Annotated in this window: 59 protein-coding genes and 1 pseudogene (2 of these 60 running past the window's edge); 13 read left to right on the plus strand and 47 right to left on the minus strand. The window is 67.2% G+C overall.

The features are described 5' to 3' along the window. The 9 genes from DAERI_RS04225 to DAERI_RS23290 all read right to left on the minus strand — a co-directional run. A protein-coding gene (locus DAERI_RS04225) for an AAA family ATPase (RefSeq protein WP_133161953.1) crosses the window boundary here: on the minus strand, positions 1-280 show its 5' portion. The gene continues 1,256 nt to the left of window position 1, outside the view; only the first 280 of its 1,536 coding nucleotides appear in the window; it begins with the start codon at positions 278-280; the stop codon falls past the left edge of the window. A 110-nt stretch (positions 281-390) separates the two neighbouring features. After that, entirely contained in the window at positions 391-1,095 is a 705-nt protein-coding gene (locus DAERI_RS04230) for a hypothetical protein (protein ID WP_103128173.1), read from the minus strand. Then, positions 1,092-1,982: a ParB/RepB/Spo0J family partition protein gene (locus DAERI_RS04235; RefSeq protein WP_103128174.1), complete on the minus strand. Its 891-nt coding sequence runs from the start codon at positions 1,980-1,982 to the stop codon at positions 1,092-1,094. Before DAERI_RS04235 ends, DAERI_RS04230 begins: the two co-directional genes overlap by 4 nt. A 129-nt stretch (positions 1,983-2,111) precedes the next feature. Next, positions 2,112-2,927 carry a ParB/RepB/Spo0J family partition protein gene (locus tag DAERI_RS04240; RefSeq protein WP_165794063.1) on the minus strand — a complete coding sequence of 272 codons (816 nt, stop codon included), beginning with the start codon at positions 2,925-2,927 and terminating at the stop codon, positions 2,112-2,114. A gap of 98 nt (positions 2,928-3,025) precedes the next feature. Next, positions 3,026-3,805 carry a type II toxin-antitoxin system prevent-host-death family antitoxin gene (locus DAERI_RS04245; protein WP_103128176.1) on the minus strand — a complete coding sequence of 260 codons (780 nt, stop codon included), beginning with the start codon at positions 3,803-3,805 and terminating at the stop codon, positions 3,026-3,028. A 179-nt stretch (positions 3,806-3,984) separates the two neighbouring features. Then, on the minus strand, positions 3,985-4,824 hold the full coding sequence (locus DAERI_RS04250) for a hypothetical protein (protein WP_133161954.1): 840 nt from the start codon (positions 4,822-4,824) through the stop codon (positions 3,985-3,987). Positions 4,825-5,441: 617 nt separating this feature from the next. Beyond that, complete coding sequence (locus tag DAERI_RS21910; RefSeq protein WP_133161955.1) at positions 5,442-5,969, minus strand: hypothetical protein; 528 nt, start codon at positions 5,967-5,969, stop codon at positions 5,442-5,444. Then, a complete protein-coding gene (locus DAERI_RS04260) occupies positions 5,966-7,225 on the minus strand; it encodes a hypothetical protein (protein WP_103128179.1) in 1,260 nt (419 codons plus the stop codon). Before DAERI_RS04260 ends, DAERI_RS21910 begins: the two co-directional genes overlap by 4 nt. Positions 7,226-7,702: 477 nt before the next feature. Then, positions 7,703-8,017 carry a thioredoxin family protein gene (locus DAERI_RS23290; RefSeq protein WP_103128180.1) on the minus strand — a complete coding sequence of 105 codons (315 nt, stop codon included), beginning with the start codon at positions 8,015-8,017 and terminating at the stop codon, positions 7,703-7,705. Between the two features lie 670 nt (positions 8,018-8,687). On the opposite strand from DAERI_RS23290, the gene DAERI_RS21915 reads away from it, so the two are divergent. The 3 genes and pseudogenes from DAERI_RS21915 (at position 8,688) to DAERI_RS04270 (ending at position 11,197) form a co-directional block, all read left to right on the plus strand. Next, complete coding sequence (locus tag DAERI_RS21915; protein ID WP_133161956.1) at positions 8,688-9,365, plus strand: hypothetical protein; 678 nt, start codon at positions 8,688-8,690, stop codon at positions 9,363-9,365. 114 nt (positions 9,366-9,479) lie between these two features. After that, positions 9,480-10,043, plus strand: a complete 564-nt coding sequence (locus DAERI_RS21920; protein WP_133161957.1) for a hypothetical protein — start codon at positions 9,480-9,482, stop codon at positions 10,041-10,043. Positions 10,044-10,102: 59 nt separating this feature from the next. Continuing rightward, a pseudogene (locus DAERI_RS04270) lies at positions 10,103-11,197 on the plus strand (IS4 family transposase). On the opposite strand, the gene DAERI_RS04275 reads toward DAERI_RS04270, so the two are convergent. From DAERI_RS04275 to DAERI_RS04335, 14 genes are all read right to left on the minus strand, one after another. Continuing rightward, entirely contained in the window at positions 11,188-11,748 is a 561-nt protein-coding gene (locus DAERI_RS04275; protein WP_165794064.1) for a dihydrofolate reductase family protein, read from the minus strand. The pseudogene DAERI_RS04270 and the gene DAERI_RS04275 sit on opposite strands and share 10 nt — an antisense overlap. A gap of 187 nt (positions 11,749-11,935) precedes the next feature. Then, entirely contained in the window at positions 11,936-12,454 is a 519-nt protein-coding gene (locus DAERI_RS04280) for a hypothetical protein (RefSeq protein WP_103128182.1), read from the minus strand. 39 nt (positions 12,455-12,493) lie between these two features. Then, a complete protein-coding gene (locus DAERI_RS04285; protein ID WP_103128183.1) occupies positions 12,494-12,817 on the minus strand; it encodes a hypothetical protein in 324 nt (107 codons plus the stop codon). Next, entirely contained in the window at positions 12,814-13,146 is a 333-nt protein-coding gene (locus DAERI_RS04290) for a hypothetical protein (protein WP_103128184.1), read from the minus strand. The genes DAERI_RS04285 and DAERI_RS04290 overlap by 4 nt, the downstream gene beginning before the upstream one ends. Positions 13,147-13,395: 249 nt before the next feature. Then, positions 13,396-14,052, minus strand: a complete 657-nt coding sequence (locus DAERI_RS04295; RefSeq protein ID WP_103128185.1) for a hypothetical protein — start codon at positions 14,050-14,052, stop codon at positions 13,396-13,398. A 31-nt stretch (positions 14,053-14,083) separates the two neighbouring features. Beyond that, entirely contained in the window at positions 14,084-14,335 is a 252-nt protein-coding gene (locus tag DAERI_RS04300) for a hypothetical protein (RefSeq protein ID WP_103128186.1), read from the minus strand. 486 nt (positions 14,336-14,821) lie between these two features. After that, on the minus strand, positions 14,822-14,998 hold the full coding sequence (locus DAERI_RS22285; RefSeq protein WP_164973340.1) for a hypothetical protein: 177 nt from the start codon (positions 14,996-14,998) through the stop codon (positions 14,822-14,824). Positions 14,999-15,055: 57 nt separating this feature from the next. Then, positions 15,056-15,316, minus strand: coding sequence for a hypothetical protein (locus DAERI_RS04305; protein WP_103128187.1), 261 nt, complete (start codon positions 15,314-15,316; stop codon positions 15,056-15,058). Positions 15,317-15,396: 80 nt separating this feature from the next. Further along, positions 15,397-16,350 carry a hypothetical protein gene (locus tag DAERI_RS04310; RefSeq protein WP_103128188.1) on the minus strand — a complete coding sequence of 318 codons (954 nt, stop codon included), beginning with the start codon at positions 16,348-16,350 and terminating at the stop codon, positions 15,397-15,399. Between the two features lie 184 nt (positions 16,351-16,534). Next, complete coding sequence (locus DAERI_RS04315) at positions 16,535-18,364, minus strand: PcfJ domain-containing protein (protein ID WP_103128189.1); 1,830 nt, start codon at positions 18,362-18,364, stop codon at positions 16,535-16,537. A gap of 437 nt (positions 18,365-18,801) precedes the next feature. Beyond that, positions 18,802-20,025 carry an ATP-grasp domain-containing protein gene (locus DAERI_RS04320; RefSeq protein WP_103128190.1) on the minus strand — a complete coding sequence of 408 codons (1,224 nt, stop codon included), beginning with the start codon at positions 20,023-20,025 and terminating at the stop codon, positions 18,802-18,804. Continuing rightward, positions 20,022-21,113, minus strand: a complete 1,092-nt coding sequence (locus tag DAERI_RS04325; RefSeq protein WP_165794065.1) for an alkaline phosphatase family protein — start codon at positions 21,111-21,113, stop codon at positions 20,022-20,024. The genes DAERI_RS04320 and DAERI_RS04325 overlap by 4 nt, the downstream gene beginning before the upstream one ends. Next, positions 21,107-22,345 (minus strand): ATP-grasp domain-containing protein, encoded by a 1,239-nt coding sequence (locus DAERI_RS04330; RefSeq protein WP_103128192.1) that lies wholly within the window; start codon positions 22,343-22,345, stop codon positions 21,107-21,109. The genes DAERI_RS04325 and DAERI_RS04330 overlap by 7 nt, the downstream gene beginning before the upstream one ends. A gap of 98 nt (positions 22,346-22,443) precedes the next feature. Then, positions 22,444-24,384: a hypothetical protein gene (locus DAERI_RS04335; RefSeq protein ID WP_133161958.1), complete on the minus strand. Its 1,941-nt coding sequence runs from the start codon at positions 24,382-24,384 to the stop codon at positions 22,444-22,446. Between the two features lie 109 nt (positions 24,385-24,493). Between DAERI_RS04335 and DAERI_RS22290 the strand changes: the two genes are divergently transcribed. The 6 genes from DAERI_RS22290 (at position 24,494) to DAERI_RS04360 (ending at position 29,196) form a co-directional block, all read left to right on the plus strand. After that, a complete protein-coding gene (locus tag DAERI_RS22290; protein ID WP_165794066.1) occupies positions 24,494-24,631 on the plus strand; it encodes a hypothetical protein in 138 nt (45 codons plus the stop codon). A 65-nt stretch (positions 24,632-24,696) separates the two neighbouring features. Then, positions 24,697-25,227, plus strand: coding sequence for a thiamine pyrophosphate-dependent enzyme (locus tag DAERI_RS04340; protein WP_133161959.1), 531 nt, complete (start codon positions 24,697-24,699; stop codon positions 25,225-25,227). Between the two features lie 14 nt (positions 25,228-25,241). Then, positions 25,242-25,790, plus strand: a complete 549-nt coding sequence (locus DAERI_RS04345) for a thiamine pyrophosphate-binding protein (protein WP_103128195.1) — start codon at positions 25,242-25,244, stop codon at positions 25,788-25,790. Further along, a complete protein-coding gene (locus DAERI_RS04350) occupies positions 25,787-26,653 on the plus strand; it encodes an isocitrate lyase/phosphoenolpyruvate mutase family protein (RefSeq protein WP_201262716.1) in 867 nt (288 codons plus the stop codon). The genes DAERI_RS04345 and DAERI_RS04350 overlap by 4 nt, the downstream gene beginning before the upstream one ends. Before the next feature lie 64 nt (positions 26,654-26,717). Continuing rightward, complete coding sequence (locus DAERI_RS04355) at positions 26,718-27,974, plus strand: MFS transporter (protein WP_103128196.1); 1,257 nt, start codon at positions 26,718-26,720, stop codon at positions 27,972-27,974. Beyond that, positions 27,967-29,196, plus strand: coding sequence for a hypothetical protein (locus DAERI_RS04360; protein ID WP_103128197.1), 1,230 nt, complete (start codon positions 27,967-27,969; stop codon positions 29,194-29,196). Before DAERI_RS04355 ends, DAERI_RS04360 begins: the two co-directional genes overlap by 8 nt. A gap of 321 nt (positions 29,197-29,517) precedes the next feature. Here the strand turns inward: DAERI_RS04360 and DAERI_RS04365 are convergent, their stop codons facing one another. From DAERI_RS04365 to DAERI_RS04435, 15 genes are all read right to left on the minus strand, one after another. Beyond that, positions 29,518-30,159, minus strand: a complete 642-nt coding sequence (locus DAERI_RS04365; protein ID WP_103128198.1) for a hypothetical protein — start codon at positions 30,157-30,159, stop codon at positions 29,518-29,520. A 51-nt stretch (positions 30,160-30,210) separates the two neighbouring features. Continuing rightward, positions 30,211-30,477 carry a hypothetical protein gene (locus DAERI_RS04370; RefSeq protein ID WP_103128199.1) on the minus strand — a complete coding sequence of 89 codons (267 nt, stop codon included), beginning with the start codon at positions 30,475-30,477 and terminating at the stop codon, positions 30,211-30,213. A gap of 128 nt (positions 30,478-30,605) precedes the next feature. Continuing rightward, entirely contained in the window at positions 30,606-31,109 is a 504-nt protein-coding gene (locus tag DAERI_RS04375) for a GNAT family N-acetyltransferase (RefSeq protein ID WP_103128200.1), read from the minus strand. Positions 31,110-31,111: 2 nt separating this feature from the next. Beyond that, on the minus strand, positions 31,112-31,402 hold the full coding sequence (locus DAERI_RS04380; RefSeq protein WP_103128201.1) for a type II toxin-antitoxin system TacA family antitoxin: 291 nt from the start codon (positions 31,400-31,402) through the stop codon (positions 31,112-31,114). Positions 31,403-31,535: 133 nt separating this feature from the next. Then, positions 31,536-31,772, minus strand: coding sequence for a type II toxin-antitoxin system MazE family antitoxin (gene mazE / locus DAERI_RS04385; protein ID WP_103128202.1), 237 nt, complete (start codon positions 31,770-31,772; stop codon positions 31,536-31,538). Positions 31,773-31,857: 85 nt separating this feature from the next. Continuing rightward, complete coding sequence (locus DAERI_RS04390; protein WP_103128203.1) at positions 31,858-32,403, minus strand: hypothetical protein; 546 nt, start codon at positions 32,401-32,403, stop codon at positions 31,858-31,860. A 195-nt stretch (positions 32,404-32,598) separates the two neighbouring features. Further along, positions 32,599-33,927: an RNA-guided endonuclease IscB gene (gene iscB, locus DAERI_RS04395; RefSeq protein ID WP_103128204.1), complete on the minus strand. Its 1,329-nt coding sequence runs from the start codon at positions 33,925-33,927 to the stop codon at positions 32,599-32,601. 435 nt (positions 33,928-34,362) lie between these two features. After that, a complete protein-coding gene (gene ssb, locus DAERI_RS04400) occupies positions 34,363-35,238 on the minus strand; it encodes a single-stranded DNA-binding protein (protein ID WP_103128205.1) in 876 nt (291 codons plus the stop codon). A 164-nt stretch (positions 35,239-35,402) separates the two neighbouring features. Then, the gene (locus tag DAERI_RS04405) at positions 35,403-35,720 is read right to left on the minus strand and encodes a hypothetical protein (protein WP_103128206.1); all 318 of its coding nucleotides are present in this window, start codon (positions 35,718-35,720) and stop codon (positions 35,403-35,405) included. Positions 35,721-35,999: 279 nt separating this feature from the next. Continuing rightward, positions 36,000-36,284, minus strand: coding sequence for a hypothetical protein (locus tag DAERI_RS04410; RefSeq protein ID WP_103128207.1), 285 nt, complete (start codon positions 36,282-36,284; stop codon positions 36,000-36,002). A gap of 209 nt (positions 36,285-36,493) precedes the next feature. Then, on the minus strand, positions 36,494-36,817 hold the full coding sequence (locus DAERI_RS04415) for a hypothetical protein (protein WP_133161960.1): 324 nt from the start codon (positions 36,815-36,817) through the stop codon (positions 36,494-36,496). Between the two features lie 59 nt (positions 36,818-36,876). Continuing rightward, positions 36,877-37,044 (minus strand): hypothetical protein, encoded by a 168-nt coding sequence (locus DAERI_RS22295; RefSeq protein ID WP_165794067.1) that lies wholly within the window; start codon positions 37,042-37,044, stop codon positions 36,877-36,879. Positions 37,045-37,954: 910 nt separating this feature from the next. Beyond that, positions 37,955-38,917: an AAA ATPase domain-containing protein gene (locus DAERI_RS04425; RefSeq protein ID WP_103128210.1), complete on the minus strand. Its 963-nt coding sequence runs from the start codon at positions 38,915-38,917 to the stop codon at positions 37,955-37,957. Next, on the minus strand, positions 38,911-39,411 hold the full coding sequence (locus DAERI_RS04430; protein WP_103128211.1) for a phospholipase D-like domain-containing protein: 501 nt from the start codon (positions 39,409-39,411) through the stop codon (positions 38,911-38,913). Before DAERI_RS04430 ends, DAERI_RS04425 begins: the two co-directional genes overlap by 7 nt. A 429-nt stretch (positions 39,412-39,840) precedes the next feature. Further along, the gene (locus tag DAERI_RS04435; protein WP_103128212.1) at positions 39,841-41,256 is read right to left on the minus strand and encodes an aminotransferase-like domain-containing protein; all 1,416 of its coding nucleotides are present in this window, start codon (positions 41,254-41,256) and stop codon (positions 39,841-39,843) included. Between the two features lie 43 nt (positions 41,257-41,299). Here DAERI_RS04435 and DAERI_RS04440 point away from each other — a divergent pair, with 43 nt between their 5' ends. Together DAERI_RS04440 and DAERI_RS04445 are read left to right on the plus strand one after the other, a co-directional pair. Beyond that, positions 41,300-42,163: a DMT family transporter gene (locus DAERI_RS04440; RefSeq protein ID WP_103128213.1), complete on the plus strand. Its 864-nt coding sequence runs from the start codon at positions 41,300-41,302 to the stop codon at positions 42,161-42,163. A gap of 58 nt (positions 42,164-42,221) precedes the next feature. Continuing rightward, positions 42,222-42,791, plus strand: coding sequence for a pyridoxamine 5'-phosphate oxidase family protein (locus DAERI_RS04445; RefSeq protein ID WP_103128214.1), 570 nt, complete (start codon positions 42,222-42,224; stop codon positions 42,789-42,791). A 96-nt stretch (positions 42,792-42,887) separates the two neighbouring features. On the opposite strand, the gene DAERI_RS04450 is transcribed toward DAERI_RS04445, so the two are convergent. The 6 genes from DAERI_RS04450 to DAERI_RS04475 form a co-directional block, all read right to left on the minus strand. Next, the gene (locus DAERI_RS04450) at positions 42,888-45,716 is read right to left on the minus strand and encodes a type IV secretory system conjugative DNA transfer family protein (RefSeq protein WP_103128215.1); all 2,829 of its coding nucleotides are present in this window, start codon (positions 45,714-45,716) and stop codon (positions 42,888-42,890) included. A gap of 78 nt (positions 45,717-45,794) precedes the next feature. Further along, entirely contained in the window at positions 45,795-47,252 is a 1,458-nt protein-coding gene (locus tag DAERI_RS04455) for a hypothetical protein (protein WP_103128216.1), read from the minus strand. After that, positions 47,252-48,298, minus strand: a complete 1,047-nt coding sequence (locus tag DAERI_RS04460; protein WP_129117549.1) for a hypothetical protein — start codon at positions 48,296-48,298, stop codon at positions 47,252-47,254. Before DAERI_RS04460 ends, DAERI_RS04455 begins: the two co-directional genes overlap by 1 nt. A gap of 140 nt (positions 48,299-48,438) precedes the next feature. Then, positions 48,439-51,096 carry a VirB4 family type IV secretion system protein gene (locus DAERI_RS04465; protein ID WP_103128218.1) on the minus strand — a complete coding sequence of 886 codons (2,658 nt, stop codon included), beginning with the start codon at positions 51,094-51,096 and terminating at the stop codon, positions 48,439-48,441. Positions 51,097-51,104: 8 nt separating this feature from the next. Then, positions 51,105-51,485, minus strand: coding sequence for a hypothetical protein (locus DAERI_RS04470; protein WP_103128219.1), 381 nt, complete (start codon positions 51,483-51,485; stop codon positions 51,105-51,107). A 68-nt stretch (positions 51,486-51,553) separates the two neighbouring features. Then, a complete protein-coding gene (locus DAERI_RS04475) occupies positions 51,554-51,898 on the minus strand; it encodes a hypothetical protein (RefSeq protein ID WP_103128220.1) in 345 nt (114 codons plus the stop codon). Between the two features lie 131 nt (positions 51,899-52,029). Here DAERI_RS04475 and DAERI_RS04480 point away from each other — a divergent pair, with 131 nt between their 5' ends. After that, a complete protein-coding gene (locus tag DAERI_RS04480; RefSeq protein ID WP_103128221.1) occupies positions 52,030-53,913 on the plus strand; it encodes a hypothetical protein in 1,884 nt (627 codons plus the stop codon). Continuing rightward, positions 53,903-54,517, plus strand: a complete 615-nt coding sequence (locus DAERI_RS04485; RefSeq protein WP_235610254.1) for a hypothetical protein — start codon at positions 53,903-53,905, stop codon at positions 54,515-54,517. The genes DAERI_RS04480 and DAERI_RS04485 overlap by 11 nt, the downstream gene beginning before the upstream one ends. On the opposite strand, the gene DAERI_RS04490 is transcribed toward DAERI_RS04485, so the two are convergent. The 3 genes from DAERI_RS04490 to DAERI_RS04510 all read right to left on the minus strand — a co-directional run. Continuing rightward, complete coding sequence (locus DAERI_RS04490; RefSeq protein WP_103128222.1) at positions 54,450-54,854, minus strand: hypothetical protein; 405 nt, start codon at positions 54,852-54,854, stop codon at positions 54,450-54,452. The two genes, DAERI_RS04485 and DAERI_RS04490, sit on opposite strands and share 68 nt — an antisense overlap. Positions 54,855-54,967: 113 nt before the next feature. Continuing rightward, the gene (locus DAERI_RS22300; RefSeq protein WP_165794068.1) at positions 54,968-56,206 is read right to left on the minus strand and encodes a hypothetical protein; all 1,239 of its coding nucleotides are present in this window, start codon (positions 56,204-56,206) and stop codon (positions 54,968-54,970) included. Continuing rightward, positions 56,203-56,270, minus strand: the 3' end of a protein-coding gene (locus DAERI_RS04510; protein ID WP_103128225.1) for a hypothetical protein. Its footprint extends 328 nt past the window's final position; 68 of the gene's 396 nt are visible here — the last part of the coding sequence; its start codon lies off the right edge, out of view; its stop codon occupies positions 56,203-56,205. Before DAERI_RS04510 ends, DAERI_RS22300 begins: the two co-directional genes overlap by 4 nt.

Consider the following 56,270-nt stretch of genomic DNA (forward strand, 5'->3'; position numbering starts at 1 on the left):
GGCTTTGCAGGCCGTTCGGCGCGCTGTAGACCCGGAGATTGTACTCGCGCTCCTCGAGCCGGAGGCGGGCGCTCCCGTCCGACTGCTGCCAGAGCCCCACCTCTCCGGTGAGAAGTTTGAGCACTGCCGTGCCGAGACCGGGTGCGTACACGCTGGCGTGCTCACGGCGCAGCCAGGCGCGATCTTCCTCCCGGATTTCCTGGTTGCGCGTCGTCCCCTCGAAGGGACTCTCGGCTCGGTAGGCACGCTCGAAGCAGTCGCGGATGTCGATGAAGGACATGCGGCGGTGCCGCCCGCCCAAGCGGGCGAGGGCCTCTTCCTCCAATGGACCCGAAAGACGACCGTTTCCACGGGCAGGCGGGAGAGGCACGTGCCTCTCCCCCACCGCGTTCAGGCATCCGCGTCGATCACTGGGAGCCGGGCCTTGTCCGCGACGGCGCGGCTCTGGCGATTCACGCTGCCGTCCCTGTTGCGGATCACGCTCAGGTTACTGATCGGCACCCGCAGGATGTAGGCGGGGGTGAACTCCAGGGCCGGAGCACCGCTCAGGAGGGGCCTGACCTCGTAGCTCGTGCGTTTGAGGCGTCGTTTCACGGTCCCGGGCACGTTGGCCTCGGCCGCGTACCAGTGGTACCCCGCGCACGGCTCGTGAGCGGAGTGACCGTGCCCACAAGGGCAGAAAAAGCCCGAGGTGAAGGAAGCTAACGGCAGGCTGTTGGTCACCCGGCCCCGGGGGTGAATCAGGATCAGGGTGCTCTCCCGGGTCAGCCGGCTGAAGTCTCCGGTACGCGGGATTTTCCGGCTCACGCCGAGCGCCTTGGCTTCCTCCACGAAATCGGCGGCGCAGGGGTAGTGCGATTCGCCGATGACGTCCACGACGTGCCAGGTTCCCTGACGCTCGATGAACGTCACTCCCTGGCTGCTCAACCCGAGTTGCCCCGGATTGACCGGAATCGGCAGGTCGATCAGGAAATGATCGATGGGTACACCGTGCGGGCTGAACCCGCATTCCGCGTAGATGTGGCCTTCCTGCCGCCCGGGGCCACACTCCCGTGGGCCACCCAGGGCGGGAATCAAGTCGAGCAGGGTCGTCACGGCAACCTCTCCGAGGGGCGCAGGCCGAGATTTACACGGCCAGGGCGATGAGTCACGGTGAGACGCGGGGATGCTGGTGGCTCCGCCGGGGTGGACGATGGTTCGTTCAATCCGGGCACCCCTCTCGCCAGCGCCCGGACCAGCGCGGGAAGTTCAACGCCACCCAGCGCCGCCAACCGCCTGACCTCCTGCACCAATTCGGTCAGGGGGTCGCGGGGCACTGCCAGCAGAGGCTCAGGGCCGAAGAGCGTATCGAGACTCTCTTCAAAATCCCTGGCGCGGGCGGTCTGACTCTCCTTCAAGTCGGCCGCGGTGAACTTCTCCCCCGCATCTAACCGGCGTTCGGCCGCCCGGATCGCCTGCTCGCGGTACTCGGGCGCAAGGTTCGCCATGCGTTCCGCCACACCTTCCGCGATGCTGACGCCGATGTGCGCGAGCAGGTCTTCGGGGAGGGTGAGCAGCCTCAGGCGTTTGCGGATGGTCTGGACGCTGATCCGAACGTGGGCCGCGAGTTCCTTCACGTCGCCGAACTGACCCTCCTCCAGAGCGATCTGCCAGTTGCGGGCCTCGTCGAGCGGGTGACTGGAGCGAGCAGCGTTCAGGATCGCGCTCGCGGCGGCGATCTGCCCGCGAGTTCCGTCGGTGATGAGGGCCGGCACCTGCTCGATGCCGTAGTTGAGCGCACTGCGTACCCGGCGTTTGCCGTCGACGATCCGGTAAGGCCGCTCGGAGTGGCCGCTGAGTTTGAGCAGCACGCTCTGCATCACGCCCAGCCGCTCGATACCGGGGTTCACCTCCTGGGTGTCAGGTTCCTCGATCAGGCGGACAGGCACCATCTGAATCTCGGTGTGAAGCGGTGCGCTGAAGAGGTGTCCGGACAGGGTCATCACGACCTCCTTACGGAGGAAGTGCCCCGGCGCCAGCCGGGGAGGGACTCCGAATAACGTTATTCAGACGCGACAGGGCAAGCGGCCACCTCCGGGAAGAGGCGGCCGCTGGAATAATGTTATTCAGCCTCAGTCGCTCAGGAGTTCGTGCAGTCGGCGAATCAGCCGCTCAGCTTCCGCGCGCTGCTTCTGCGGGAGCTTCCCCAACCGCCTGGGGGAAATCTTTCGGCGCAGGCTCAGGAGCTGCGCGTCGGCGTCTCCGCGGGCGGTGGGTTTGAGCTGGGCCACGACGTCCGTGAGCGAGGCATGGCTGTGTTCTTCTTCCAGAGTCCGTTTCAGGAGGGCCTCGTGATGCTCCTGCGGAGCGCGGGCGATCAGCAGCGCCTTGGTGTATTCGAGTGCTCCCGTCTGCACGGCCTCGACCAGGGTCTCCGGCAACCGCAGGGCGGGGAGCCCGTTGGTGACGAAGGATGGCCATTTCTCACGACCGAGCTGGGTGAAGAGGTGTTCGAGCTGGGCGACCTGCTCAGGGTGACTCCCCGGCTGGCGGCGCAGCTCCTTGAGGCGCCGTATCGCCTCCTCGGGTGTGATCTCGAACAGGGCCGCGACCAGGCGCAACTTGTAGCTCACCTCGTCGTAACGGTTGAGGTCCTCGCGTTGCAGGTTCTCGACGGCAGCCAGGAGTTCGACCTGCGAGTCGGTCAGGGTGCGGACCCGGACGGGAACACTCGGGAGTCCAGCGAGCCGGGCGGCACGCCAGCGGCGCTCTCCGTACACGATCTCGAAGTGCCCACCCTCCAGCGGCCGCACCATCAGCGGCTGGAGGACGCCCTCCTGGCGGAGGCTCTCGGCGAGCGCCTTCAGGCTCTCTTCATTGAAGAACCGCCGGGGCTGCCGGGAGTTGGGCTGCAGGGCATCTATGGGGAGCTGCTGAACCTCTCCCACTTCGCCATCCTGGGCTGGGACCGCCCCGGAAAATTCGAGTGACCGGCTGAGCAGTGCCCCCATACTTGGAGCCTTGGGCTTTTTGAAGGCGTTTCTGGTCATGCGCCGCTCCCCAGCGCCTGCTTGATCTCCTGCCAGATCTCGTGGAACTGCGAGAGTTCGGCGGGAGCCTGTCCGAAGACCTTCTCGTAGGCGCTGAGCGACTTCACGACCGTATTCAGGCGCGGATGGGCGTTCAGCGCCTCGTTCGCCTCGTGGGCCATGCCCTTCCGGGAGTCGAACCGGTTGAGGATAATCGCGTAGTTGAAGTTGTCCAGTGCCGCTTCGAGGTCGGCCAGGAGTTCGAGCGTCGTGGCGAGGCGGTCGACATCCATACCGGTGGGCAGCACGGGCACCAGCACCACGTCGGCCACCGTGGCGGCACTCTTGAGGATCTCGCGGTTGTTGGGTGGCGTGTCGATCAGAACGGTCACGCCCGTCTTGGCCAGCTCGCGTGCTTGACGCATCAGCGTGTTGCGCTCGGCAGGAATGACCTTGAAGGGGAGGGTCAGCCCCTCGGCAGCCGCATGCTGTTGCCAGCGAAAGGCGCTCACCTCCTCGTCGGCGTCCAGAACCACCACCTGGTCACGCTCCTGCGCGATCGCAGCCGCGAGGTGCATGGTCAATGTGGTTTTGCCCACGCCCCCCTTCAAACTGACCACCGCGATGATGCGGGGGGCGTCGGCGTCAGGTGGCTCGACGGCTGCACCAGGGACGATGGTCGCGACGGCCTCACCGTGCTTGGTCACGACCAGCGGCTGCCCGGTTGTTCCCACCTGACGCAACATCTCCGGGAGCTCCTCGCGCAACGCCCGGATCCCGACGGTTTTGGGTGCCATAGCAGGAGTTTACACGTGTGTACACATCGAGGCAAGCCCTGAATAACGTAATTCAGGGAATGAGCCTCCCTCCGTCCCGTGAGGGAGCTGTCCCGGCGGGAATGAACCCGGCCATCCAGGAGCAAAGGAGTTCGAATGCCTTGCGGGCGCGAGGCCATCTTCCGGCAGCCGCTGGCCCGTCAGACAGGTCCTGGTCCCGCCTCACTGGCTGTGGGTTGCGTCAGTCGCACCCACCCCTCCTCGATCAAGGCTGCAAAGTCACGGGCAGACGTGTCCCAGCGCACCCACTGGTTGGGATAGAAAAAACGCTGCTCGTGCCGCAGCGCTTCCCCCTGTCCCTCGAAGCGCCACATGATCGCCACGCCACTGGGACTGGTCCGCTGCCAGGGAGCGCAGAGCCCTCCGGCATCCACCTCCACGAAGAGCAGCGTGTGCGTGTCCATCTCCAGGTGCAACATGGCCTCACCGCTGCACGCAATGCCGGATGGATTGTAGGAAACGGCCTTGCGCCCGGACAGCGCGGGCCGCCCCAGGTGTTTCGCCAGTCGCTTCAGGTAACGCCGCGCGTCCTGTTCAAAGGCTTTTTTTGCAGGTTCGTTGTAGCTGATGGTGCCGCGGGCGTCCGCATAGGTTCCGAGGAGCACTTCGCCCTGCTCACTCTGCCAGGCCCGGTGGACGAAGTGCTCGGCACGCCGACGCCAGCGTCCCTCATCTCCCTTGAGAAACAGTGGGGCAGGGGAGAGGCACTTCAGGAAGTTGGCGCTGACCTGACAGGGTTCTGGGTTCCGCGTCTCGCTGACAGGCCCCATCAACAGCAGGTCTTGCCCGTAGCAGAGGCCTGGGTCGAGTGGGGACAGGGGCACAACGAAGGCACAGGTCATGCCTTGGATGGTCACAGCCAGGTAAGCCTCCCTGGATCCGACCTCCACCAGAGTGATCTCACTGCCCGGCTTTTTGCGCTGCTCGAAGTACTGCGTCAGTGCTTCCTGTACACGACCCTGGGTACAGAGGGTAACCATGCCGCCTGTTGCCCCCCGCCTGGGCGGGGGAGGGCCAACGGCATTAATCCGCGGCGTCAGGGATCGCAGGGCGTTCCTCAACCGATGCGAGGCACAGCAGGTAGGCCAGCATGCCCAGCCGCCGCGCGTCCATCACCGCCGGATCGCTCGCCTCACAGTGTTGGGAGGGCTCCAGCGCCCGGCTGGGCCGGTAGATCCCGCCTCGTGGAAAACACTGCCTCTGCGCTTCCAGGAAACCCCAGGCCCATTCCAGGGGCAGGGGCGTTCGGTGCTGCAACCAGAGCGTCCAAAAGGGAGGCACGGCCGCGTGGAGAGGCAGTTCCCGGACGAACTCCCATAGGTCGGCCTCGCCTACATACACGTCGAGGCGCGCGAGGTTGCTACCAGGTTTGCCCCTTATGTGGATAGGCGCCGGACCGAAACGGCTGTACGCGTAATAGATTGACAGTTGTACGAGTTGCGGCGCGACTGCAGAGAGAGGAGAGGAGCCGACCATATTAGCTTTACACCCGTTAGGGTGAGGCTCGCTTATTACACCTCTATCGGGTAGCCACTCTCATACTTAACTCTACAAATACTGTCTGCTGTTGACCTGGGGCAAGACCGTAGCCTTAACGTCAGTCTTTCAACTGTATAAGCTCTTTGTCTATAGCTTCTAACTCTGACGCGACTATAGCTAACTTAGCGTTCCGTTCAGCCCACGCTGTTTTGAGCTGTTTAAGCAGCTCCAATTCTTTTATACGGTTTTGCCGCTGCTCCCGAGCATCTTCCTCTGCTAGCTTTTCCACGGAATTGGGCGGTGAGGAGTACATGTACTTCTGTTCTTCAAGCTTGCCGCGAAGCTGTTCAATGCCTCTCTCGTACTTAGAAATTCTGCTTTCCAGCCAAGTTCTCCAATGATGATCGAGGTCCGGCTTAGAGAGTTCGTATTGCAGGAAGTAGAGGCCCTCATACCCCGCGTCCAAACTCCTGGCAAGGGCCTCGGGTGTCTCATCATCGACTGACTCTTGTAAAGCCTTGGTCGCCAGTTCCTCGTACTTAGCCCTGACTCGCTGGTAGTAAGAGGCCTCGGACTGTGTTGCCGTGGTCTCCAGTTCGTCCAGCACTTCCAGGTATTGCTGTGGGGTCGGGAACGGTTCGGTCATGCGGCCCTCCGTCTTCTGTGCAGCGCTTGAATCATCCTGGAGAACTGCTGCGTGTCGATCTCCGCATCCAGCAGGCGTTGCAATGCGTCTTCAAGCGTTGCTCGTTGGGTTCGCAAGTGTCCACCGTTGGTCGTGGGTACGGTGCCATGCGAGTGGGCGAGTTCACGGGCAGCTCGACGCCACAATGGCCCCTCCTTCTCTGCCAGCCGCAGGTAGTGGTAGATGAGCAGCGAGGGTGGGACGACCGGGAGCATTCGGCGGGTCGTCCCCCAGGGCACGTTCAGCACGTCCGCCATGCGCTTGCGTTCCACCGACTGGTCCCGAACAACGGTCGCGTCGAGACCAAACGCTTCCAGCGAGAGCTGGACGAAGGGCAGATGGGTGGTGACGGTCCGGCCGTACACCTGAATGGGTCGCCCATCCGTAAAGACACTGGGCATGGCCGCCGCCACCAACTCGTAGACGGAGTAGGGCGACAGGGCGACAAACGCGGCCGCCCGCGGGTGCCATAAGGAGAACTTGGCGGCCAGCCCGTCACGAGCTTCCTGCGATGGCAGCCGGTCGAACAGAGCCTGAACCTTCCGGCACAGATCCCCCAGCGGCTCCAGGTCAAGGCCCTCATGGTGTAGGCCGATCTCGATCTTAGCGCCAGTGACCAGCAGTTCCGCCAGTGGGTAGAAGGGGGAGGCTGCCTGAACGCGCTGCGCGGCCAGGTAGGGCTTGTCGAGATGGAGGAGCGCCGTGGTCTGAATCCACGCGGATGTGGCGTCGTGAAGTTCGCTTTTGGGACGCCAGTTCCTCATCAGGCTGAGGATGTCGTTAGCGGCATCCCTTTTGTGCGGATCTAAAGAGATCATCAGCAGTTGCAATGCCCGGTTCAGCACGTCGTAAGTGCTTCGCGGGCACGGCGCGATTTCTTCCTCCGGGTCAAGGAGCCCGGACAGGGCCCGGGCGTACTGCCAGGTGACCATCGCGGGGGCGTCCTCCGGGTGGCCCTCCTTGAGCAGGTCGATAATCTTACGTGCGCTAAAATCTTCACCCCGCATGAGGTGAATACCGCAACAATTCAGGGCGGCGTAGTGTTTCTGCCGCGGGTTGGAAACGGGGATCGCGGTGACCTTCTGGTACTCGGCGTAGGCCTCTTCAGTACGTCCCAGATGGGTCGCTGCAAGGGCATAACTCATCCTTGCGGCGGAAGTAAGGTTAATCGCCTTGAGCGGCAGGCTGAGGTAGATGGCCTCAGCAGCGTACTGCAACGATTTAGGATAATTCCTAAGCAGCGAGTGCAGACTGCACAAGTTATAAAGAATAATAACTTCTGTTTCTAAGGAGAAGTCATCCCTCGGCCCACTCCGTCTAATTTCACAAAGGCACTCCTCCAACGTATACACTGCCGGATGAACTTGGTACAACTCGCTCGTCGAAGCCTCAAGTCTTGACCGAGCTTCACTATGTACCAATGTTGCCATTGCGTAACAGCGGATGGCGGGGTTCGCACTGACAAGGCATTTTTTTAAATGTGGGAGCGCTTCGTCGATACAGTCGGCGTATTCAAGAAGAACCGCACGCCGGAGATGCGCGATATCAGAGTCAAACTTTGAGAGTCTGGCCGCCGACTCTTGGAAGGATAGGCCCTGATTTCTCTCCGAGATCCTCCAGCGGGACCACAATTCTGGGGAAAGCAGGTGATCGCCATGAATATCAAAATTGATGTCGTCCATACCTCTCGCACCTTATATAGCGAGAAGCGAAGCAACCCTTTCCTTGTAAACACGGGCGGGTTGGGCACCGTAAATTACATCGATGGGTTCCCCATTTCGGTAGATGACAACAGTAGGGTACCCAGAGATGTGATTGGAAAGCGCTGTGCGTATCTCCTGCTTCGCGTTCACAGAGCCAAAATGAATGGTAGGACTGAATTCCCGAGATAGCTCTTCGAGAATCGGAGTTACCACCTTACAAGGTTGGCAAGTGGGTGACCAAAAGTCGATTACCCATACGTCCTGTTGGACGCTTTCCTGAAAATTGTGGTCCTGAAGCGTAATCATGCTCGACCTCAGGACTTTGGCCTGATGGTGTCAGGGCAACTCTTCGAACAATCCCAGTCCCCTCCGGCGAGTTGACCGTGTCCTGCAAACCCTTGCGACGAGTGAGCCGCGCACTCCACTCTTCCGCATCCCCACACCACGGCGTTCAGCCCTGGCGTCGTTCGACTGCTCATACCCTCCATCTGGACGGGAAGGACCAGAACTCCGACAAACAAAGCAAAGACAAGTTTGGCCTTCACAAAAACCACCTCGACTGGTGTGGGCCTCTCGGTAGGAGGGTACCGAAAGCCGGTGGGGGAGAGAGTGACGTGTGCCGACCCAGAAACTGTAGCACCGTATGGCCCCTTGTTCCGCACTTGTTGGGCTTTTGTTGGTGAGTATCTGGCTCCCTGTTGGACGCCAAAGAGCGGTTGCCCACTACCCTGTCCTTGATGGTGCAGCACCCTCAGTGCCACCAAGCTCTGGGAAAGTGCCTCATAACACCAGCCTCATCTCGAGCGAATCTACTTCTTGTCCTTGCTGGGCACGGCAGGCCTATCCCTACATGAAGGCAACTACAGAATTTTCTCCTCACCCTCAAATCCTGCCCGTTCACCTGGGATCGCTGTATGGTTCGTGGTTCAGAGGGGATCGGAAGATGCCAACGGTATCTGTTCCTGCACTGTTCGCCGTGCAGCAAGCGGCCCAGCAGAGTGGTCGCAAAGTCCTGACACTCGCGTTCGAGGACGCACAGCTGGACACTGTGATTTACACGGATGGACCTAAAATTCTGACCATCCGAAACTCCATGGCGCCCATGTGGAGTACGTTGCTCTTGCGTGCTGGTGTGCCCTCACGGGCATTAGCAGAAGCGCGCCAACGCAACGCTACGCTGTCCAAGGCAGTACAGGACTTGGTAGACGCCGGAAATCTTCCCGTTGGGGATGCCGCGCGCCTCGCCCACGAACGGTTGATGAGTGCCCTGGTGCCGTTGTACTGGCATCTAGCAACGGCCGAGATTCGTTCCGACGACTTCGACGACCCCAAAGATTTCGTCGCCCACACGGACGCCCCTTCTGCCCTCACAGAGGCAGGGTGGTACGCCCTGACCATGAAGGCAGATCAACGCGCGTTCCTGCCGTCCGATCGGTTCAAGACGCCTCTAGTACGGCTCATCGAGCATTCCCATACCCCCCTGGGCCTAATCTGGAACGGCCTGCGAAGAGGCTCGAGCCTGGGTGAAATAGCCCGGCGCCTTCCATTCCGCTGGGATACCCTCACCGGACACGTCGCGGAGTTAATCGCCCGTGAGGTTCTCAAGTCGTGGGCAGAAGCTCGGTCCTCGTCAACAGAGGGGAGAGGCGACTGATGTGCTGCTCGGGCCTCACGCACTGACCACTCATCCAGGCTGAAGCGATTCATCTGCGCGCTTTCCTCGTTGCCTCTCAACTTAGGAGACCTTATGCACCTTCCGCTAACACCCTTGACAGCTCTCCTGCTGGGTCTCGCCTTGAGCGGGTGTGACAACTCGAAGGCTGCTACCGAGACAAATTTCGCCAAGGCCATTCAGGCTTACGAGAAGGGACATCCGGGGGATCTGTGCGGCGACTTCTACGGGGTCAAACTCTCACCCATCGGGATCGATTTCAATGCCGACATCGTCAAGAACAGCGGTTTGGGAGCATATAAAACGCTCCAACGTTTGGGTTATGTTGCCGTTGAAAAGTTCCAGCCGCCGCTCCTTGGAGCAGAACCAGTCCTACGAGTGAAACCCACGCAGAAGTTTAACAATGAGGTCGGCGTAGCGGCGGGCGATCGAATTCACAGTTGTTATGGAACCTTCACCTTTAAGAACGTCAAGAAAATTATCAAGAACACTAATTCAGCAGAGGTCGAGGCTGCCGTCACCCAACAGGCCAAGGCGGCGTGGACTAAAAACCCTGAGCTAGTTCAGCTCTTCAACTTCCAGGTGCCAGCTTCTGAAGGCACCCGCACCTACTTCATGGCGCTCGAAAGAAACAACTGGGTGGTCAAGGCTGTTCGCTGACTACCCCTCAAAACGCTAGGTGAGTGTAAAAAGTCGGCTCCAGTACGGTGTTCTCTGCGATGAAGACACCTGGAAGCCGACCCCCACACGATACCCTGCACGCCACCCTTAAGGCCGCCTTTCCCGTGGATGCCCGCCGCCTCACTGTTCTGGCCGCCCTCGTCCTCGCAATGGGGCAAGCCCGCAGCTTGGTCTTGTCCGCCCTCAAGAACCATGGCGCCCGCCCAGGAACGCGCGCCATGCGGTACCAGCGCCTCCTGCGCTCCGTCTAAGTCACGCTCCCTGATGGCCTGTCCACCACCTTCGTCCTGAAGCTTCTGCCTCCGGGCGACCTGTGGCTGATCCTCGACCGCACGAGTTGGAAGCTCGGCCAGAACGACATCAATATCCTCTTGCTCTTGGCCTCCTGGAAGTCGTTCAGCTTCCCCCTTGTGTGGACCCTGTTGCCCCCCGGCGGTTCCAGCGCACACTCGGACCGCCAAGCCCTCGTAGAGCGCTTCCTTGCCGTGCGCGGCGAGCGGCGCGTCGCGGGCCTGCTGGGAGACCGCGAATTCCTGGGCAGGCGGCGGTTCACCTTCCTCAATCAGCACCACAGTGCGCCCTGCATCCGGTTGAACGCCACCTCGAAGATCGGTGGTGTCCCGGTGTGGGCCTGCTTCCGCAAGCTGACGGTCGGCGAGGTGCGCGTCGGGTACAGGCGGGTCAACGTTTACGGCGTGAAGTTGCAGGTCCTGGCGACCAGGAACGCCGCTGGAGAGATGTTATCTCTGGCCTACCGTGGCTGGAGCGGGCAGAACCTGCGGCGGTACGCCGAGCGCTGGCAAACGGAGAATCTGCACGCGGCGCTCAAGACGCGCGGCTTCAACCTGGAAGACACCGGCCTCACGCACGCCACGCGCCTCTCGACCCTGCTGGTGGCGGGGTCGCTGGCGTTCGTGTGGGCATGTCTGACAGGCGAGATCGAGGTCACCAAGCAGGGGGTGAAGCGCAACAAGCATGGCTACAGCGAGATCAGCGTGTTCCGGCTGGGCCTCGACACCCTGCAAGACCTCCTCCTGCACCCTTCACCCGCGTCCTGGCACACTCTCGGCCACTTCATGCACCCGTTTGAAGGAAGCCAGACCACGGTGTCCTCCGCCCCATCTCAAGAGTGAGGGGGAGGGCCCGCTGGCCGGTAATCGAGCAGGACCACACGCCGATCCAGCACTTGGGTCTCAAGCAGCTCGAACTGCAGGTCGGGATAGCCCTCGAACGCCGGTTCGACACCCGTTGTCGGCACGACAAGCGGGCACAGGATGAGCCGCAGCCGATCAACGAGGCCAGCGGCGGTAAGTTGTCGGATCAACGACAAGCTGCCCACGATACGGACCTCGGGGCCGCCATCCCCCTTCCACTCCCGTACCCGGTCCTCCAGATCGCCCCGCACGATGTCGAGCGTGGGCCAGTCAACGTGGTCGAGACGGCTGGAGACGACCCAGCCGGCTGTCTTCGTCATCTTGACGTAATCGTCGTCTCTCGCCTCATCCGGCAGGCCTGCCAGCAATTCGTAGGTGTGGCGGCCGAGCAGGTTGCGGTGCGGCTGGTCGGATTTGTCCGCAAGCCAGCGCGCAAATTCAGGGCCATTGAAGCCGTAATAGCCTGGCGAGCGGGTTCCTCGCGCGAATCCGTCGATGCTGAGGATCAGTTCTGCCACCAGTTCGCTCATTCGCTCACCTTGGTGTTGTGTGTGACGTCTGGCTTGCGTGTGGAGTGAGTGTACATGACTCGTCCTCGCCCACCTCATGCACCGTTGTGAAGGGTCGTCAGGGCTGTTCGCCCATGAACCTTTGAGCCCTGCCACACGACCGGCAGGGGCGGCGCCCTTTCCACGCAACATCAGGAAGGATCTAGCCTTACGTCAGGAACGTGCCCAGAGCCGCGCTGAGCAGGATGATCCCCAGGATGAGGACCGCCCACACCACCAGGGTGTGACGCAGCGCCTGTCTGAAGGTCACGCCGTTGGCGAGCGCCAGGCCGTGCACGAACACGCCCCCGGCCACCAGGCTGCCCAGCACCGCCAGCGGCCCGCCCAGCCCCACCACGAGGCTCAGCAGCGTGGCCAGGATGACCGGCACCAGGCTCAGGGCCGTGATGGCGCGAACCTCGTGCCGTTCCGTCGCGGCGCCGAAGCAGCGGCTCAACCCGGTGAACAGCCAGGGAAACAGGCCCAGGGTCAGGGCCCCGTTGACCACGGCGGCCAGCAGGGCCAGCGAGATCAGGCCGGTGTTCAAGGTCCCGAAGCGCGGGTCACGCACGCTCAGGCCCACCAACGTACCGGCCAGGACATACCCGGCAAACGCGAGCAGCGTGACCGGGGTACCCTGGCTCTGGATGACGTAGAGCTGATGCTCGGGGGTGAATGGCGTCGTCATGCCCGCAGTGTGGCCACGGGTCAGGTTGGAGGGTGCGCCTCAGTCGGTGACCGCACCCGCCACGGCAAGCGTCCCGGCAAAAACCAGGAGACCCACTGCGCAGCCCAGGAGACCAGTCACCAGCACGCTGGCAGCCAAGGCCAGCAGCGAGAAGAGGAGCATCCGGGCGACCTTCTGCCCGGCCGTGGCGTTGGGCAGGACGTGGTGGAGCCCCAGCACGGTGATCACGCCCAGGGACATCAGCAGCATGGGCTGTCCGAGGAAGGCGCTCGCGATCAGGAGGAAAGCCACCAGGGCGCCGTCGGCATTCAGGCGCCAGGCGCGAGGACGGAGGAGGGGAGCCGCGGAGCGAGAGATGGTCATGACGGACCTCCAATCGCCATTATGACCTGCGGGGCGACGCCCGGACCGTGAAAGGACCCGCCCTGTTTCCCCAGCAGGGTCCTCAGGCGGCCATCCGCCAACCCGAAGTGCGCCTCCACGGCGCGCACGTCCGCCTCACCCTGGGGCAGGAGGCACAGCTTGAGCTGCCACACCGTCACGCGCCTTGCCCCCAGCGTCAGGGCGAGGCTCGCCTCGTCCAGGTCGCGCCACAGGTACCCCAGGAAGGCGGGGTGGTGCTGAGCCTGCCAGGCGAGTTCACGCCACCTTCGCGGTGCTCCTGGGCTGTTCGTGTTCTTCCCCACGCTCATGCCCGCACCTCCTGCCGGTGGATCCGCAGGTCGAGGACGGATCGAGGCTGGCCCTGTGGGGCATGGAGCGGCACCGGCCCTCGCTGCCGCGCAACGTGAGACCGGACCTGTTATGGGGAGTCGTGCCACTCCATGCCGGATCCGGCTGAGGACGAGGAGATCGGGAGGCTGCCTCTGGCTGCGGGCTTCGGAACGAGAGGTGACATGCCATGACAAAACCCCCGCACAAGGCGGGGGATGGGGGAGGGCTCACGCTTCGTCTTCCTGTCCAGCCCTCACGTAGAACTTCTCCTGGACAGGCGTCACGCTCAGGCCGGGAAGCTCCACGCGGGTCCCGTCCTCGGTGAGGTGCGCCACGTCACCCTCCACCTTGAGGAGTTGGTTGAGCGTCCTCGTATCGATCCTCGTCACGATCACGCTGTCCAGGTAGGGCGCCTGGGTGAGGATCGCGCGTTCCAGCGTGGCCTCGTCGGTGACCTGCACCCGGCCGGGGGCCTTGCGGATTCCGGCGGTGCCGACGAGGAACTTCACGCTCTTCTTCCGTCCACTGAGCTGCGCGCGCAGCACCCGTTCCGCCTGCGTCCCGAACCGCCAGTCGAGGCCTGCTTCCTCCCGTTCGAGCTCGCGGATCATCGCGGCCGCCTGGGCTTTGACACGGGCGATCTTACTCTGGATATCCGCCTTCTTCCCCACGAACCACTCCAGCCGCTCGACCGTGTCGATCTGGAAGGCAGGTTCCGGGGCGGTGGACATACCCGCTTCCTGCTCGTAGCCCATGATGTCCTCGTAGAGGGCGTGGAATTCGGCATGCGCGGGGTGGTCAGCCTGTCCCGCCCCGGCGCACCACAGCTCCTGGATGCGGGCGAGGGAGGCGGAATAGGTGGTCTCGTTCAGGGCGTTTGGCACGGGGCACTGGCCCCCGCGGCAGCGGGGAGGGTCAGGCCTGTTGCAGGACCTGCGCCCGCACCAGCAGGTCGCCCGGGTGGGGAAAGCGCCCACGCAACTCGGCCAGCCGGGCGTCATAGGCCGCCTCGTCCCAGGGCCAGGCGAGTTGCCGGGTTAGTGCGGCGTGCAGAACCTCCACGAAGCGGCGCTCCAACGTCACGGCACAGAGGGCCGCGATGATGCCGGTGTTCGCGTCGATCAGGAAGACCGGCATGGGGAGTTCCCGGTCCACGGCGGGCAGCACGAAGTCGGGTCCGGCCAGGTGGGGCGTGAAGGCCGCCCCTTTCCCATTCGGTCGCGCCGACCTGGTACAGCAGCAGCAGTTGGTCGGCCTCCGCGAAGAGGGCGAGGCTGATGTGCCGCCGGGCCACCGCCAGGACCTCGTCCAGCCTGGGGTTGGGGTAGAAGAGCAGCAACCCGGGAAGTCCGAAGCGCAGCTTGAACTGCTGCCCCTCGGGCCAGTCGGTCACGTCGGGGTGGAAGGGTTCGCCGACCCGGTAGGTCGTCCGCTCCGGAAGCTGCGGCTCGGTCATGTCCCCGGGTCACCCCACCGGGTGAGGGACCCGCCGGGCGTGAAGGGCACGGATCACACCTCTCCGGGCGACGAAGGTCGGACGGTCGCTGGCCCGGGTCAGCCGGGTCGGACCGTCTTCCTGTCGCCCACGGCACCGGGCGCGTCTCGTTTCTCCCGGCCGGGATCGTCGGCACGCGCTCCCCACGGCAACAGTGGCTACACCCCCGCCCGCTCGCGTGACCCCTGACGGTGGGCCTCGATGCGGCCCAGCGCCCGGTGTTGCTGCGCGGAGGCCGGGTTGACCTGGCCCTCGACGGCCCGCCACTGCGCCACCGGCACCGCCTTTCGCAAGTGGGTGTGCCAGGGATCACACGCGTCTGTGGGGCGGCGCATGCTGGCATACCTTTGCTGGAGGTGCCGCAGTTTCAGCAGAGCCTCGCGGTACGCCTCCTAAGCGGCCTCCTTCAGGGCGCGGCGGTAGGCTTCGGCCTCCCTGGCGTGCCGGGCCTCCAACTCCGCCATGCGCCCACGGCCCTGCGCGCACAACCGCAACTGGTGATCTTCCTTCCGGGTCCGGGTGAGGTCAGCGGCCTGAGGGTCCGCCACCATGCTGGCGCCCAGCCAGAGCGGCATCTGCTCCAGGTGCAGACGGTTGAACTTCGCGGCGTTGTCGCGGCTGGCCTGCTCGGCGGTCTTGGGCGTGCGTGGCACAGCTCAGGCTCCCTCACCGCTCGCGCGTCGGGCCGCGGCCCGGAGGTCTCGCACCGGCCGCCCCTCCTTCCGGGGCACCCTCACCGCCCGTCCCGTTCCGCTTCCAGCAAGCGCACGAGGGTCCGCAGGTGCGCCGCCGCGTCCTCGTCTCCAGGTTCGCCCAGCGCGTAGACCCGGGACGAGGTGCGGGCCACCGTGCCATGCAGGGCCTCGACGGGGTCCGTGACGACTTGCTCCCCGGCGCGGGCCTCCGGATGGTCAAAGACGCGCCCGGTGAGGGTCGGGCGGCCGTCCAGGCCGTCCAGGTTCACGAAGCGCCACGTCTCCAGCCGCGCGTCGGCTGCCGGGGCCTCTCGTAAGGAGGTCAGGTGACGGGCGTCGACCACCGCCCGTGCGAGGGCCAGCGTTTCCGCGCCAGCGGCCAGCCCGCTGATGGCCAGCGCCGCCGCCATGACATCGACCCGGGCCTGGTGGTCCGGCAGCGCGTCCAGCCGGGCACGCAGCTCGGATTGCGAGCGAAGGCCGCAGAGCAGCTTGGCGGCCTGCGTCAACGCTCCCTGGACGATCACCCGAGGGGTGCCGGGGAGGTCGGGTTCGCCCTCCAGTTCGGCGAGCAGGCGCCGCGCCACCTCGGGACGCGACAACTCCGCCCGCAGGGCCTCGTCCGTGGTCTCGCCGAGCAGGCAGACACGCGCGTCAGCCCACACGAGGCGGCTCGGCAGCGCGAGGAGCACGGTCACGTGGACCGCCCGGGTGGGGAGCGCCAGGATGGTCGTCCCGGCCCCCAGGTACAGCAGCGCTTCCTGGTCTCCGACAAAAACGTCGTGAATGCCGCTGCTGCGGCCTCCCAGGTCCAGCGGGACGCCGCCGGGATTGTTCATCCAGGTGTCCTGTCGTCCGCCGTGGTTGGTCAGGTCGAAGGCGGTCTCCGCGTCGGTGGTCGTGACCAGCGCCACCAGATGGAGCGGACTGGTGGCGTCGGCGGAGAGACGGTGCTGGTAGACAGCGTGCAGGACGGGAAGTTCAGTCGGCATGCACCACGGCCACCCGGCAGGGTGAGGGCCACGCGCTGGATGACTGTGGCTTCTCCGGCGCAGGAGTCCTCAAGGTGGGAGCGACCCGGACCCCCGCCCAGCGGGCGAGGGTCGCCCCCGACGTAGCAGGGGTGGTTCTCGCACCGACGCCTCCTCCTTCCGGGACACCCCGAACTGCCCGACGTCAGAAGGGGAGGTCGTCCGGCTCGGGTTCAGGGATGGAGACGGCCGCCTGGGGCAGGCCGGGATGGTGGCACAGCGATGCAAGATCGTGAGTGCGGATGCCGAGGCGCGCCTGACGGAGGTAACCGAACGCCGCCGCGAGGTCGGTCTGATCCCTCAGGCCCTGATTCCGGTCGCGTTTGAACTGGTGGACGGCACGTCCCCGCACCTCGAGGCAGTACACCGGCGTCCCCCGCCCGTCTCGGGCGACGACGATGACGACCTCGCCGCGGATGGCCGCCCCGGCGTAACTCGACACGCAGTTGTGGAGGGTCTCGCTGACGTGGATGAGGTCGTGCGTCTCCCGGGCCCGGCGGAAGTGGAGCGTGCCGCGGGCCGCGTGAGGGAGGTCGGCGTCGAGGTGAGAGAGCCGCCCGTCCGTGCCACTGGGGATGGGCCGGTTCTCGGTCCGGATGCGGGTATGCAGCCGGGCCAGGTGGTCGTGCAGGGCCAGCGGGTCGAGCTGGTCTCGCCCGGGCCGGTAACCCGGCTGCGCGGCCTGAACGTCCTGCCACAGGCGCTCCGTGTCGCCGAGCAGGAGCGCGAGGCCAGAGACGGCGTGCCCCTCCCGGAAGGTGCGGATCAGCCGCCGGGCGGCCTGCTGCTCGCCGCCCGCGAGTTCGACGTACCAGCGGGCATCAAAAGGTGGGCCGCAGCGGTGCTCGCGCAGGGCGGGCGCGTAGGCGTTCAGGACCTGGGCCTTGAGGTCCGGGGACCTCATGCCGCTGCGGTGGAGGGACGCGGCCAGGGTGAGCACGTCCAGCCGTGCGAGGAGCGGCCGGACGCCGCGGGGGAGGGAACCGCACAGTTCGCGCAGCAGGGTGGTCGCGCCGGGCCTGCGCCTCAACCACGCCCGGTACTCGCGCCTAGCGCTGAGCTGCACATGCTCGATGAGCGCGGGCACGTTGAGGTAGTCCGGGTGCTGCACGGCGAACAGGAAGGGACCCAGCCGCTCGGTGGTGCGGGGCTGGTCCTCCGGCGCGAAGGCCTCGCGGAGTTGCGCGAGTTCCCCGGCGCAACAGGTTTCCCGCGCCAGTTCCCACGCGAGCGCCTGGAGGCCCCGGCACACCTCCGGCGTGAGGCCCGCCGGATCGAAGCGGCCGTACTTCACGTTCCGCACCTGTCCGCCCTGGATCAGCAGCAGGTCCCGGCCCCGACGCTGTACCCGCGTGGTGGTCTGGGTGCAGGTGAAACGGCAGTACTTCGCCGGAGCGTGCTGCCCGGTGCGGGGCGTGAGGGCACTGACCGAGTACTCGGTGCGCAGTTCGTAGAACTCCCGGACGCCGGGCGTGAAGGGGTGGTCCCGCAGGGCCGTCATCCGGTGAACACAGGTGCGGCCGTAGCCGACTTTCAACGCGCTCCGGACCTGCTCGGGCGTCAGGCGCGGCCGGACGAACTGCTCGAAGATCGCCGTCCCCGCCTCGTTCAGGTCGGCGAGCTGACCGGTCCCCGGGACGGCCGCCTGCAACGCGGGATGCTGACGAATGGGCACCCGCTCCTTCAGCCCGCTGGCGTGCCGAATCCAGACGACGCCCTCCCACTCGGGCTCGCTGGGGGAGCAGGCGTCCAGCACGGTCCACAGCACCCGCCTTCGGCCCTCGTGCCGCCGCCGGAAACGTTCAAAAGCCTGGATCTCGCGCTCCAGCGCGGCGGGACCCTTGACGCACGTGCGGGCGGCGCGGGGCACCTGGAGCCGTCCGGGAAACAGGTGGGCGTTGCGCTCGGCGAGCCGGGCGTACAGCACGTCCAGTTCGTGTTGCGGCTTGGGGGCAGGCGTGGCCTGTTCGGACATGCCCGGCTTCCTCCGGCCCTGGACGGAGAGGGGCCGCCGCATGCCTTGCCCATCCTTCTGGAATCTCCCCCAGCGTCTGAGGTTGGGGGCTGGCCAGTTCAACCTCCGGGCGTGAGCGGTTAGAACGGCTGGGCGTGGTCGAGCAGCGCCGCGAGCCCTCGCTGTCCCTCGGCGAGGTCCTGGTGCAGACGGGCGAGCTGACGGGCGGACTCCTGGGCGTCCTGCGACGAGATGTACGGCCCCTTCCCAAGTTCAGGGGCGTACGACTAAGGTCCGCCCGTGCCATGACCCCAGACCCGCTGCACGGAATCAACGGAAGAACCGCCCAATAATGGAGGTCTATTGGGCCGGTCGCCCTGTCAGACAGAGCCGCGTCCTAAGGCAAGCCCGACGACGAGGACCCAAGAGGCTCGACCACGCCGTTGCCCTCTTCCCCGTCAAACGTCGGCGACTGGGTGCGGCGACCGGGCGTACGCCAGGACCGCGTCAAGCGCCTGCTCGAGTTCGCGCTCGCCGTCCGCGTGCACCACGACTTTGCCCGCGCGGGCAGAGGAGTTTCGGCGCACGTCGGGCCGCACGTTCCCGCTGCGAAAGTCGTATTCGGCCTCCACCACCCCGGGAAGGGCCAGCAGGTCGGCAACGGTGGGAACGTACGTCACGGGCTCGTCCGGAGCCGGGAGCTGCAGGTAGCCGTGGCTCGCTGACGCCTGGGCCACGTCCGGTGCGGCGACGTGTTCACCCAACGCCAGGCGCACCGCCACCTCATACAGGTCGACGCCGAACATGTGGCGGATGGTCTCGGCGACGTAGCCACCGCCGATGCGGGCCGCGCACTCGCTGAAGACAAACGCGTCGCCGCGCCAGAAGCACTCAAGGTGGAACACCCCGTCCGACAGGTCCAGGCCCGACAGCGCGCGCGCCGTGAACTCGTGCAGGCGCGCGAAGGTGTCCGGGTGATCGGCCGGGCGCAGCGTCACGCTGGAGACCACGACGCCGTCCTTGGTGCGGATCAGCGGCGCGCGGTAACGGGAGGCGGAAAACCACTGGAGCCGGCCCCCAGAGGTCCAGCCGTTGACGTGCCACTCTTCGCCGTCCACGAACGATTCCACCACGAACGTGCCGCGCGCGTCGATGCCGGCGTCGCGCACGCGCCGCGCGACCTCGTCCAGCTCTTCGTCATCGTGCACGACGTAGGTGTGGGCCGTGGCCACACCGTCAGCGGGTTTGACCACCAGCGGGTACCGGGCCTCCCGGGGCAGGGCGGCTGCGTGCAGGGCTGGCAGAAGCCAGATGGCCGCGTGCTCGACGCATCCGCCCAGGCGCAACTTCTGCTCCCGCTTGTCGCGGAATGCCACCGCCGTGGCGAGCACCTCGCGCCGAGCGGTGCCGTACAGGGCTTGGAGCACTGCCGCGCTGAAGATGCCCTCCTCGTAGCCGGTCGTCACGCCATCGAAGCTGCGCTCGTCGTAGCGCAACAGGTTGTAGGCGATGCGTTCGGCGTTCGACAGGCTCTCGCCCTCCACGACGCGCCCGGCCTGGCCCGGCGCCAGCACGGCCTGGCCTGGCTCGACGCTGTAGGCCGTGACGAAGACGCCCAGCCGGGCGCAGGCCCGAATCAGGCCCGCGCGCCCTCCAAGCACGAGCAGCCTGGGCCGCGTCACGACCGGGCCTCCGTGACGGGTAGGGCCTCGTAGATCTCGCGCAGCCGCTCGTGGTGACGGCCTGTGTCGTCACCGACTGGCGCCACGTTGCTCCACCACGGCACCCGGCACTCGTGTGCCGAGCCGTGCGAGCGCACCTCGACGGGGTGCCGCTCCTCGGGAAACTCCCCGAAGACGACCTCCGGAGCGGCCAGCACGATCAAGTCGCCGACGCGCCCGGCGTGCAGGTCGAGGTCGCGCGCCGCCGCCCTGGACAGCACCTGCTCGACCCCCGGTGTGTCGCGCAGCGCGTCGGCCGCGCGGGCCTCGTGCGCGTGGTCGAGGTACAGGTAGCCGAAGCCGCCGAGGTTGTCATGGTGCGCGACGTAGCGGTCCTTGATGGCTGGCACGAACTGCGCGTCGACACCGTGCCGGCGCAGGACGCGCGATAGGTCCACGCCCATCCTCTTGGCGTTCATGCCGTGGTCGGCGGTAACAACTACGCTTGCCCCGGGGCACAGGTCCAGCACCCGCCCGAGTTGCGCGTCCAGGGCCCGGAGAAAGGCCCCCGCCTCGGCCGACCCGGGCGGGTGCTTGTGCATCACGTAGTCCGTCGTCGACAGGTAGACCACGTCGTAGTGCTCCCGCTCCAGGTACCAGCACAGCGCCGAGAACAACCAGACGCTCACCTCGGCCGAGTAGATCGGCGGCACGGGCCCGAGGGCGCGCACAAGGGCCGCCGGCGGCCGCTCTGCCGTTACGGCAGTGCTCGCCCCGCGCCCGATCATACGCAGCAGCTTGTCCTTGGCGACCAGCGCGAGCCCGCGCAGGTCCGGCCGGCGCTCGAAAATGGTCGGGGCGAGCAGGGCGTCCGGCAGCTCCAGGTAGACGTCCCGGCCTGCCTCGTCCCGGTAGAAATTGCCGACGACGCCGTGGGTAGCCGGCCCCCGACCAGTGACAAGCGAGCAGTTGTTCACATTCGTGACCGACGGCATTGCCGCGCTCACCGTCACGTGTCGACCCAATGGGGTGACCCGGGCAAAGTTCGGCAGCTCGAGCCCCGCGAGGTACGCCGGATCGAGGCCGTCGATGCACGCGACGATCAACACGTCCCGGCCCCCTGCGCCTGCACCGACGCGTCCGTTTCGCACACGTACGTGTCGCGCAGACGGCGCAGGAACGCCCGAAGGTCATCCGCGTGGTCGAGACGGAAGAACACCTCGCCCGTGAAGAACACGGACGACCGGCGCGCCGACAGGCGGTCGCCCGGCTTGTACCGCATGGACACCGCGTAAACGCCGTCGAGCCGCGTCAACGCGTCGGCCGAGCTCAGGCGGGTGATCGTGCCGCCCTTCGCGGGGAGGCCGCACAGCCCGTAGACCTTGCCGGGGTGGCGGGGCCGGGCGCCGTCCACTTCGGGCGGCAGCCGAAGCGCGGCCGCCACGTGCTCCCTCCACAGGTCGACCCCGTACATGTGGCGCAGCGAGGTGGTGATGCCGCCGCCGCCCGGCCGGCAGGCGACCTCCCCGACCACGAAGCCCTCGGCCGTGTGCAGGACTTCGAGGTGCGTCACCCCGTCGTCGAGCCCCAGGGCCGCCACCACCCGGGCGTGAAGGTCGACCAGCGCCTGGGCTGTCGGGTCGTCGGGCGACAGGTGCACGCTGCCGTGAAAGTCGCCCACCACGGTCAGAGGGGGCGCGAAGTACCGCGAGGCACTGGCGAAAAGCACTCGCCCACCCCGGACCACGCCGTCGCAGTGAAACTCGTCGATGACGTCGGCGAAGCGCTCCACGATCAGCGGCAGCCGGCGACCGCGCAGGCCGTCGAACACGCCCGCGCGGTCAAGCACTTGGGCGTGCGACGGCGAGTGGATGGCGATGGTGTCCTCGCTGCCAGCGCCGAACGCGGGCTTCACGATTACCGGCCAGCCCAGGTGTTCGCCGCGCGCTGGCAGGTCGTCCAAAGAGGCGGCCGGCTCAAAGGCCATCACGGGCACGTGAGGGGCCAGGGCCCGCTTCATGGCGACCTTGTTGGAGAAGATCAGGGCCTGGTCGTACTTCATTCCGGGCAGGCCGAAGTACGAGCGCAAGAACGCTGCGGTCGGCACCGCGCGCTCGGTCATGGCCACCACGTCCGTCACGCCCCCAGGCCCCACCACCTCGCTGGCACGCGCGAGGACCGCCCCCACGTCACCCAGGTCGCTTACCCCCACCACGCTGCCCTCCGGGTAAAAGCTCCTCAGCGCTTCGGAGGTCATCACGGTGTGCCGGAGGTCCGGAAACTGCTGGAGGACGCTGAGGGGTTCCTGTTTGTCCGAGTTGAGGATCAAGACGTGACGCATACACACCTCTTCGGCGCCGCGTGATCCGGGCGACCGAAGTCAGCGTGGCGCGCAGGCGTATTGGGCTGGTATTGGGTGTTGCCCGAGGCCCCGGCACTTTAGGGGTCGAGGTGTTGATGCGCCTGTCCGGTCAAGGTCTCCTGAAGCGCCAGCAGGTTGGGCGGGGGCGCGCCCAACTCCTGCTCGTGGTATTGCAGCAGCCGCGCGAGGACGTGCAGGGCGCTCAAGCGCCCCTCGACCGCGCTGGTCAGCCGCACCAGCGCCTCGCCGACGCCGGGTTCCAGGGGGTCGACGCGGTGCAGCCCCATGGCCAGGTCGAGCAGCGTGCCGAGCCCGAGGTCCCCGTCCGGCCGCGTCAAGACCTTGAGGCCGGCGGCAATCAGGTCGTTCCTGAGCCCGCTGCGGCGGGTGAAGGCCCACTCGCTCTCGGCGTCCGGCAAAAAGTCACCCTGGTAGCCCTCCACGGCGCGCAGCAGCGCCGGTCCCCCGCGCGCTACGGCCACGTCCACCTCCCGGTCGTCCCGCGACAGCGCGTACCCCGCGGCCTGTACGCGGTAAGACTTCGAGCCCGGGTCGTGGGGCACGCTCAGGCGGGGCAGGCGGCGCTGTAACTCGTAGCGCGCCTGGTGAAAGTAGTTGCGGGCGAGTCCCGGCTCGGTGTCGGGAAACAAGTCGAGCAGGACCTGGTTCATGCGTTGGCCAGGGCGGTCGAGCAGGTAGACGAGAATTTCCACAGCGCGCTTGAGATCAAAGAACACCGGCTGGCCGTCCAGCCGCACCTCGACCCGGCCCAGGGTGAAGACGTCCAGCCGTTGCGGGTGCGTGCTTTCCATTTCGACGTAGTCGTCGTATAGCGCGCGCGCGTAGGCGTCGACCGGGGCCCGCTGCAAGACACCCAACGTCCGAGTCAGGTAGCGCAACTCGCTGGAGAAGGCCAGGCCGTTGCCGAGGGCACTCTTGATGTCGACGACCTGGTCGAGCAGGGGCAGCGCCTCGTCCTCGGCCCCGAAGGCGGCCCGGGCCTCGGCCAGGTACAGCAGGGCAATACCCTCTTCCCGGCGCAGGCCGAGGTCCGCAAAGGAGCGGGCCGCCTCTTCCAGATGGGCGACGGCCGTGTCCTCTGCGGCGTGCAGGCGGTGGACGCCCTCGGCCAGCAGCACCTCGGCCGCCGCCTTGGGTCCGGTGGACAGCACGCGCGCACGCGCCAAGTGGCGCCGGGCGCAGGCCTGGTCCCCCCGAACGCCCGCGATGAGGCATAGGGCCAGCTCCGCGTAACATTCAGTTTCGAGTTCTTGCACCTCGCGCGCAAGGTCGCCCGCCTGCGCGAACAGAGCGTGGGCGGCCGCGAGGTCGCCCCGCGCCTTGGCCAACAGGCCGAGGTTGTACAAGATGACGGGCCGAGCGACCGGCGCGGCGTCGCTGTGCCGCAGCGCATCGTTGAGGTCGGCGTCGGCCTCGTCCAACTTGCCCAGGCGCAGGCGGCACAGGCCGCGGCTGTTCCGAACGTAGATTGACCGCGCCGCGTGGCTGCCCTCCAGGGCCAGGGTGAAGTTTTGCTCCGCCCGGGCGTAGAACCCCCTTGAGCCGAGCACGAGACCGAAGAGCTGGTTGATCGCGGGCAGCAGCACCTGCTGGAGGGGGCCGCTCTGGTACGCGCTGAGCAGGGCGATCTCTAGCAGCTCGGAAGCCTCCTTGAGCGCGCCGCCCGAGTAGGCCAGGGCAGCACGCTCCCGGTACAGCAGGCAGCGGTCGAACGGGGCCAAGCCCGCCTCGTCCACGGTGGCGAGCACCTGGTCGGCCAGTGACAGATCCCCGAGTTGACGCAGTGTGGTCGACAGCTCGACGTTCGCGGCCGCCTCGCCGCCGCCAACGGCCAGGAGCAGGAAGTTCTTGGCGCGCTCGAACTGCCGCAGGTTAAGCGCGCACACCCCAGCCCACCGCGCGTCTGCTGGGGTCGGGTCGGCCAGGGCGGCGTAGGTCGCCAGACCCTGCTCGTACAGGCCCCGGCTGACACACTCGAACACGCGTCCGTATTCCACTACGCTCCCCCAATACATTGCCAATATGCCGCGTGCCGTCCCGGCTGCCGGCTCAATACGCGGCGTCCCTACCTTCCGGGTCATTCAACTTAACAGGAGGGATGGGGATATGAAGACGAAAATGTGGTGGGCCGTTGTCGTTGTGTTGATCCTTGGTGGCCGGGCGGCCGCCGACCCGGGGACGAACGCGGGCGGGGGGCTGCGCGCGCCGACCCCCGCGACCGCAGCATCGGAGGCGGGCAGGTGACGGCGGTCGGGCGCGACGAAGCGCTGCTGGCCGTCGTCGACGCGGCGAACGGACGTGACGCGTACGTGTTCGTGGGCAACGGCAACAACGCCCGGGCCATGAGCAGCCTCGCCGACCGGCCCAAGAACTTCTACATGGTGGGTTCGATGAGCCTCGGCCCAAGCCTGGCCGCGGGCTTCGCGGTGCGTAGCAGTGCGCCCGTGGTGGTCGTGGAAGGCGACGGCAACGCGCTGATGGGCCTGAGCGGTTTTCCGGTGGCCGCCCGGGCGGTGGCGGGCAAAACGCCGTTCGTGCACGTCGTGCTGGACAACAAGGTCTACGAGACCACGGGCGCCCAGCGCACCCTGTCGGACGGGGTCGACTTCGTGCGCGTGGCCCTGGGGGCAGGCTACCGCGCCGCGCGCGAGGTGGGCACGGCCGAGGAGTTGCGCGCGGCGGTCGAGGAGGCCCTGGCCAGCGGCGAGTGCACGTTCCTGTACGTCGTGACCGGGCGAGACACGGCGGCGCAGCACCCCCGCGTGCCCTACCACCCGCGCGACATCCGCACCCAGTTCACCGCGCACGTGCGCGACGCCGCCTCGCGAGCGGACGCTTAAGGGAGGGTGATGAGATGAGTCAACTGGCAGACGCGGCCACCGTGCCGTTCTCGTTCGGACAGGAAGTGTTCAAGACTGGGGTCACGTTCATCACCGGCGTGCCAGACTCGGAGTTCAAGGCGCTGATCAGCGACCTCGAGCGCAACGAGCTGCACGCGAACTACGTTCCGGCGACCCGCGAGGACAATGCGGTCGCCCTGGCGGTGGGCGCCCACCTCGCCGGGGACCGGCCGATGGTGTTTATGGAAAGCTCGGGGTTCGGCAACACCGTGGACGTGCTCACGAGCCTCGTGCTCGTCTACGAGGTGCCCCTCGTGCTGTTCATCGCCTGGGCAGGCTACAAGGGCCGGGACGTGCCCCACCACAACGCGATCGGGGAGGCGCTGGCCCCCATGCTGGACGCGCTCGACATTCCCTTCGCCGAGGTGGTGCTGGACAAGGACCGGCCGGAGCAGGTGGTGCGGGCGCTGGGTGAGGCCCAGGCCCGTGCCGAGGCCCAGGGACGCTGCGTGGCAGTTGTCGGCATTCCCGCGAAGTTCGCCGACAAGAGTGGTGAGGCGTGAGCCCCCACGACTTCAAGCGGCGGCTGGTCTCGGGCGAGACGTTGGTGGCCATCGGCGCGCACAACGGGCTCAGCGCGCGCCTGGGCGAGGAGGCGGGCTTCGAGTGCCTTTGGGCCAGCGGCCTGGAGATTTCCGCCAGCCGCGGAATGCCCGACGCCAACATCATCACCTTCTCGGAGATGGCCGACGCCGTGCGGAACATCGTGGAGAGCGTGAGCATCCCCGTCATCGTGGATGCCGACAGCGGGTACGGCAACGCCATCAACGTCATCCGCACCGTGCAGGAGTTGGAACACGCCGGCGCGGCGGGGTTGTGCCTGGAGGACAACGTCTTTCCCAAGCGCAACAGCTTCTACGCCGACGTGACGCGCGACATCGTCGATGCGCGCGAGCACGTCAGCAAGATCAAGGCGGCAGTGTATGCCCGCAAGAGCGAGGACTTCGTGGTCATCGCCCGAACCGAGGGGTTCATCGTAGGGCTGGGCGTGGACGAGGTGCTGGAGCGCGCGCACGCCTACGCCGATGCGGGTGCTGACGCCGTCCTCGTGCATTCCAAGATCGACAACCCCTCGGAGATCTACGCCTTTTCGGCCCGTTGGGACCGCGAGGTGCCTCTCGTGGCCGTGCCCACCACGTACAACAGCGTGACCGTTGAGGAGCTGCGGGCGCACGGCTATACCATGTGCATCTTCGCCAACCACGGCATCCGCTCGTTCGTGTCCAGGGCCCGCGAGATCCTGCGGCAGTTGCGCGAGAGCGGCAGCGCGAGCACGGTCGAGCCGCAGCTGTGCACGCTGGGCGACCTGTTCGGCTTGGTGGGGTTCGCCGACCTCAAGCGTCGGGAAGTCGAGTTCCTCGGTTAGCCGAGCCGCGCGCCAGCCGGGAAGCCGAGCCCCCGGCTGGCGCGGCGCATGGGGGGTGCCGTCCATGTTTTCGAACTACGCCGTTCCGGCACGTCGCCTGCTGGTCTCGACCCTCGTGACCAATCTCGGCAACGGGATGAACACGCTGGTGGTTGGCAAACTGCTGTACGACCGCACGGGCTCGGCCGCCTCGTTCGGCGGCGTGATCGTCGCCGAATTCCTGACGGCGCTCGCGCTTCAGCTGTTTGCGGGCAGCCTGACGGACCGCTTCCCGCCCCGGCGAAGCCTGTACTTGGCGGAGCTGCTCCGCGGGCTGGTGATTCTGGCCTGCGCCCTGGCGGTGCTCGTGCCCGCGCTCACGGTGCCCGCCGTGCTCTTCGCGGTGTTGACCATCAACGTCGGCAAGGCGTTTTACCGCGCGGCAGTGTTCGCGTACACCGCGCAACTCGTGCCCCAGGAGCAGCTCGCGCACTTTAACGCCCAGAACAACGCGCTGTTCCAGACTGGGCAACTGCTGGGGCTGGCCCTGGCCGCGCCGCTCATCCAGTTCCTGGGCACGCCAGCCGCGTTCGCGTTCAACGGCCTGTCGTTCGTGGCGTCCGCGCTGCTCGTCGGGGTGCCGGGCGCGGCGGCCGAGGCGGCGCGGGACGACGGGGCCGCGCCGACCCGGCCCAACGTGCTCGCCGACTGGGCGGCGTTCGTGGGGCGGCTGCGGGACAACCGCCTGCTGCTCGCCCTGATCGTGCTGGCATGCGGCGACTTCCTGTCCGTGGCGCTGATGAACCTTCACCTCGTGCCGCTGGTGGACCGCACTTACGGCGGCCAAGTCGTGCTGCTGAGCTTGTTCGACGGCGCCCTCGCCCTGGGCAGCCTCGCGCTGCTCTTCGTGCTGGGCAAGCGCATCTCGACGCTGGACACGGTGACGTTTGGCGCGATGGGGCTCTTCGTCCAAGCGCTGTGCGTGTTCCTGATGAGCCGCGGCTTTCCACCCCTGCTCAACGCCGCGGTGATGGTGGTCAGCGGCGCCGGGACCGCCTTGTCGCTCGCCATGTTCGCCACCTCGCTGCAGCGCCACAGCCTGGGCGGCGAGAAGGGCAAGACCACATCCGCGCGCATCATGGTGACCTCGGTGCTCGCGCTGGCCGTCATCCCGGTGGCCACGGCGCTGATGCACCGGTCCATAGAATGGTCGCTGTTGTTCTTTTCGGGCACGCTCGCCACGTTCGGCGCGGCGACGGCGCTGCTCGCCGTCTTTCTAAACGCGTGGGCCGCCCGGCGCACCCTGGGCGCGAGCGCGACACCAAGGAGCTCCGATGACTGACGCCGCGCCGCGCACCCTGCGTGCTGCGCTCGACCAACTGCCCACGCTTCCCGTTCCCCCGCACGCGAGGGCGCGGCGGGGACGGCTGGCCGACCACATCCGCGCCACCGAGGGGCTGGTGCTGCGTGCCGACGACCCCGGCGCGCTCGCCGCCGCGCGGGCGAGCCTCGGGTGGGACGACGCGGCGCTGCACCGCTTCGTCGAGTCGGGGTTCGTGATCCATACCTCGCCCCACGCGAGCATGAACGCCTTCGGGCAGCGCGCCTGCTACTCCTGGCTTGCCCGGCGGGTCATGGACGGGTCAGCCCGCGAATTCCTGCGGCCGATCCAACTGCGCACCAGCCTGACCCACAACAACCTGGGGGACCTGAAGTGGCGGCCGTACGCGTGGTGGCGACGGGACGGCGGCGGCCGCGTGGTCAAGGACAGCCTGTTTTCCCGCAACCATGCAGTGCGCCACAAGACGCTGCTCTCCCAGCCACCCGTGGACCTGCTGGCGATCACCCTGTCGACCACCGACACCCACGCCGCGCGCCTCGCGTCGGTCGCGCGCAACCACGCCTACCAGTGCGTGTTGTACCGTGCAGCCCTCGAGCACCTCGGGGGCTGCACCGCGCCGGGCGGCGCGGTCGAGGTCCCGTTCGACCTCCTCAACCGCTTCGCGCTCGCGGACTCCGAGGTGCGGCCCATCCTCGTGGCCGCCGCACGCGCCTCGGGCATGAAGGTGATCGGCCCCGACGGCGAGTTGGCGGCGGTACCCGACCCTGGTGACCTGACGCCTGCGTCCGGTGCCCCCACACAGTATGTCGGAAGCAACGAGGTCAACTTCGTCCTCACGTACCTGCTCGCGCCCGGCGTGGTGATCGGCGGCAGCCACATGGCCGAGTACGCCCCCGCGATGCACGGGCGCATCCACGCGCTGTACGCCAGCCTCGGCCTCGACCTGCCTGTGCCGTCGCTGTTGCCGGTCGTGCGCTTCCCGGTCGATCACGCCATGCCCGTCGACCCGGAGGGCCGACGGGTGCTGGACGCGTCGTCGGTGCCCAACACCCTGGCGATTGCCGTGGCGGACCACGGCGCCGGCCTGGCGCGGCTCTTCGACCGGCTCCTCGACGAGCCGGCCGGGCAGGTGCTCGGCGCCGTGGCCGTCTTCGGCGGGGCGGGCACTGAACGGGTTTCCGGCCAAGTCCTTCGAACTGCGCGAGAACAGCCTGGCTTATGAAGGTGCGGTAGGACTTGCAGTGGTGAATACCCTGCAGGTGGGGACCTGTTCGGTCCACACGCCCCAGCGCTCGGCATCCGTTCGGATCAGGCCGAGCAGGATGCACGGTAGGAGCTCGCCTTTCCACACCTTGGACAGCGGCAACTTGCCGTACTCCATAAACGAGAGGCGCTCCCAGGCGAGCACGTAGGCCACCCGGCCTGCCCGGGTCAGGCGAGCCACCAGAACCCGCCGCGCTTGAATGCCCTGGCCCTCTCAAGTGGAGGCTGTGTCTGCCTTCGTGGGGATGGTGATGGGGTCCGCCGTGTTCCTGCCGTCAGCTCACGCCATCACGCTGCTCGAGCGTTCCTCCAGCGCGGTGAAGTACCGCTTCTCTCCACCGAGGATGCTCGCATCCGTCTTGACGAGCACCTGCGTGATGACCAGGGCGCCGCCGCGCTGCCCCTTGAGCGGCGTCTCCCGCCAGGCCTCGACCTTCAGGTAGTGCGGGCGGGTCTCGGGCGCGCCCGACTTGACGGGGAGGTTCAGCGTCACCAGGGCTTCCGTCACCTCGCCGAACACCCCTGCCCGTCGCGTCTCGGTCTTCTTCGCCAGCCGCCCGTGGAGGGTGAAGATGTTGACCGCATTCTCCAGGATGAGATGCTCCCCCTGGCGCCGGGTGCGGACCCCCTGCAGCTTCACGAAGGAGCGGCCCCGGGTCACGATCTGCGCGCGCGGTTCCTGAGTCTGCCGGTCGGTCCAGATCAGTTGCTCGACCGCCGCCCGGTCGAAGAGCACGGCTTGTCCCGGTTCGAGCTGAAGGGCCTTCACGGCGACGTCTCCGGTCACGCGGACCTGCTCGAAAAAGACCAAAGCTTTGCTGACTCGGCTCGTCTCGCCCGCCAGGGTAACGATGGCCGCGGGAAAGGTCTGGGTCTTGTCCTCGACGCGGACGACGCAACCACTGATCATGCCTTCGTTCATGGTGCACCCCTTGTGGTGGGGAGCTGACCCGCTCACGGGACAGCGAGAGGTTCAGTGCAGCAGGAGGATTCGACCGATGAAGGCGGCGTCCCTGAAGTCGCCCAGGGAGAGGACGCGGGCGGTGAGGCCACCCCCGACCAGAAGATCGCCGGGACGAACCTGTTCCTGCCGTAGGCCCTGCACGACCGTGAACACCAGGACGTCCGGGGCGAGTCGGGCGCGAACGTTCAGGGCCAGGGCGGCGCGGTCCATCGCGTCGTGGATGTCACGGCCCTGAACGAGGATCTGCGCGGGTGACCCGAAGCTGGGCCTCGGCATGCCGCAGCAGGTGGAAGTCGAACTCCTGCATGCCGCCTGCCCCGCCCGTCAGGGCGAGGGTTCTGCCGGGACATGATGAAAGGGGAGAGGCACGCGGCCCCTCCCCATGGCCCTTCGCCTTCTCTCTCCTACGTCCTGGGCAGCACGTGCCGGAGGCTCAGGAAGAGCCGCAACTCACCAGAGCCAAAGCGCTGGAAGCCGAAACGCTCGTAGAAGCGGGCCGCTCCCTCGGAAAGCGCATCCACCACGATCACCCGCAACCCCAGCTCACTCTCCAACCGCGCGCAGTGTTCGACGGCCGCCGCGAGGAGCCGCTCCCCAAGGCCCCGACCCTGCTCGCGCACGTCCAGCGCCATCCGCCCGACCAGCACGCCCGGAACGTCACGGTAGGGAATGCCGCGCGCCGCGTCTTCGGGCAAGTCGTGAAGCCGGAGACTGTGGGCGCTGAGGGTGTAGTACCCCACGACACGGGCGGGCTCGCTCGCTCTTGTGAGGACGTAGCAACGTGCGAGCGAGCGTTTGCGGTCCTGGCTCGCCTGTTCGCGCAGGTAGCGGTCGAGCGTCACCTCGCCACACGTGAATGCCGCCCGGTCATGGTGGGGACCGAGCGGCGTCACCTGCAGATCGTCCACACTCACGGTTCTTCCCGCACAGGCAGCGAGGTCCGGCCGAAGTGGCGCGTGAGGCGGTCCACACCCTGGGGAGCCTCGCCTGCCTCGAGGGCACGGAGAAACGTTTCGGCCTGTTCTCGACCGAGCTGCGTCACGCGGTGATGTTCGACCACTCGCGTCGCCGCGTCCACCAGGTGACGGGTGGCAAAACCCGTGAGGGTGAGCCCCTCGAGGGTGGCGGCCTGTTCGATCAGGTCATGGTGCTCCCCAGTCACTCGCAGGTGCAGGCGCTCGTCTTTCGGTAGCTGCGTCATTACATTCCCCTCGGCATTATTGTACGCCAAAATGCCACACCAACGACGGGCTACTCTAAGAGAAGACGAAGGGATGCGGCGCCCAGCTTGTTATGAAGCTGAGCGCCACGAGGGTGCGTGGCGGTGCAACCCGTCAGTCCTCGTGTCCCCGTTCACGCTGGTAGGACGTGCGGCTGTCCTCGGCCAGGGGGGGCAGGCTGCCAATGAAGCGCAGGAAGGGGTTCTCGCCCTCGCCGACCGGCGTCTCCTCCATGGGGAGATCCACATCGATGACCACGGTCTGCCCGGGCTTGAGGGCGAGGCGGGCCTGCGCCTCGGGGGGCAGGGTGAGCCGTCCCTGCGCGTCGACGGTCACGGCGACCTTGGTCATGCTTCCTCCGAGGGTCATGGTAGCGCGTGCACGCCCGGTGAGGTTCCGGGCGAGGGTCCTTCCGGGAAAGGTCTGCCCTTGGGGGTCACAGGTGGGCGGTGAGGCGCTCGATCTCGCGAACCGTCCCCCGACCCCAGGGCACCCGCTCGAAGAGGACCTGCCAGGCCAGTTCCTGCTCTCCCTCCCGGCCGATCAGGGCGAGGGAGGACGCGGCGTCGGTGGTCCGGAGAGCCCACTCCAACGCGGCGAGGAAGCCCGGCTGGTCCAGGTGCTCGTGCAGATGCAGGGTGACGACCCCGAGGTCGCCGTGCACCTCCAGCCGAAGAGGAACGGGCGCGGGAACGAGGGCCGAGTGGGACGCCTGCACCGCGGCCGCCGTCTCGGGGCGAGTTCCGGACCGGGCCGCGAGACGCAGGGCCTGGGGACGGGTCAGGCCGTCCTCAAAGGTCTCGGCGTCGATGGCCGGCTCCCCCTGCGCCTCGTCGGTGCGGGTCTCGAACACGGCGTACCCCGCGCCCGGCCGGTGGGTGACGTGGAGGCTGCGCCGCTCGCCACAGCGTGGCGGGAACTGCTGCTCGACCTCGAAGGCGGGCGTGAGGAAACTGGACAGGACATGCAGGAACCTCAGCATGTCCCGGCCCTCTCCACCGTGAAGGGAAGGTGCCTGGTCCGGCCGCTGAGGGTGGTGTCCACCTGCGCCCGGCCCGACCGCCCTCCGGCGCGAATGCCGGGGAGGGTCCGGGCCGCCGAGGTGATGACGCGGGCGGCCTCGAGGGCCATAGGACCGTAGATCAACAGGTGGCCGGCGCCTGTGAGGGCACTGCTTTTAACTGTAAGCGTAGCCGTCTCCTTTCTGGATGAGCACGAAGAAGCGGTAATGCAGCCCGTCAACCATTGGGAGTCGGAATTTTCCAGTCGCCCGCACTGAAACCCGCCCGACGTAGCTTCCTGCCTTCTTCCCAGTGGTGACGACTGCCCGCACCAGATCTCCGGTCTGGAAACCAAAGTGGGTCTTTTGCCGAGTGCGGTGCCGGGTAGGGAAACCGAACTTGTTGGTCCCGCACATCTGCCGGTTCCCGTGCCCGATGCAGATGATGGCAAGCGGACGCAGGTTCGGGACGATCACCCGGGCGCCAGAAGGTCCGACACAGGCTGCGTCAATCCAGTGGGCCTTGGGGTAGCCCTGAATGTCTCGGTTGAAGCTGGTCTGTGCGCCGTCGCCAATCTCGACGAGAAGCCCGGTCTTCTGAAGCTCACGCAGCAGCTTAGCCTTCGTCGCGTTGACCGCAGCGCTGTCATGCAGGGGGTCCTGAACTTGCGCCCGGATCTTTTTCAGCAGGATGAGATTCTCCGCGAGGAACTGCTGCAGGCTCTGGGTACCCTTTTTCAGATTGCAGGGCGTGCACGAGAGCACGAGATTGGAGATGCGGTCTGATCCCCCTTGTGAGCGCGGTGTCAGGTGTTCGACTTCTAGCGGGCGGTCATTCCGGTCACAGTAGGCACACCTGCCCTGCCACTTCTGTAAGAGGTAGCGCCGGACGGTGTAGCCGTAAAGGGTACCTCGCTGGTAGCCCTCTCGCCTGATGAATGGATTCTGCAGGCGTTGCGTGTCGAAGGAAACCAGTTCAGTAGCCAGGTGAGTGGCTGCGGCCCAACGCGAGAGGCGCCCCACCCAAGTCAACGTGGTGAGTACCCGGTGCGTAAGACTGGGCGGCAACCAGCCCATCGGACGGGTGCGGTTGTCGAACCTCGGCTGACGGTACCAGAGCTTGCGAGACCGTCGCGCCCGCCGGAGAACTCGGCGTGCATCCAGGCTCTGCTGGATGGCCCGTCCGCGATGGTGCAGGAGTGCTGCCCAAACGACCTTTGGCCCCCGCTTCATCTCAGCCACGGCACAGATGCCCGTGGTCTTGGACCCAGGGTCGAGCTTAAGGCTCAGAGGCTGGGTCACTCCACAAGCCCTGTCTTTCAGGACGATGGTGAAAGGCTGGTGACGGAGCACTGCGGCCCTGCCTTTCCTGAGAAGTTCTCTGGCTCGCGCGGGGTGGCAGGGCATCAGGGGTTTGTGGGTGGCGGAGACCACCAGGGCCCGGTTCGGAAGCTGCCGGTCCCGAGGCTTGAAGGAGTCGAGATGGACGATAGGGCGTTCGGTCATCGGATTACTCCGTGGCTGGTGCTCTTCCCGGTGAGGGGAGTGAAGTCTGCCTCGGGGGGAGGGATGGCGTTGAGCCGGGTGGTGCTTGAGCGGTGCGGGCCGGACATCCCCGTGCCCGGGGCTTCGCAGGCCGCTCCGGAGAGCTTTGAACTGGCAAGGGGCATTCAAAGGTCCGATCGTCCATCCATCTGCTACCTGAGATTCAGGTCCCCTGGTAAGGCGTGGGCTCTGCTTCTGACAGCAAAGCCCCCGAATTCATTCGTGGAGTTGCCTTACGCCCTCGCCGAGCTTCAGGGACAGGTTCATGCGCTCCTTTGCGCCCGGCGTCCTCCCGGGCGAGGGTCCCCCAGGGGCACCCCGCCAGGGGCGATGGGGCCGGCGGGTGGATGCTTCAGACGAACCGGGGAGAGAGGCGCGCGCTCTCCCCGGGCTGGCTCAGAACGGCAGGGGCTCCTCGTCGGGCGGGAAGTCCTCCAGCCCCTGATCGATGTCCAGCCCCTCGGAGCGGGTCCGGGCGGGCGCGGCGTTCTGAGAGCTGGCCGCGCGAGTCCCCGAGGCGGCGACCGGTTGCCGCTGCTCGCGTGCCGGAGTTGGCGTGCCGGAGGTCCCCGTGCCCGCACCCCGGCTGAGGGGGACCACCGTGTCCGCCTCGACCTTCTTGGTCCGCCGCCCACGCCCGTCGCGGTCCGTCCACGACTCGTCCACCAGTGCGCCCTCCACCAGGACCGGGTCACCCTTGCGCAGTCCCTGGTGAGCCAGGGCCAGGTCGCGCCACAGGGTCACGTCCACCCAGTGCGTCTTCTCCTGGGCTTGGCCCTGACGGTCCTTGTACTTCTCGTTGACGCCCAGACGCAGACCGAGCACGGCGTCACCGGCAGGTGTGGACCGCAGTTCGGGGTCGGCGGACACGTTCCCGATGACCGTGGCCCGGTTCAAGCCGCCCCTGAGTCGCTGCCCGCCCCGGCCATCCTGAATGAGTTCGAAGTCTCCGTCCGCTTGGCGCACCGTCCCCGTGACGCGCACCCGCAGGGCGCTGCGCTTGCCCCCTTCGGACGCTTCCCACTGGCTGTAATCGAGCTGCCCGTCCGCCACCAGGACGTCGCCCGCCTGATACCCGCGCTCGGCCAGATGTTCGGCGTACTTGCCCAGCGCCTGCCCGTTCTCGTAGAAGGGGATGACGTGCGCGCGCCCGTCGCTGCCCGTGATGTGGCGCTCGCCCGCAAGGGTGAGATCGAGGACGGCGGTGCCTCCCGGGGTGTAGCGGAGTTCGGGATCGCGGGCGAGGGCGGCGATGATCAGGACCTTGTTCATGGGGACTCCTTCTGGTGCGCGGCGGCACCGGTAAACCTTGCCGGTGGTTCGCCCGGTGCGGTCTCCGGGCGAGGGATGGCTGCCCGTTCTGCAGTGGACGCGAGGGTCGACCGTGCCCGTCCTCCAGTGTGGGTGCGGGTCAGGTTGGTCACGTCAGGGCGTGTTCAGGCGACGAGACCGTGAGGGGCGGGCGAGGCGAGCAGGGCGCCCAGCAGACGGCGGACGTGCGCGGTCAGGGCAGGCAATTGGGGCAATTGGGGATGGGCGGGGAGGCCGTCGGCCTCCTGCAGGGCCAGGCGGGCGAGTTCACAGGTGGTCTGGGCCGACACGGCGGGACAGGTGATCATCAGGTCGACGCACAGGGTGCGTTCCAGGTTGGGCCGCAGGACGTCGAGCAGGTCGAGCAGGTCCAGCGTGTGGGTCAGCAGGGCCTGGCCGGCGGGGAGTGTGCCGGCGACTTGGGGGAGGACCGGCGGCCTCACACGTACCTCCAGCTCGGATACTTCCGCTCGCGTTTCTGCTCACGGGTGAGGGGACGAGGGAACTTCCTCTTGCCCTTGTGGCGGATGCGTTTGGTGGTGGTCATGCGGCTGGCCCACCCGCTGCCCGGCGGGTGAGGGTGGAGGCCGGTGGAACTGGCGGGGCAGCCCGGCGTCTCTGCCGGACGTGAGCGGAAGCGGCTGCACCCGGGCGGAAGGTGCAGCCGCCATCAAAAAAGACGTGGAGGCTCCCCGCTCGGCGGCCGGGTTGACGAGCGCAGGTCAGGCTTTGGCGTGCCGGGCCCACCAGCGATCCGTGTTGACGAGGTGAGCGGTGCGGATCACGAGCTGTGTCCGGAGAGTGATTCGACCGGAGCCCTGGCAGGTCGTGCACGTCTCCAGGTTCTGGCCGACCTCGACCTCGGCCGCTCCCGTGTCGGGGTCGCTGAACACGGTGCTGTCGTCCACCAGGAGGTCGCCCTCGCCGTGGCAGTCGGGGCAGGTCACGAGGACGGGGTCGGTGACCCGGTGGCCGAAGCGGCGAAGCAGGAAGTGCAGGAGGGCCATGCCTGCCTCGCCGCCCGGGAGGCGAGGGTCCTCCCGGGCCACGCAACAGGGAAAGGCTCGGCGCGGGACCTCCCCGACCGGCCACGCCCAGTGGCTGGTCACGGTGGGGACATCTGGTCGGCGCTGAGGATCAGGGGTCGCAGGTCGTCCGTCGTCCCGGGCGTTGGGTGGCTTCGCTGGGGTGCTCCTGAAGTTCGGGACCGGGGAGGTCAGGCGAAGGGGAAGAGGGTGCCGAGCAGCAGGACCAGTTGCATGACGAACAGCAGGAGGAGGACGACCCGGAGAGTACCCAGCAACTGGGTGCCGGTGCGGGTGTCAAAGGCCGGACCGAAACGGCGGGCGAGCAGGAACAGCACGGCCCACAGCAGGGTGGCAAGCAGCGAGGACCAGACTTTCGCCGCGTCGGGCGGGGCCCTGCGACCGACCTGCAACGTGAAGCCGAGCAGCAGGGCGGGAGGGAGGATGGTGGCGAGCCAACGCAGGAGCCGGGCGTCCTTGCGAAGGCTGCCGAGCAGCAGATGCAGCATGGGCACCCTTTCAGGTCAGGGGGTGTGGACCGGGTCCGGGGGACAGGCGAAACCCGGGTGGGGCCTCAGCGCAGGTGAACACGGACGCGCGGTTTCAGGGGACGGGGATCAAGCTGCTCGGCGAGACGCAGGACCTGGAGGGCCGCCTCGACCTGAGCCTGGAGTTCGCGCCGACCCTCCTCGTGCTGCGAGGTTTTGGGGCTGACGTAGGTAAGGCAACGGGTGTTCACCATCTCGCTTTCCTCCTGATCTGAGATGGAGTGAGCGCGCCGCCTGAGCGGCGAGGGTCCCGCCGGGCCAGAGCGCGAACACGGAGCGTCGCCCGCCCGCTCCCTGTCGTGAATGAGAGGGGCACGAGGACGGGGGAGGGCTGCTCGGGCACCGACGGTGGGGGAAGGTGATGCCCGAGTCAGGTGGCCTGGCGTGGAGGCGGTCGCAGGCAGATCAGCACTGGCAGCGGTGTGGCGAGGCTCGCCGTGACCCTCTCACGGTGCAGGTGACTTCGGTTCCTCCAGGCCATCAAGGCCCCTTCCCTCAAGGCACCCCCGACGTGTTTTCGCATCACTGCCGGACACGTCCTGGGGTCTTGAGGCGATCCTTCAAGGAACGTTCTCCTGCCCTCACCGCTGGCATCCGGGGGGCTCAGCATGGGCGGGCTTCTCTCGACGGACCGTCCGTTCCTCGCTTCAGCCTCTCACGAGAATGAGAAGTTTGAGTGATTTTGCTTGAAGTTTTCAAGTGCTTTGTACTTTGAAGTTGGGGCAGGGCGGTCTGAAGCTGGAAGGCGAGCACGGGCACGTGCTTCAGGCGGGGTGGAGGCTGGCGGTGCAGGCGGGGGAACGTTTCGTTTCTGAAAAAGCTGAAGTGCCCACAGCCCCCCCACCTTTGACCTGTCGCCCTGTCTCAGTTTCTCTGTGTGAGAAAGGGACTCGAACAGGGAGTTGTGCCGGGAAACCAGCACCGCCATGTCGCTGCTGGAACCGCGCCGTCGGGTGAGGGACGAGGATGGACCTGCTTGTGTTCTTGGAGAGCGCCTCCGGTGTTCCTTGCAGCAAGGGAACGGCACCTCGTGAAGGGGACCGGGGTTGGAAAAGAAGAACAACGGGACGCATGGCACGTCCCGTTGTCGCAGGGCCTTCTGGTTCAGGCGACGCGAACTTCGTGAAGACCTTCGGTGGGGGTGGCATTGTCGAGCAAGGCCTCGATAGTTCGGTCGAAGTCGGTGTGGACCCGGTAGTGGCCGCGGTCCAGGACCTCGATGGCGACGGCGAAGGTGCTGGGGTCGAGCTTCCGGCCGTCCCGGATACCCAGCAGCGGCCAGAGCTTCTGGCTCTTCACCACTCGCACCATGTCCCGGCCGTGCAGGGTGGCAGTGATGGGCACTCCACGCGGGGCGTTCTCGACGATGATCGGGATGTCATTCCGGTACCCGAGCTCGTCCCCCAGCAGGGCCTGAGGGGCGGCATTGGCGATCGCGCGCGCGTACTTTCCACCCTGCAACTGGGGGTCCCCGATGATGACTCGCCGGGCTTTGCCGATGATCCAGTGAGCGAGGTCGCTGTCCCCGCCGATCTCGTTGCTGGTGTCCATGATGATCAGGCCGCGGCCCAACCGCTCGGCCATGATGCGTGCGATGTCCCTGAGGAGGGTCGTCTTCCCGACGAAGGGCGGCCCGATGATGGCGATGCCCACGCCCCGGTCGATGGCATCCTGGATGACCTCGCGCAGCGGCTCGGCGACGCCGATCAGGGCTCGGCCGATGCGCACGGTAATCATCACGCTGGCCCCCTGGAGGTTGGTCTCGCGGCTGATCCGGTGCAAGGTCCCGGGGATACCGATGCGTCCGTCCGCCCGCCAGCCCTTGGTGACTCCGGACTGCATCTCGGTGTCGACTCGGCCGAACAGCACCGGGTCCAGCACCAGCGGGTAGTCGATGCGCAGCCCTCCGAACCGCACGCTCAGGGGCTGGTTCAGGTCGAGGATGATCTCGTCGGTTTCCACCAGGTTGGGGGCGATGATTCGCCGGAGCTCCTCCGGAAAGCGCTCCTGCACCGCCGCGTACTCGGCTGGCGTGGTGAGGTCGGTGACGGAAAAAGGCTTCACCATGCCAGGCCGTACCTTTCCTTGATCAGCACCCGGGCGGGGACATTCGGAGAGGCGTTGATGACGTTCGCGCTGGCGGTGAGCGCCCGGGTGAGTTCAGCCGACGTCCCGCGCCGCACGGCCGAGGAGCCGTCGGCGAGACCCGCGCCGAGGTAGAGGGTCCGGTTGTCCACGATGACCAGGGGCGGGGCCTTCAGCTCACCGAAGTGGTAGCCGAGCGGCAGGGGCGGTTGCTCCGCGTTGGCGAGGGCGACGCTGGGCAGGAACGAGCCGGGCCGCAGATGAGCACGCCGGGGTGTGATCAGGTGGACGTGAACCCGGCGGCTGGCCGCCTCCTTGAGGGCCTGCGCCAGCATCTGGGCCTGGAGGTCGGGGAGGTAGGCGATCACCTGGCGCTGAGCCCGGTGCAGGGCCTGGGTGACCTCGTTCAGAGTGGTGGTCTGGGCGGTGCCGGTGCTCGCCGCCCAGGCGAGCATCAGGGAAACGAATCTGCGCATACCCCTGCATGGTGGCCGCGGCCCAGGTTGGCAAGGCGCGATCCCGGCGCCCTGGTCGGACGTTCTCCAACCCTCCTTCCGGGGACGGTCAACGGGCGGGAAGCGCCTCCTGCTTCTTGGATGTACGTCACGCCGCTTGCCGCGTCCGAGAAGGGCTGGCGTCAGGGTGCCTCTCCCTGCGTGGAATTCTCGGGAGGCGGTGCTGTGCGCCTGTGGCAGGACAACGAAAGTGGCTCCGGGCTGAAGCATCCGGGCCGTGCCTTCCTGTTCTAGGGGTCGCGCCAGCAATCACGCGACAACAAACGCTCAGAATTTGCATGGCGTAGACCCTGCCTCCCGACGGCGTTCCCACCGTCCTGCCTGTCTGGAGGCACCGCCGAGTCTGTCTCTCCACCCCGTCGCCGGAGCGCCTGCTGGACGATCACCTCGTTACCCAGGTTGGGGTCCAACAGCCGTGAATGCAAGGCGGCCCACGCCCTCCTCGATGACGGCGGGACTCGCCCCGGCGTAGCTCAGGCGCACGAATGCGCCGCCCGGCTCGGTCGGGAAGAACCCGCTGCCCGCGCTCACCTGCACCCCCGCCCGCGCCGCCCGCTCCACAAAGTCGAGGTCGGACGTCCCCTCGGGCAGTTGCACCCAGACGTTGTACCCGCCCCGCGGGACCAGGGTGATCCGCGCCTCCGGCCAGTGGCGCCTCAACGCCCCCACCATCACGGCCCGCCGTTCGCGCAGCGCCGCCTGAAGGTCCTTCAGGTGGCGCTGCCAGCCCCGGGAAGTCACCAGGTCCAGGGCCGTCTCCTGAAGGGGACCCGCCAGAAAGTAGTCCTCGATGGCCCGCCCGTGGCGCAATCGCGTCAGGATGGGCCCCCGCGCGACCAAGGCGGCGATGCGCAGCCCCGGCGCGCTCACCTTCGTCAACGAGCGCAGGTACACGACGCGCCCCGGACCGTCCACCGCCAGGGGAGGCGGGGCTTCCCCGTCCAGGGTGAGGCCCCGGGCGTAGTCGTCCTCAATGACGAAGGCCCCGGCCCGCTCCGCCGCCGCCAGCACCACCGCCCGGCGCCCTAACGCCAGGACCGCGCCCGTCGGGTTGGCATAGAGCGGCTGGAGATACACGGCCTTCGCGCCGGTGGAGCGGAACGCCAACTCCAGCAGATCGGGCCGGACGCCCTCCGCATCTGCCGGAACGGGGACCGGCTGCACACCTGCCGCCCCCGCGGCGGCCAGCACACCGTAGTACGTGGGAGACTCGACCAGCAGCGGTGCCCCGATAGGGAGCAGGGCGCGCAGGGCCGTCGAGAGGGCCGCCTGTCCGCCGGGGACGATCAGCACGTCAGACGCCCGGTACGCCTCCCCCAGTTCCCGGGCAAACCACGCCCGCAATGCCTCCAGCCCTTCCGGTGGTAACCGCGACCAGACCCCTGGTCGCCTGGACGCCTTGCCCAGGGCAGTCTGCAACAGGGGCAGGGGTTGAATCGTCTCGTCGGGGTAGCCACTGCCCAGCGGCAGCGTGTCTGGCTGAGGGGGTCGAAACAGGTCCTGCACGTAGCCCGGCGAGATGGGACGACCCGAAAGGGCCACGGTTTGCCACGCCAGGTCCGTTGAGGGCGGGACGATGGCTGCCTCCGCGACGAAGGTGCCGTGACCAGGGCGGGTGACGATCAGCCCTTCCCTTGCCAGTTGGGCGAGCACGGCGCTCACCGTCACGGGACTGGTGTGGTAACGGCGGGTCAACTCGCGCACGGGGGGCAACCGCTCCCCGGGCCGCGCCTCCTGCCCGATCCACGCTTTCAGGTCGAACAACAGGCGTTGTCTACTCCTGCCACTCTCGGTACCCGACGTCATACTGTTATCGTAGAACGTGAAGAGTATCAGTAGCGTTACAGCTTTGGCGACGAAAACGGAAACAAGTGGTTGGTGGTGGGCAGCCCTGGGCGTGCTGTGCTTCAGTTTCACCCTGCCCGCGACCAGGCTCGCGGTGCCGGAATTCGGCGGGTACACCGTCGGCTTTGGTCGCGCCGTGGTCGCGGCCCTCCTGGCCGTGGCCCTGCTGCTCGCCCGTCGGGAGCGGCTTCCCGCGCGTCGTCATTGGCGGGGTCTCGGGCTGGTCGCTCTCGGGGTGGTGTTCGGGTTCCCGGTGTTGACCTCACTCGCCCTGCGTACTGTGCCGTCCTCGCACGGGGCGGTGGTGGTCGGTCTGCTTCCAGCGGCCACCGCCGTCGCCGCCGTACTGCTGACGCGAGAACGTCCACGGCCCGTCTTCTGGCTCGTCTGTGCCCTGGGCGTGGTCGCCGTCCTGTGGTTCGCTGCGACCACCGGGGCGGGGCATCTGGAGACGGGCGACGTTTACATGCTGCTGGCGGTGCTGCTCGCCGCGGTCGGGTATGCCGAGGGCGGACGGCTGGCCCGGCAACTCGACGGATGGCGGGTGGTGAGCTGGGCGCTGGTGTTCTCGCTGCCCTTCGCCTTGATCGCCACCCTGCTGGCCCCCTGGCCGACCCATCTCCCCTCGCCGGGAGCCTGGGCGGCCTTCGGCTATGTCTCGATGGTCAGCATGTTTCTGGGCTTCTTCGCCTGGTACCGCGGGCTGGCACTGGGAGGGGTGGCCCGGGCGGGACAGGTACAACTCGTGCAGCCGGTCCTGACCGTCGTCTGGTCAGCACTGCTCCTGGGGGAAGGGCTCGACGGACGCACGATCCTGGCGGCACTCCTCGTGGTCGCCGTCGCCGCGCTGAGCCGCCTGACGCGGTGAGACGAGGACACACCGGCACTCTCCCCAAGCCAACGCGCGCGCATCAGAAAGGACCGCCATGACCGACTTCACCCCACGCGGACAGCTCAAGCGCCAGGACAAAGCCATGACCCGCGAGGAGGCCGAGGCGTTCCTCGTCGCCGCCTTTTGCGGCCGCACCGGCACCCTCGGCCCCGACGGTTACCCCTACGTCGTCCCCAACCTCTTCACCTGGCAAGGCGGCCAGGTCTACCTCCACACCGCACGCTCTGCCGGTCACTTCCTGACGAACGTGCGCTTTCACGACCGGGTGAGCTTCGAGGTGGACGAGCCCGGCGAGGTGTACCCCTACGGCCAGGTGGAATGCGACACCTCGGTGTCGTACCGCTCGGTGATCGTCTTCGGGCGCATCCGCGTCGTGGAGGACACGGACGAGAAGGTGCGCTTCTACCGCGCCTTCATGCACAAGTACGCGCCCGAGGACTCCTGGGGCCGGGAGAAGGACTCGTTGCCCCGGGTAGGCGGCACCATCGTGTACGCCATCACGCCGGAGACCATCACCGGCAAGCAGGGCGAACTGCCTGGGCTGAGTGAACGCTGGCCCGCCAGGAACGACACCGCCTCGCCCGGGTGGCGAAAGAGCAAGTGACCTGACCCGATGGACCCCACCGTTGGCTCAGTGGGGCGAGGGTGAAGGGCTGAAGGCTGAGCGTTGGTTGACGCGCCACTGCTGGGGGCACTCCTTCTAGAACTCTTTGGGAGCCCGGTGTTTCTCCAGGGTCTGCCACAACGATGGGCCGTCCTCGTCTTCCGCCCCCAGGGTCTCGTGCGGGAACCGGTCGGCTTCCTGCTCGGCTTCCTGCCCGCGCGTCTCTTCCTCCTCGTTCGTCCAGGTCCTGTCCACCAGGCGTTTCTTCTTGGTCTTGCGCAGACCCGGTCGGCGGCCTTCGGCCTCGGAACCCCGGGTCTCCTGCGGGTCCGCTTCCTGCGCGCCTTCAGGATGGCGAGCTTCCTCCTCGTCCCTCGTCCAGGGCTTGCTGGTGGGTCGCTTCCTCACGGCCTGACTTGGTGCAGGGCGAGTGTCTTCCGCTCCAGCAGGAGCTGCGTCCTGCTCGTGGGCCTTCACCCGGGCGTCTTGCAGTGCGTTCCAGAAGCCCGAAGGGTCCTGGCGGTCAATCAGGATGTACTGACTCTTGCCGATGCGTTTGCTGAGCACCTCCGGCGCCGCCCCGAACAGGTCGCGGCACGGGAGGAAGCGCAGGTACACCCGCTCGCCCTCCAGGATCGCCTGGACCTCCGGGCGTTCGTCCGACCCCAGCGCCTCGCGGGCCTCGTGACCTTCAACCATAGACCCGTTCTGCTCCAGCCACAGGTCGAGGGCGCCGAAGGTCGCCTGCTTGTTCAGCCGCAGGCGCAGGTCGCGGCTCAGCAGCGCCAGCCCCTCGGGCTTGAGGCGCAACTCGTCGGAGTCCGCCCTGCCGGTCCAGCCACGGGAATAGAAGCCCTGCAGGGTGCGCCCCTCCTTCAGGGCCTCCGGCAGGTCCGCGGTGCGGACGTACAGTCGCTCGCGGTCACTCGCGCTGAAGCGGACCCGGGCGCCGCTCTCCAACACCCCGTTCACCCAGGTCCGGAAGCGTTCGTGCTGCTGGGCGCTGAAGTCCTCCTCCGGCGTGGTGGCCGTGCCGAGCACGCCGGAACGGATGATCTGCTGGGTGACGTGGGCCATGTTCTCGCGCCCCGGGTTGACCTGCCGGTAGAGCTCGTGCAGCCGGTTGGGGATGCCCCGTGGAATGTCCGGCCCGTCGAGGAAGGGGTCCTCGATGGCGGGCATGAAGGTGCGAATGGGGTTGGCTCCGCGGACCTTGATGACCGCCTCCATCGGTCGGAAATGGGGGAATTCCTCGGGAGCGAGCAGCGGCACCGCGATCTTGCGCAGCCCGATGCTCTGGCGGGTGGTCTCGTCCAGGGAGGTGCCCAGGAAGCGGCGACGGGTGTCGCCCTCACTGATGTCGTACACCGTGGTCTTGCCGACGTACTGCGAGAAGATCTCGCGCTCCTCGTCGTCCACCGCGAGCGGGAAAAAGATCTTGCGGCCGATCACGTTGGTGGTCAGGGCCTTGCTGTAGTTGTCGCCGTAGACCACGGCGAGCTGGGCGAGGTTCTGCACCCCGATGTGGTGCGACACGTTGTAGGAACGCAGCACGCCGAGCGAGCGCATCATGTACGGCAGTTGTCCAAAGGAAGGGAACTCGTCGAGGACGTACGCGGCGTGCCTTTTGAGGACGCCGCCCTGGGCCGCCGCCTCGCGCTGGAGATCGCGGTCGATGGAGCGCTTGACGAGCTGGAGGAGCACCACGCCGTCGCCCTCCATCATGTACTCCTGCTGGATGCCGATGTAGAGCAGGGTGGGTTCCCGAAAGGCCGCGCGCACGTCGATGTTCTCGCCCACCAGGCTCTCGGTCGCCCGCGCCACCATCGGGTTGTAGAAGATGCGCAGGGCGTTCTTGATGCCCTGCAGGACCGAGGCGACCTCCTGGTTCCCCTGCGCGAAGATGCCCTTGAGGTTGAGGACCACCTCGCTGTTCTCGTCGAAGGCGGCCTGGTCCTCGAACCACTTCTTGAGTTCGTTCGGCGTGAACTGCGCCATGCGCAGCAACTCACGGAAGTTGGGCGTGTCACTCCTGGCGAGGTACAGCAGGAAGGCGGCGAGCACCCCCCGGTCCCGGTCCCGGTAGTGCTTGCCGGGCTCCTGGCCGTACTCCGGCGGTGGCATGATGGTGGTCGCCATTCTCAGGGCGCTGGCATAGTCCTCGATGCTGTCGAGCAGGGGCAGACGCATCGTGTTGAGGCTGAACGGGGTGAACATCATCACCCTGCGGCGCCGTCTGGCCCAGTACCCGATCATGTCGAAGAAGCCCGAGTCGGGCTGTGGGTATTTCAGGTCGAAGACGATCACCGTGAAGCCCAGGTGGGCGGCCAGCATGATCAGCGGTCTGAAGTAGCCGCGGGTCTTGCCCGCCCCCACCCCCCCGAGCACCAGGACGTTCTCGGCGAGCGCCGCCATGCGCACGTACAGCGGGAAGGTCTTGCGGTACTCGATCTTGCCCTCGCGGCCCACGCTGAGCAGGTGGCCGAGGTACCCGAGCAGCTTGTTCTCCGGCCTCATCGGGTCGTGCGTCCGGTACTGGTTCAGGCCCTGATCGTCGGCCTGGGCCCACCAGGCGAGGCCGGGGTCCTTGGTAGGGTACGTGCGCGGCCGGGCCTTGAAGCCGTAGATGACCAGTCCCACGGCGGGAGGCGCCAGCGACCACAGCGGGAAGAGGCGGGCGAAGCCCTGCTGGAACGCCGCGTTGCAGGCCTGGCTCAGGGTGCAGTCGAGCACGAACGTCTGGCTGTGCAGGGCCGCCGGCCAGCCTTTGTCGACCATCACTTGGGAGACCTGCCCTGCCGTGTGCACGGCGAAGGAACCGGGGACGAGGAGCGTGGCGAGAAACAGCAGCAGCCAGCCGACCGGGAAGGTGCGGACCCCCTGACTCTGCTGAACGGTGCCCGCCGGGGCAGACGCGTGGGACAAGGGGGTGGGCTCCTTTCAGGGGACCGGGGAACGACACTGCGCCCCGGAACTCAGGCAGCGGGGCGCAGGAGGCGGGGTTCAGGGCTTCGGGGGAGGCAGGGCACCCCGGACGGGGCGGGTGGTGGCCTGCGCGAGGATCACCTTGGGATTGGGGACCGTCACGCCGCTGCCGGGCAGACCGCTTCCTTTGGGCAGTTGCGTGACGGTCACCTTCGGGCCGCCGCTGGCCGGCGGGGCGAGGGCGGGTGTCTTCTGGGTGCTCGCGTCTGCCGCCGCGCGTGGGCGGCGTTCCCTGGGACGCTTGCCAAAGTCGGTGAACACACCGCTCGACTCCCCACCGCCCAGACCGCCGAGGATGCGCTCGACGGTGGCGGGGATGCGCCGCAACTGCGAGACCGCGACGGAAAAGGCCACGATGATGGCGAAGATCGCGACGCCCACGCCCATGAAGGCGCTCTCCAGGCCCTGTGTGAAGCCGTCGATGACCGCGCCGATCCCCTCCACCGCTCGGCAGGCCACGAAGAGGACGCCGCTGCAACTGTCCAGCCGCTGCTTGACCTCAGTCAACATCTGCGTGCCGATCTCGATGTTGTACTGCAGATTGGCGTTCAGGCTCTGCACCGGGCTGGTGAGCATGGTGGTCATTAAGACCCCCATGAAGACCGGAATGATCAGGATGCTGACGACGTTGGACAGCCAGATCACGCCGACCGTCTGGAGAAACTGCCGTGACCCGAGGGTCGTCAGGGCCAACACGATGGGCAGGGCCAGCACGCTGATCACCACCATCATGCCGCTGCTGTACACCAGGATCGCGAACACGCTGAAGATGCCCAACGTGAGGAAGTACGCCGCCGAGTAGGCCGACTTCGGAAGGGGTGACTTGATGTTGCCGCCGCCGCCCACGGTTTTCTGCATCTCCTGGTAGGCCGTCTCCAGCGTATTGGGGTCCGCCTTGGTCCCGAAGAGGGCCTTCTGCGTGGCGATGGCCTGGATGTCCATGCTAATCGCGACGTAGTTGGAAATCTTCTCGTCCAGCTCCTTCGTCTTGGCGAGGATGCGCTGGTCCAGCATGGCCTGACCGACCCGCGCGCTTCCAACGTAGGCCGTCTGCCAGGCGCCCATCGCCCAGTCCGCCGCAACCCAGCCGATGCCGCTTTTCGTGGTGTAGGCGTTCGCCGCGGTAAAGGCCACGAAGCCCAGGGCCAGCGCGCGCAGGAATGGCGTGGCCGTTCCGCGGCCGACGGAGGTCAGGAGCGCCCACAGGACGCTGGCGACCACGATGAACTTGGCGATGGCCGCCGTAACCGTGAACAGGTTGACGTCATTGATGTCCTTGATGCTCGCCTGGAGCCAGCACCCGGGATCGGGCACGAACGTCTCCAGGTTGACGCGGCTTCCCCCTTGAGCCGGTGCGTTGCGCTCCAGCATGGTCTGACAGATGGGGCTGAGGCCCCCCGCTCCGGGATCGCTTTCGGCCAGGGCGGGCGCCCCCAGGGTGAACAGCAGCGCGAGGACGCACCACAAGCGCCGCATCACGGCCCTCCCAGCAGGTCGACTCCACGCAGGCTTGCGCCGCTCACGGCACTGCCCATGCCATCCGTGAGGTTGCGGCTGTAGTTGCGCAGGCGCTGGGCCTCACGCCTGGCCTGCTGCCGCTGCGCTTCCATCATTCGCGCGATGGCGTTCGCCTTGTCGAGCCGCGAACGCTGCATCTCCTCCAGCATCTGTCCGAGCGTCTCGGCCTGCGCCACCTGAATTTTCGTCTGGTTGGCCAGCGCGGCCGTGAGCGCGGCGCTGTTCAGGGCGCTGACCCGCAGCGATTCCAGCGAGGCCGAACCCACCATCCGGCTGATGTCCTCGATCTTCTTGTTGTCCTTGAGCGCCTGGGCCGCCCCCTGCGAGTAGTCCAGCGCGTCCAGCGCCCGGTCCTGGGCCTCCTTGGTCAGGCTCTGCGTGTTGCTCTGGGCCTCGGCGTTGTCGGCGTTCCGCTGAACCCTGGCCTTGAGATCCTGAAGTCCCGCGGCCTGCTCGCGCACCGCGACGGCCTCAGCAGGTGTCATCACCGTACGTAGGCGACCCAGCACCTCACGCTGCTGGTCGGTGAGGGCATCGATGGCCGCCCGAGCCACGCCCTGCGGGTCCTGCTGGTACTGGCCCTGGCTGAAGACCTGGTTCACACCCGCCAGACGCATGACGCTGTTCGCGCTGGCGACGAAGTCCGTGTAGTTGTTCGGGCGGATGATGTTCTTCGCCGTGTCCTGAATCTGCCGCGCGGCCGTCAACCACTTCTGGACCTGCTGGATCTGCCCGAGGAGCGGGCCGAGGTTCGACCCTCCACCCAGGCCGATCAGGTCCAGCAACTGACTCAAGCCGGGAATCTGCCCGAGCAGCGTGTCCAGGCCCGGAATCACCTTCAAGATGTCCGTGAGCGGGCCGAGGCCCGCGAGAAAGTTGAGACCCGGGATCATGCCGATCAGGCTCATCAGGCCGCCCGACTGGAGAAGGTCGGTGAGGCTCCCCAGGTCCTGGGCATGAGCCGTTGACGGCAGGGCGAGGCTGAGCGCAACGCCGAGGGTCAAGAACCGGCGAAAGGGTGCCCGGGTCACCGGCGGCCTCCCCGCGGGGAAGTCCGTGCTCCGGGCAGGGGTCCCTGCAAGCTGCCTTTCCTGGAGGAGGGCTTCGCTCTCGGAACCGGACACGTGAGGGGTGGCGGAAGTGTTCATGCGACTTTCCTCCTGGTCCGGATTTCTGCGGCGAGTTGCAAGATGGCCTCGGTGCGTCCACCGAGCCGTTGGGTGTACGTCTGCCGCCTGGTCTTCTCCTCGTCCTGGGTGGTCACCGTCCAGAGCTTTTCCGGGCTCATCCAGAGCTGCACCACGTCCCCGACATGCACGTTGTCGGCGACTTTTTGCAGCACGAGGTACTCGCCCATCACGCCGGGCCGCAACGTCAAGGAGGCAGCGAGTTCGGCGACCTTGTCCGACAGATGCATGACCTCCTGAAGCCCCGCGAGCTCGCCCGCGCCCAGGGCGCTCATCACCACCCAGGCGCTGTTGTTGATCAGGCCGCCCAATTTCTCGAAGTCCTTCACGTCCTGTGAGGTGCCCACCGGAATCATGCCCAGGCTGCGGCCGGTCTTGAACCAGCGGTTCACGAGCTGCTCCAGTTCAGGGATGTGGGCCAGCACGCCCAACTCCTCGAAGATGCCGATCTTCGTTCCGGCGGTGCGGGCCGCCTGCTGGAACATGAACTCGCCGATGAGCAGGATGCCCAGCGCCCGGAGGGTGGGGTCGTTGTACATGCTGGACACGTCGAAGGTCACGCACGAAGCGCCCGACTCCACGGTGGTCCAGCCGTCCAGAAACTCGCCCAGGACGCCGCCCTGCCCCGCGAGGTAGGACTGGAACAACGCGGTGAGACTGTCGCGAATCTGGAGGAAGTGCGGCTTGTCGTGAATGCCTTCGGAGCCGATGCGGCTGAGGGTGCTCAACACCTGCACGAAGTCGCGCAGGCGGCCGCCCATGTACACCTCGCGGTACTCGCCGACCTTCTCCGGGTCCGGAACCCGGCGTGACTTGAGCAGGAAGAACTGCTGCAGGGCGGCTTCCAACACCGCCTGATGCAGGCGGTCCGGGACCAGGTCCAGGGTGCGGAACACCGCGATGATGAAGGCCGTCTTCTCCGGGCCGGGCTGGTCCTCGCCGGGGGTGGGGTCGAAGATGTTGATCCTCACCGGGCGCCCGTCGGGGAGTCGGGCGGTTGCGCTGATGGAAATTACCTGCCCGCGCAACGACCAGGTGGTCTCCTCATAGTCGTGCTTGGGGTCGAGGATGAAGGCCCGCACGCCCGGGGGCACCATGCTCAGCAGCAGGTTCATGTTCCACACGCTCTTGCCGCCGCCGGACTGGCCGATCACCATCATCCCGAAGTTCGTCCCGCCCTTTTTCGGGTTCAGTCCGGTCAGCCCCCCGTGGCGGTTGCGCAGGGGAATCATGGGGTCCAGGGTCCCCATCCAGGGGCTGACCTTGGGGAAGGCGTCGGCAACGTTGGAACAGTGGCCCTTGACGCGGTGGATGGTGAGCTGCCGTGAGAAGGGCATCACGTCGAAAAAGGTCCGCCGCAACTGCTCATTGCTGATGATGGCGTGCGCCCCCTGCATCAGCGAGTACTCGCTGCGGGTCTTTTCCAGCATCTCCGTGAGTTCCTCGCGCGTGCGGGCATACAGCACCGTCGTGAAGCCCAGGCGCCAGAAATGCTTTCCCCGGTACTCGGCCTCGTGAATGGCCTCTCGCGCCTTGCGCGCCTTCGCGCTGGTCCCCTCCCCGGCCCGCATGACCAGGCTGTCGACCATACCCTCGAGTTCCTCCACAGCGGTGTCGAGCCTGGCCTTCTCGGTCCCCTGCTGGAGATGCTCGAAATCCACCATTACGTAGAAGTGCTTGTTTTGCAGCGCTTCCAGCAGGTTGTCGATGATGTGCACTCCAGTTCCGCTGCCGCCTTTGCCGATGCTGATGGCCCCGATCAGTCGGTCACCCATCGTGAGGTACCCGGGGTGGTCGGTGCCGATCTCGGTCTCCGCCACCTGGTAGCGGGTGGTCAGGGTGGCGGCCGAGCGGTCCTTTTTCAGGTCGTCCGGGTCGAAGTCACGGAAGTCCAGTTGGGAGGTGAAGGCCGGCGGATGGGCGGCGGCGAGGTTCCCGTTGAGGTACCTCCAGATCAGCCACTTGACCTCGCGGTTGCTCATCACTGTGGGGGTCAGGCCCAGCCCCTCCAGCCGGTGCAGGAGGTTGGTGCGCTTCCGGCGAACCAGGGCCATCTGCGCGCGATACTCGGCCTCGGTGGGTGGCACGTCCTTGGGCCGCTTCGGCACGTTGACGTAAAAGGTCAGGAAGAACCGGGTGACGGTGATCTCCCCGCGCAGCCGAGCACCCCGCAGGTCCTCGTGCTCGGCCTCCATGATCCGGTGGAGCAGGGGGTCGGGCGTGGTGGCCCGCTGCCCCTGGAGGAAGTACTCCACAAAGGCCTCGGGAGCGGGCACGCGCTCGACGATCAGGCGCCCGCCCTCGCCCATCGGGACCGCCTGATTGAGCATCACGCGGATGCCCTCGGAGAGAGCTTGCGCGCGGGCATAGTCCACCTGTGCGGCGGTCGCCGGCTGGATCTCAAACCCGAACCACAGCCGCTCGCCCCCGCGCAGGAACACGGCACCGTCGTCGGGCTCGGCCCAGGGCAACTGCTCGATCAGGCTCTTGCCGGAGACCGGCCGCGCAACCCGTGCAGGCTTCCCGCCCTTCGCGGACGACACCCGGGCGGGCTTCTGGACGTGCGCCTCCGGAGAGGGCCTGCTCAGGAAGTGGGTCAGAACCTTGGAGAGCATGGCGGGCATCATGGGCGCGGCCCAGGTTGGACGGCGCTCCTCACCCTGCGCCGGGGCTTGACATACAGCGGCAGGGGTGTGGGGTCATTGGTGATTTCCAGGTTCTGTGGATTGAAGAGGTAGTAGTCGCTCAGGCCCTGGAAATAGCCCCTGGGGAGCGTCTCGCTCCACCTCCGAACCCTCGGGATCAGCACGAACCACCAGAACAGGGCAGTGCCCACCAGCGGCGCAAGCTGGACGACGCCTGCGGCGCCCTGGAGGTACGGCCTGCTGAAATGGTCCACGACCTGGTAGAGGACAAAGGCCACGAACACCGTCAAAAACAGGGCGTTGCGGCTCATGCCCAACCGTTCAAACTGCAGGTCGTCGAGTTGCGGCCAGTTGTTCACGGGAGGTCTCCTGAGAAAAAGGCCCCCGGCTGCACAGGCGTGGGGCCAGGTGGGGAAGTGAGGGAGGATCAGCAGTTCATGCCGAAGGTGTTCATGATGGCCGTGAATTTGCTCAGCACCAGGAAGCCGATGATGCCAGCGAGGATCTGGCCGACCCCGTCCTTGCGGGTGGGAAGGAACTTGACGATGCCCCAGAGCAAAATGGCCGCACAGAACACCTTCGCGGCGACGCTGGTCTCAACGCTCTTCACGAAGGTGCAGCCCTTGCTGGTGACGTTGCCGCCGAGCGCGGTGTCGATGGTCTGCGCCGCGGCCTGATTCAGCAGCAGGAACAGCAGGAACAGCCCGAGGCTGAAGACGAGTTCCCGGAGACCCGGGATGTACGGGCGAATGGCGTGCAGGGCGGTTTTCATATCCACTCCTTTTCCTCGGAAGCCCACGGTTGACCTCCTGCGGCACATGGTGGGTGCGGCTCAGGCTGGAAGGAGCCGCCGAGGCGCCCTGCGCTCAGGCGTCCAACCTGGGCCGAGGTGAAGATGCGGCCATGCAGATCGATCAGGAACGGCTGGAGGCGTTGCGGCCCAAGCTTGTGGACCACGGTGTGGACGTAGAGCACCTGCCACCTCCCGATTCGGAGGAGTGGGGAGCGCTGGTGCGTGAGCTCAACCTCAAGGATCCGGGCGTGGCACAGGACTTCTCGGGGTTGAGATACGACCCGGACGAGTTGCTGAGCAGCGAGCTGGTCGAGCGCCAGGCCACACGCGCCACCGCACGTACGGGAGTGCTCGGCTGGCTCAAGGCCCCCTTCCAGAAGAAGACGGTCAATGGTGACGAGGCACCCAACACGGCCCTGGTGCGGAATGTGCTGCTCGGGGCGGGAGCAGTCGCGGCTGTGGCGTTCTATATCCTGGTGCCTTCCGGAGACAAGGTCAGCGCCAGCCGGGTGGCCGGGCAGCCCCCGGTGGTGCCAGCGAACGAGGGAGCCGTGGCCTCGTCGCAGACCACGCCGCCTGTCCAGAGCGACGCGGTGCCTGCCCCAGAGGACACGGTGCCCACCACCCCCATCCAACTGAGCCCCGACGCACCCCCCGTGGACGCACGGGTGGACCCGACAGGGTTGGGCGTGGAGGACGCGTCGACATCAGCGGGTCCCAGTGCCCCCGCAGTGAACCTCACTCCGGTAGAGGAGGGGACCGTGCCGACCGTCGCGGGCCCGACCGGCAGAGGCGGGCCCACGATGCTGCCGTCGTCTCCGGTCGCGCCCGCCCCGCATCTGAGCGCACCGATCGTCATTCGCCAGACCTCTCCCCAGAGGACGCCGCTCCAGGCCCGCACGCCGAAGGACCAGGCGGTGCAGGCTCCTCCGGCGCTCAGCGGTTCGCGGGACACGTCGGGAAGTGGGACGGCCGGCGGCGAGGCGCGTCCGTGGGCGCTGAGCGGCAGCGCCGCCCAGGGGACGTCCGGCGAGGCATCGCGCCGCTCCGGGCTGAGTTCGGCGAACGCCAGTGCGGCAACCGCGACTCCGGAGCCCGGCGACTCTTCAAGTTCCGCCCGCTCCGGGCTGAGCAGCACGGCAGCAGCGGACCCTACTCCTCCCAAGCTGGTCAGCCTGGGAGGAGGTGTGCCCGTATCCACGGCGTCTGGCGCGCAGGAACAGAGCGACCGGCGTCCCCCGATGGCAGAGAACAGGACCCAGGTGTTGGGGCTGCTCTCCATGCAGGGGAGTTCAACGTCCGAGGCCACCACATCCTCGGGAGCAGGCACCAGCACGGCCTCCTCCTACAGTCTCAGTGGCATGACCGGGACGGGTGACACGGCGCTCCAGGGTGCCGCCGAAAGCGCGGCGGCGATCCCGGCGGCGGAAGCTCCCGCGCCTTACCCGGTGGGACGGCCGCTGGCCGCCAAGCTGCTGGTGGGGGCTTTGGCCGTTCAGGATATGGCCAGTGGTCTGCCGGTCTACGCGGAGACCGAGGACGGGGCGACCTGGCGCGGAACGCCTCAACTCGACGCTCAGGGCCGGATTCAGATGACCTTCGACACCGTGTTGCAGGGGAACCGCGAGTACCCCCTGGTGGCGGACGCCTACGGCCCCGACGGCCTGCCAGGAGTGCGAACGCAGGTCAAACCCACGGCCCCGAACCTCGTGTCGTCCCTGATGTCGGGCTTTTTCGGTGGCACGAAAGCCTTTGTGGACGCGATGGTGAACCAACGGAACGTCACGGTCCAGACCGGGGTCGGCGGGACGGGCAGCGTGGTGACCTCCAGCGCCGCCAACACGCCCAACTTCTGGATGCTCACGGGCGCTGGCGCGCTGGGATCGCTGCAACTTCCCGAAGACCAGGCTTCTCTGGTGAACGTCGCCGAATTGCCGAAGGGGACGACGCTGCAAATCGTGGTGCGCCGGAACAGTGGGGGGAATGGGCAGTAAGTTCACCCCTGCCCCTGTCCGCCTGAGGCAGGTGGCGCTGGCCCTGGAGGTGGACCGGGTCCTGACCCTCGCCCAGGTGGTCCGGCACTACGAGGTGCGGGAGGAGCCGGTCCTCTCGCACTTTCCGCATCGCGAGGTGCAGTTCAAGCCTCTGTCGAACAGTTCTCCGGTCAAGAGAACCACCTTCATCGCCCGGGAGCCCGAGCGGCTGCTCTGGGAGCCCGCCTGGAGCCTGGCGCACGATGCCAGCACGGCGGAACTCAGGCACCTGCTCGGGGCATCCCGGCAGGAGTGGGAACGGGCGCAGGGCTACGGCACTTCCCGCCCGGACGCCCTGTGGCGCAGACCGGGCGGTCAGGTCGTCGCGGTGGAGTACGACGGCGGGTACCCTCCGGCGATCACGCGTGAGAAGTTCCGGGCCTTCAGCGACCGCCGGACCTTCCAGGGACTGGTGTGGGGCACGCCTTCCCGTGCCCGTACGGCGCACCTCGCCGAGCGCCACGGCGGTGCTGGGCGGAGCTTTCTGGTGGTGGACATCACGACGGCCACCTCGGCGGGACGTGCAGCAACTGCAACCGCGGGTGGCGGTAGGACAACCGGGTAGGGTCCGGGTGGACGACGACCAGCCGGGCACGTCCGCTCAGCAGGTCCGGCTCCAGCCGCTCGACGTGCTCGCGCACACGCCTGCCGCTGTACCCCCCGCTGGTGAAGCGCCCGAGGACCGGACAGGGTGCGCCGCCCGGCCCGGTCGTCACCAGGAAGATGCCCCGGCCGGGCCGCAGGTCGCGGTAGCCCGCCGCGGTGAGGGCAGGCACGGCGTCTTGCAGGTACAGGGTGTTGGCGACCACCGTCTCACTCGTGACGGCGGGGGAGATCTCCAACCACTGCCGCGCCCGCCGGGTCAACGTGAGGCCCGGACCGATGGCCGTGGGAACCCGCATGGCGAGCCCCGCTTGTTCCAACGTGTCTGTCAGGACGGGTAACAGCGCGGAACCGGGCCGCACGGCTCGCCACACAAGGAGGCGTTGCAGTGCGGCCCGAAGAGAGCCCTGGTTCACAGCGCGAGCAGGGCACTGATCTCGAAGCCCCCCCTGCTTCCCACCACGCTTCCCGACCAGGTGAGGTGTCCGAGCACGGGCGGCAGGGGACCCTTCAGCGCGACGTCGAAGGTCAGCGTCTGTCCGGCCGGGATGACCAGCGCGCCGCTCCCACGTCCCGAAGCCTGAGCCACGCGCAGGTCTTCGCGCATCAGGACCACGCCCGAGTCCAGCGAGTTGCTCAGCGTGAACGTCAGGACGCCCCGCTGCTTTTGCCCGGTCACTACCCAGACGCGCAGTGCCCCTGGCCCCTGGGTGCGAATGGACACGGGAAGACGCTTGGCGGAGTGGGGCAGGACCGGAGTGGGGGCCATCCGGTCGGGTCTGGCCTGGGCAGAGGCCGGTGGTGTCGTGGCTGCGCGGGAAAGGGGTGTGGCCGGGACGGCATTGGCCGTCAGTCGGGCGGAGGGGGTGGGGGCGGAAACCGGCGGTGCCGCAACCGTACGGGTGGGAACCACCGCAGGAGCCGGGCTGGAACTCGCCCGCGTGGGAGTGGCCGGGGCAGGCAGCGTCGGTGGCGTGACCGCACGCGCGGTGATTCTCGCGGGAGCCGGGGCAGAGGCCGCCCTGGCCGGGGTGGAAGTCGCAGCGGTCACGGGCACACGGGTGGCTTCCCTGACGGGCGGACGGGTGGACGGGGTGATGGCCCTCCCGGCTGGCGGCGGCGTGGTGACGGGCGGGCGAACGGTGGCGGTGGTCGGGCGGCTTGGGGCTGGGGCAGACCTCACCACGGGGGTGGGCGTCGTGGCCCTGACCGCCGCTGTGCGTGGCGCCGCGCTGCCCGCGGCCCCGCACCTGGAGCCGCCCGGCGGAAGACCGGGCTTGACGATGACGCTTTTGTTCCGTCCCCCGGGACCGGGCTGGATGGTGATGCTGAAGAGCGGGGCCCGGCCGTCCTCGGTCAGGACCAGTGCCGGAGTGCTGCCACTTGGCCCCACGACGGCGATGATCAGCCGGTTGTCCTGCAAGCGACGCTCGACGAGGCCATTGCGGGTCACGAAGGCGTCCGCCAGCTTGTCGGGAAAGGTGAGGGTCCACAGGTCACCGGGCTGCATGTCCAGCTTCCCCGGGCAGTCCTCAAGTTCGGCGAGGTAGTACGTCCGCGTGCTGCTGTTTCCCAGGTAGGGGTTGGTCGAGGCGAGGGCTCCTGCGGGCAGCAGCGCCAGGCAGGCGAGCAGGAAACGCATCCTGCTCACTGGCCCGACCCCCTGGCCTGCTGGGTTCCCACCACGACGTCGAGCACGGTCTGGCCCTGCCCTC

It is taken from the genome of Deinococcus aerius (assembly GCF_002897375.1).
Taxonomy (GTDB): Bacteria; Deinococcota; Deinococci; order Deinococcales; family Deinococcaceae; genus Deinococcus; species Deinococcus aerius.

Coding starts and splice junctions, on each gene's coding strand:
- DAERI_RS04235 (WP_103128174.1), bottom strand. CDS start 1,982: ATGACCCTGTCCGGACACCTCTTCAGCGCACCGCTTCACACCGAGATT.
- DAERI_RS04245 (WP_103128176.1), bottom strand. CDS start 3,805: ATGGCACCCAAAACCGTCGGGATCCGGGCGTTGCGCGAGGAGCTCCCG.
- DAERI_RS04250 (WP_133161954.1), bottom strand. CDS start 4,824: ATGGTTACCCTCTGTACCCAGGGTCGTGTACAGGAAGCACTGACGCAG.
- DAERI_RS21910 (WP_133161955.1), bottom strand. CDS start 5,969: ATGACCGAACCGTTCCCGACCCCACAGCAATACCTGGAAGTGCTGGAC.
- DAERI_RS23290 (WP_103128180.1), bottom strand. CDS start 8,017: ATGATTACGCTTCAGGACCACAATTTTCAGGAAAGCGTCCAACAGGAC.
- DAERI_RS04275 (WP_165794064.1), bottom strand. CDS start 11,748: ATGAGCGAACTGGTGGCAGAACTGATCCTCAGCATCGACGGATTCGCG.
- DAERI_RS04280 (WP_103128182.1), bottom strand. CDS start 12,454: ATGACGACGCCATTCACCCCCGAGCATCAGCTCTACGTCATCCAGAGC.
- DAERI_RS04285 (WP_103128183.1), bottom strand. CDS start 12,817: ATGACCATCTCTCGCTCCGCGGCTCCCCTCCTCCGTCCTCGCGCCTGG.
- DAERI_RS04290 (WP_103128184.1), bottom strand. CDS start 13,146: ATGAGCGTGGGGAAGAACACGAACAGCCCAGGAGCACCGCGAAGGTGG.
- DAERI_RS22285 (WP_164973340.1), bottom strand. CDS start 14,998: ATGCGCCGCCCCACAGACGCGTGTGATCCCTGGCACACCCACTTGCGA.
- DAERI_RS04310 (WP_103128188.1), bottom strand. CDS start 16,350: ATGCCGACTGAACTTCCCGTCCTGCACGCTGTCTACCAGCACCGTCTC.
- DAERI_RS04315 (WP_103128189.1), bottom strand. CDS start 18,364: ATGTCCGAACAGGCCACGCCTGCCCCCAAGCCGCAACACGAACTGGAC.
- DAERI_RS04330 (WP_103128192.1), bottom strand. CDS start 22,345: ATGCGTCACGTCTTGATCCTCAACTCGGACAAACAGGAACCCCTCAGC.
- DAERI_RS22290 (WP_165794066.1), top strand. CDS start 24,494: ATGAAGACGAAAATGTGGTGGGCCGTTGTCGTTGTGTTGATCCTTGGT.
- DAERI_RS04345 (WP_103128195.1), top strand. CDS start 25,242: ATGAGTCAACTGGCAGACGCGGCCACCGTGCCGTTCTCGTTCGGACAG.
- DAERI_RS04355 (WP_103128196.1), top strand. CDS start 26,718: ATGTTTTCGAACTACGCCGTTCCGGCACGTCGCCTGCTGGTCTCGACC.
- DAERI_RS04360 (WP_103128197.1), top strand. CDS start 27,967: ATGACTGACGCCGCGCCGCGCACCCTGCGTGCTGCGCTCGACCAACTG.
- DAERI_RS04365 (WP_103128198.1), bottom strand. CDS start 30,159: ATGAACGAAGGCATGATCAGTGGTTGCGTCGTCCGCGTCGAGGACAAG.
- DAERI_RS04370 (WP_103128199.1), bottom strand. CDS start 30,477: ATGCCGAGGCCCAGCTTCGGGTCACCCGCGCAGATCCTCGTTCAGGGC.
- DAERI_RS04380 (WP_103128201.1), bottom strand. CDS start 31,402: ATGACGCAGCTACCGAAAGACGAGCGCCTGCACCTGCGAGTGACTGGG.
- mazE (WP_103128202.1), bottom strand. CDS start 31,772: ATGACCAAGGTCGCCGTGACCGTCGACGCGCAGGGACGGCTCACCCTG.
- DAERI_RS04390 (WP_103128203.1), bottom strand. CDS start 32,403: ATGCTGAGGTTCCTGCATGTCCTGTCCAGTTTCCTCACGCCCGCCTTC.
- iscB (WP_103128204.1), bottom strand. CDS start 33,927: ATGACCGAACGCCCTATCGTCCATCTCGACTCCTTCAAGCCTCGGGAC.
- ssb (WP_103128205.1), bottom strand. CDS start 35,238: ATGAACAAGGTCCTGATCATCGCCGCCCTCGCCCGCGATCCCGAACTC.
- DAERI_RS04410 (WP_103128207.1), bottom strand. CDS start 36,284: ATGGCCCTCCTGCACTTCCTGCTTCGCCGCTTCGGCCACCGGGTCACC.
- DAERI_RS22295 (WP_165794067.1), bottom strand. CDS start 37,044: ATGGTGAACACCCGTTGCCTTACCTACGTCAGCCCCAAAACCTCGCAG.
- DAERI_RS04425 (WP_103128210.1), bottom strand. CDS start 38,917: ATGGTGAAGCCTTTTTCCGTCACCGACCTCACCACGCCAGCCGAGTAC.
- DAERI_RS04430 (WP_103128211.1), bottom strand. CDS start 39,411: ATGCGCAGATTCGTTTCCCTGATGCTCGCCTGGGCGGCGAGCACCGGC.
- DAERI_RS04435 (WP_103128212.1), bottom strand. CDS start 41,256: ATGACGTCGGGTACCGAGAGTGGCAGGAGTAGACAACGCCTGTTGTTC.
- DAERI_RS04445 (WP_103128214.1), top strand. CDS start 42,222: ATGACCGACTTCACCCCACGCGGACAGCTCAAGCGCCAGGACAAAGCC.
- DAERI_RS04455 (WP_103128216.1), bottom strand. CDS start 47,252: ATGCGGCGCTTGTGGTGCGTCCTCGCGCTGCTGTTCACCCTGGGGGCG.
- DAERI_RS04465 (WP_103128218.1), bottom strand. CDS start 51,096: ATGCTCTCCAAGGTTCTGACCCACTTCCTGAGCAGGCCCTCTCCGGAG.
- DAERI_RS04475 (WP_103128220.1), bottom strand. CDS start 51,898: ATGAAAACCGCCCTGCACGCCATTCGCCCGTACATCCCGGGTCTCCGG.
- DAERI_RS04480 (WP_103128221.1), top strand. CDS start 52,030: ATGCAGATCGATCAGGAACGGCTGGAGGCGTTGCGGCCCAAGCTTGTG.
- DAERI_RS04485 (WP_235610254.1), top strand. CDS start 53,903: ATGGGCAGTAAGTTCACCCCTGCCCCTGTCCGCCTGAGGCAGGTGGCG.
- DAERI_RS04490 (WP_103128222.1), bottom strand. CDS start 54,854: ATGCGGGTTCCCACGGCCATCGGTCCGGGCCTCACGTTGACCCGGCGG.